The organism is Desnuesiella massiliensis (assembly GCF_001403615.1).
GTDB classification, from domain to species: domain Bacteria; phylum Bacillota; class Clostridia; order Clostridiales; family Clostridiaceae; genus Desnuesiella; species Desnuesiella massiliensis.
This window is the reverse complement of record NZ_LN879456.1, coordinates 689,882-747,552: the sequence shown is the minus strand read 5'-3', so window position 1 is coordinate 747,552 and position 57,671 is coordinate 689,882. Positions and strand designations below refer to the sequence as shown.

The following is a 57,671-nucleotide window of genomic DNA, read 5'->3' as shown; positions in this document are numbered from 1 at the left end:
AAAGTTTATTTAAAGCTTGAATGGGATTAATATTTAAAATATCTATTTCGGATACCTCTTTAACAAAAGAATTAAATGCAAAATCCTCAAAGCCCATCTGAATATGAGAGCTTTGTTTTTGCTTTGTATCTTTACTGTCTTTTTCTGTTTTAGTGTTTATCGTTAGAGCATTTTGCATTTCTAGAGTTTCTAGTATTTCCTTAGCCCTTTTAATTAAATTTTCAGGTAAGCCTGCAAGCTTAGCCACCTCAATACCATAAGATTGATCAGCTCCTCCAGGTATTATTTTTCTAAGGAAAACTATACTATTATTTACTTCCTTCACAGCTACAGAATAGTTTTTGATACCTTCTATTTTACTTTCTAAATCAGTTAATTCATGATAATGAGTAGCAAATAAAGTCTTACATTTAAGAGCTTTGTTATTGCATATATGCTCAATAACAGCCCATGCAATACTTAATCCATCATAGGTACTAGTACCTCTTCCCACTTCATCCAATAGTACCAAACTCTTTTGAGTGGCGTTCTTTAGAATATTTGCTACTTCACACATTTCAACCATAAAGGTACTTTTACCTGCACTTAGATCATCAGAAGCGCCTATTCTGGTAAAGATTTTATCTAACACACATAAATCTGCTTTAGCTGCAGGGACAAAACTTCCTATTTGCCCCATAAGTGTTATTAACGCTACTTGACGCATGTATGTAGATTTACCTGCCATATTTGGGCCAGTTATTATTAACATTTGATCTTTAGAATTATTTATAAAAGTATCATTACTGATAAAGGAGCCTGTTGGTATTACCTTTTCAACTACTGGATGCCTTCCTTCGGTTATAGAAATGTAATTTTTTTCATTGATTAAAGGTCTTACGTAATTGTTATCCAGGGCAACTGAAGCTAAGGATACAACACAATCAACTTCTGATAAAAGCTTTGCAGAAAGTTTCATTCTAGAAACTTGCTTTTCAATTAAATCTCTAATATACACAAATAGATTATACTCTAGATTTATGAGCTTATCTTCTGCACCTAATATTTTATCCTCCATATTCTTTAATTCCTCAGTTATAAACCTTTCAGCATTTGCTAAGGTTTGTTTTCTTATGTATCTTCCCTCAGGAATTAAATCATAATTTGCTCTGCTTATTTCTATGTAATATCCAAATACTTTATTGTAACCTACCTTTAAAGATTTAATTCCGGTAACTTCTCTTTCACGGCTTTCTAAATTAGCTATCCACTGTTTTCCATTAGTCTTAGCCCTTTTTAATTCATCAATTTCTTCATTATAGCCATCTTTTATTATATTTCCTTCTTTTAACCCTAACGAAGGATTATCTAAAATAGAGCTTTCTAGCAGCGAGAAAATGTCTTTTAATTCGTCTAAATTGCTATGTATTTTTCTTAAATAACTTGACTCTGCCTCTTTTAGAATTTGTTTAACATTAGGTATCTTGCCTATGGAATTTTTTAAAGATATAAGCTCCTTGGCATTTACACTCTTAGCAGAAATTTTACCGGTTATTCTTTCTATATCATAAATAGATTTCAGACATTCAACTAAGTTTTCTTTTAAAGGTAAGTTGTTAGTTAACTCTTCTACAGCAGAGAGTCTTTCTTCAATACGCTCTTTAACCAGCAAGGGCTGCTCTACCCACTTTCTAAGTAATCTGCTGCCCATGGAAGTGTTTGTTTTATCCAGTACCCATAACAACGACCCCTTTTTAGACTTGTCTCTCAAGGTTTCAGTTAACTCTAGATTTCTTCTAGTATTTATATCAATAGACATAGTTTCGCTTATATTGTATACTTCTACATGCTCAATATTAGATAATGAAAGTTTTTGTGTTTCAATTATGTATTTTAACAGAGCATTAATAGAAAATAAAATATCATTATCATAATTACTGGTTTCAAAATTTTTAAATTGAGCTTCAATATTATGAATATATTCATCCTTAAAATAATTGTCATTCTTAATAGTTATAGATGACGAAATAGAGTTAATTATTCTGTTTTTAACCGCTTCAGAAAAGCTTTGTTGTATTAATATCTCTTTTGGATAGAACTTGGAAATTTCATCTATAACATAGTCAAAGCGGCTTACTTTTGTAGAATAGAATTCGCCTGTTGCAATATCTGCAAAACTAATAGTAATTCTTTCATTAATATCTTCTACGAAAATGCTCATGATATAGTTATTTTTGCTCTCGTCAATAAAATTACTGTCATTAAAGGTACCTGGAGTAATTACTTTAATAACATCTCTTTTTACTATACCTTTTGCTAAGGCTGGATCTTCAACTTGCTCACAAATTGCTACTTTATACCCTCTGGATATAAGTTTACCTACATATGAATTAGATGCATGATATGGTATACCACACATAGGAGCTCTATCCTCTAAGCCACAATCTCTCCCGGTTAATACTAGCTCTAACTCTTTAGATGCTACCTCCGCATCTTCAAAAAACATTTCATAAAAGTCCCCTAGTCTAAAGAATACTATGCAATCTTTGTAATCTTCTTTGATCTGAAGATATTGTTGCATCATAGGCGTTATAGCCATGGTCAATCACCTCTTAATTTATAGTTATAAAAAAGCTCTTATATAAGAGCTTTTTTATAATATCTCCTCTCCATTTAATGAAAAGGACAATGCTTTTACTATCTTTACATTTATTAATTTACCGATACTATCCTTATTCCCTTGTAAATTTACTAATTTACCAGTTCTAGTTCTTCCAGATAAGCGATTTTCATCATTTTTGCTTGTACCTTCTACTAAAACTTCTACAGCTCTACCTTCATATTCCTTATTCTTTTTTGCACAAATTTCATTAACTGTATCAACTAATCTATTAAATCTATTATGCTTTACTTCATCAGGAACTTGATCTAAAAGCATGTCTGCTGGAGTATACTTTCTTCTTGAGTATATAAATGTAAATGCAGAGTCATATTCTACTTCTTTAACTAAAGAAAGAGTCTCCTCAAAATCTTCCTCTGTCTCGCCAGGAAACCCTACAATTATGTCTGTAGTTAAAGCGACTCCAGGTATTTCTTTCTTTATTTTATTTACTAGTTCTAAGTAATACTCTCTATCATAGTGCCTATTCATTTTTTTTAGTATTCTTGAAGAACCGCTTTGAACAGGCAAATGTATTTGCTCACATAGTTTATCACAATCTCTAATGGCTGCAATTACTTCATCAGATAAATCCTTTGGATGAGAAGTCATAAATCTTATTCTTTCTAATCCTTCTATCTCATTTAATCTAATAAGCAAATCTGCGAAATTAATCTCTGGATCTAATCCTTTGCCATAAGAGTTTACATTTTGTCCTAGCAAAGTTATTTCTTTATATCCTTTTGCTACTAGGTCTTTGATTTCAGCTTCAATATCTTCAGGTTTTCTGCTTCTTTCTCTTCCTCTTACATAAGGAACTATACAATATGTACAAAAGTTATTACAGCCATACATAATTGTAACGAAGGCTTTTATGTCACTTTCTCTATCTACGGGGATACCTTCTATTATTTCAGTTTCCTTATCTGGTATTTCAATAACGGAAGTTCCCTCTTGCTTTACCCTATTTAAATATTCAGGAAACTTATATGAGTTATGTGTTCCAAATATTATATCAACAAAAGGATATTTCTTTATAATAGCCTCTGCCATTCCTTTTTGTTGCATCATACAACCGCAAACAGCTATTATAAGGTCAGGATTTTTTTCCTTTTGTTTTTTTAAGGCTCCTAAATTACCATACACCTTTAGTTCTGCATTTTCTCTTACACAGCAGGTATTAAATATTATTATAGAGGCTTCGCCCCTTTCCTCTGTTTTTACATATCCAAGCCTTTTGAGCATTCCTGATAGCTTCTCTGAGTCCTCTTCATTCATTTGACAGCCCCAAGTCTCTATATAATATTTTAATTGATTTTCATTAATCATCACTTCTACTCCTTCTAAAATAAATATATACCTTACTTATTATATATAATTTAAGAATATTTTTAAAGGGATTTTTGATAGTTATTTATTTTTCAATATTATTAATTGTTTATTTGTAAAATAATTAATTTTTAATTAATTGATTTATTTATATCGCAATTTATGCAAGCTTGAAATGAATAATTCATAGATATATAATAAAAGATATAAATAGTGATTATGGTAAAATATAAAACTTGTAAGAATAAGTTGGGGGTGCTTTTATGAATTTAAAATTCTCTGAAAGGGCTAATGAAATAAAAGCTTCAGAGATAAGAGAATTACTAAAACTTACAGAAAGGCCAGAGTTAATCTCTTTTGCAGGTGGATTGCCAGCTCCAGAACTATTTCCAGTAGATAATATGAAAAAAATTGCTTATAAGGTTGTAGAGGAGCAAGGTAAAGAAGCATTACAATATAGTACTACTGAAGGATATACTCCACTTAGACAAACTATAGTTGATCAAAGATTAAAGCCAGCAGGAATTAATGTTACTGTAGATAATATATTAATCACTAGTGGCTCACAGCAAGCTTTAGAGTTCACTGCAAAGCTTTTCATAGATAAGGACGATGTTATAATATGTGAAAGTCCAAGCTATCTAGGAGCCATAAACGCCTTTAAAGCCTATCAACCAAAATTTGTTGAGGTTCCCATGGATGATGATGGTATGATAATAGAAGAGCTAGAAAAAAAATTAAGGGAGTATCCTAACGCAAAGTTTATATATACCATACCAGATTTCCAAAACCCTACAGGGAAAACTTTATCTGTTGAAAGACGTAAACGTTTAGCTGACATTGCTGGACAATATGAAATTCCTGTTGTTGAAGATAGCCCTTATGCGGAACTAATTTTTGAAGGGAATAGATATCCAACTATAAAAAGCTTTGATAACTCAGGATATGTGATTCATTTAGGAACTTACTCAAAGACTTTTTGCCCTGGATTAAGAATTGGATGGGTCTGTGCACATAAGGATATACTACAAAAATATGTTCTGATAAAGCAAGGTGCGGATCTTCAGTGCAGTACTATAGATCAAAGAATTACGGCTCAGTTTATGAAAGAGTACAATTTAGATGAACATATAAGTAAGATAATCGAAGTATATAGAAACCGCAGAAATATTATGATAGAATCAATGCAAAAATTCTTCCCTTCTGAAGTGAAATACACTCTATCTAAAGGTGGATTATTTACCTGGGTAGAATTAAAAAAAGAATTAAATACAAAAAAAATACTAGAGGAAGCTCTAGAGGAAAAGGTTGCTTTTGTTCCTGGAGGCTCTTTCTTTCCTAATGGTGGAAATGAAAACTATTTTAGACTCAACTATTCAAATATGTCTGAAGAAAAAATAGTAGAGGGAATAAAGAGATTAGGTAAGGTTTTAAGCAAATATTATTAATAAAATTCACTCCCTTGGGAAAACTATAATTATAGGGAGTGATAAATAATGTATGATGCAAAACAACAAAATGATAATAAAGAATATAAAAATGGTCAAAATTATAATATAATAAGTGATAGAGGATATTTCGAAAATCATATTAATCCTGTAATTACCAATACTAAAACTTCTTATATTCCAAGAGAAACATTATTTTAAAATATTTTATTATTAAGGGGGATAAATCACTATGCAGTTTTCAAAAAGAATTCAAAGTATGCAATTTTCACCTATTAGAAAATTAACACCTTTTGCTGATGAGGCAAAGAAACAGGGTAAAAAAGTGTTTCATTTAAATATAGGGCAACCTGATATTGAAACTCCTGAAACCTTTTTTGAAGCCATCAATAACTTCAAAGAAAATGTCCTTAAATATACAAATTCTCAAGGAATAGATCCTCTAATAGATAGTTTTATTGAATACTATAAACAATGGGATATTGACTTTGAAAGAAATGAAATAATGATAACCAATGGTGGAAGTGAAGCAATACTATTTGCAATTATGGCAATATGCGATTTTGGAGATGAAATAATAATTCCAGAACCATTCTATACAAACTATAATGGATTTAGTGAAGCTGCAGGTGTAAATGTAGTATCCTTTATCACTAAAGCAGAAAATGGATTCCATTTGCCTTGTAAAGAAGAAATAACAAGTAAAATAACTGATAAAACAAAGGCTATACTGATCTCTAATCCTGGAAATCCTACTGGTGTTGTTTATACCTATGAAGAAGTAAGAATGTTAGCAGATATTGCAAAGGAATATAATCTTTATATCATTGCAGATGAAGTTTACAGAGAATTTGTATATGATAATTTAAAATATACTTCTGCATTATATATGACGGATATATTAGATAGAGTGATACTAATAGATAGTATATCTAAACGATACAGCGCTTGTGGTGCAAGAATAGGCCTAGTGGCATCTAAGAATAAAGAACTTATAAAGCAAATTTTAAAATTATGTCAATCAAGATTATGCGTACCTACTATAGAGCAAGTAGCCGCTGCTAATTTAATTAATACTCCAAAGGAGTATTTTACTAAGGTTAAAGCTGAATATGAAAATAGAAGGAATATTTTATACAGTAGCTTAGTTAATATACCAGGCATTGTATGTGAGAAGCCAACAGGTGCATTTTATATAGTAGTTAAACTTCCTATTAATGACGCAGAGCATTTTTCACAGTGGTTATTGACTGATTTCCACTATAATAATGCCACTGTAATGGTAGCTCCTGCTGGAGGCTTCTACTCCAATCCTGAACTAGGAAAGAATGAGATTAGAATATCCTATTGCTTAAATAGTAAGGACTTAGAAGAGGCTATGGATATATTATCAAAAGGATTAGAAAAATATAAAGAATTATTCTAAATATAAAAAGAAGAGATTTTTATCTCTTCTTTTTTACACTTAACTGCCATATTGTAAATTCCCTTTGTTCTTTAAATCCTAGACCTTTATATAAATTCTTAGCTACGATATTTGAATTAAGCACTTTAATAGATATATAGTCAAATCCCCTTTTCTTAGCCATCTCAATTAATTTTAATAATAAAACTTTGCCCAATCCAAGGCCACGATAGTTTTCTAATATACCTAAATTAACTATTATAGGCTTGTTATCCAATATTATTTGACCATAACCTATATATTCTTCATTACATTTTAGAAAAATAGAACAATCCTCTAAATAATACTCTTGAGTTTCGTCAAAATATATATCGTCTACAGTTAAGGGAATTCTATCTTTATTTTTAAACACCTGATTTTGAATCTCACATCTTATTAACTCATGTTTTCCTTGAATAAAGGTTTGGAAGTTAATATTTTTATTGAGAAGATAATTATATTTATTAAAATCTTTTAAACATAATTCCATCTCAATATTTCCTTTATATTCTTTAAATCCAAAAGCCCGTAGCTCCTTACTGTTTCTTTCAGTAGTTAAGGTTTCGTATTCCAATATTATGTTTTTATTTAACTTATTTATAAAACAGTTAAATAAATCTACGTTAATATCTGTAGGTTTAAGGTATAAAGAGTCAATGATAATTATGTTTCTTCTAGAATCATCTGTATTGTACCACACAAAGCCATGGTATTCTTCATTAACTTTTAATAATTTAATATTATTTTTTAGCATTAATAAATCTTTAAAAGATAAACTTTCATATATATGATTATAATCTAAATTCAATTCGTTAAAATCTTTTGCTTTATTATTAAGTTCTAAAAAAGAATTAAAATTTTTTTTGCTTAACTTCTCACATTTATACATAATTGCCTCTTAAGTATTAAAATATATTTAAATTATATACTAATATATAACTATTAGTAAATATCATTCCTCAGTTATAGAATTTAAATAATCAATATATTTATCAACAAATAAGTCTTGTAAGTCATTATATTTTATTATTTTACTTAATTTGCTCATATATTTGCTTTCAGGCCAATGCTTATGCTTAATATATCTTTTTTTACCTAATTTCCAAAACTTATGAGGAAACACTATTAAAGCTAACATTACTTCAAGCTCATCCTTAGTTAGAGGCTTTATATCATTATATGCCTCAATTATATACTTGGCTTTATCAAAGTCCCACTTATAGCTCTTTTTATACATTAATCGTCTTATAAACTTACCTAGGTCGTTTATTTGAAGATCTATAATTATGCTATCTAAATCAATTAGATAATAGTCGTTATCTTTTTTTATTATATTTTGATAGTAAAAGCTATCATGACAAATTGTTTTTTCTGTGGCTGCTTTTTTTGAGAGTTTATAATAATTAGATTTATTTAATATATTAATTGCTACCATACCTCTGTGATATAGATTATCAATATACTCCATATATATAGAGTCAAATTCAGTGACTAATTTTTTACGATTTACTGCTTTTTTAAAATTTTCTAACCCATGTAAATTTGAAATAAAAATTTTTGGCCAATTTTTTAGATTATTTTCTACTATTATATTGCTCATATCTATACTACTTGAAGCAATATGGAATTTAGCTAATAGTTTTACACAATTTACTGTTTCAGAAATGCTATCTAGACTACACTCTTCCCCATTAATCCACTCAGTAAGATAAAATATAAATCCATTTTCTTTAACATAGTAGTTGTTGTCTTTAGTCTTAATATAAGAAGCTATATTTTTAAAATCTTTCTTTTTTAATTCTGTTACTAATGCATAACCATTCCTTGGTTTTCTTCCGCCATGCTTCATCCTTTTTAAGCAATATATATCTTTATCTGTAATTATCTTATAAGCACTTCTAGCCCTTTGGGCTTTAAAGTTAAGTATATTATATTTATTTAATACTTGAGAAAGCATTTTAAGTTCTCTATCAGAAACATCCATCAATTCCATAGATCTGTTTTGTTCCATAAATTTAAAAATCCCCTGCTCATTAATATCAATATATATATATTTTGTAAAATATTTTTTATTACAAAAAAAAGAGTAAAGTTAAAAACTTTACTCTTCTAAAATATATATTAATCTATAGCCTTTATACTTAGGGATATTCTCTTATTCTCTGCATTAACCTCTAATATTTTAGCCTTAATATTCTCACCAATTTTCAAGAATTCTTCTGGTTTATTTAATTTTCTATGAGTAATTTGAGATATATGAACTAAACCATCAATACCGGGCTCTAACTCTATAAATGCTCCAAAATCAGTGAACCTAACCACTTTTCCTAGTACTATGTTTCCTACAGGGTATTTTTGATCTACATCTAACCATGGGTCATTAATTAATGCTTTAATGCTTAGAGATATTTTATTTTTTTCCTTATCTAAATCAATAATTTTTACCTTAACCTTTTCTCCAATCTTTAACACATCAGAAACTTTCTTAACTCTACCCCAAGACAGTTCAGATATGTGAAGTAATCCATCTATACCTTTAACATCAATGAAGGCACCAAAGTCAGTTAATCTTTTCACTTCGCCTTCTAGGATTTCATCAACGGTTAAGTTATTCCAAGCTTCTTCCTCTCTAATTTTCTTTTCAGCTTCTAGAATTACTCTTTTTGAAGCTACTATTTTAGTTCTATCTCTTTCGATTTTAAATTCAATAATTTTAACTTCTAGATTTTTTCCTAAATAAGAATTTAAATCTTCTACATGAACTAAATCTAAATGAGAAGCTGGAATAAATACTTTTACTCCTTTAAATAAAGCCACTAAACCGCCATTTACTGAAGCTTTTATCAGCACATTTATTTTTTCACCTTCATTAAAAGCTTTCTCTAATTTAAGTAGGGCTTCTTCTCTAAATATTTCAGTTCTTGATAATACCACATATCCGTCATCATTCATCCTACTAATAACTTTGGCTTCTATCTCATCACCTGCATTATAAAGCTTTGGCAATTGTTCTCTTTCTTCTTCAATGAATTCTTCAGAAGGTATTACTGCGTCAGACTTATAGTTTATATCTACATATATTTCTTTTTCTGTTACAGAAATAACTTTTCCTTTTATTTTTTCACCCACGAAGATTTGCTTATCATTAGCTTCCATATAAGCTAGCTGTTCATTAAATTCTAAGTTTTTATTTTGTTCCATTTTTAATATAGCCTCCTTTATTATCCAATCTGGTGTCGAAGCACCAGCAGTTATACCGATTATTTTATTTTCATGATCTAGCATAAATTTTTCTGAAATTTCTTCAGCTCTTTCAACAAAAATAGTGTTTTCACACTGACTTTTGCATATTTCATACAGTTTTTTGCTATTTGAACTTTCTTTGCCTCCTATAACAAGCATAGCATCTACTGTTTCAGATAGCTCAAAAGCATTTTTCTGCCTTAATTCTGTGGCAGAGCAGATTGTATTAAAGGCCAAAAACTCTTTACAATTTTCAACCACATATCGAAGAATTCTATTCCAATTCTCCATTTTTTCAGTGGTTTGAGATACTATACAAACTTTATTTGGAAGCTTTTCATTAACTTCTCCATTTTTAAAGATTATTGCAGTATTATTACACCAGCCATTTATACCAATGATTTCCGGATGCTGAGGATCACCTATAATAAGAATTTTATATCCTTCAGAATAATATTTTTCTACTTTTTTTTGTATGTTTTTAACATAAGGACAAGTAGTATCTATAATTTCTAAGTTTTTTTCGTTTAATATGTCATACAAGTATTTTGGTATGCCGTGAGATCTTATAATAATTACATCTCTTTCTTGTAAATTCATTATTTCAGATTCATCTATAGGATATACTCCTTTAGATTTTAGCATATTCACTACATCATTATTATGTATAATTGGGCCCAAAGTATATATGTTTTTTTCTTTACTATCTCTAACCTTTAAAGCTTCTTCTACAGCTCTTTTCACGCCAAAACAAAAGCCAGAGTTATCAGCTAAAATAACTTTATTCATTTATATCACCCATAAATATATTTTCAAGAGTCTTATTAATATAGCTTGACATTTTATTTACTACTTCATTGATGTTTAAACCAGTAGTATCTATCTCTATAGCATCTTCAGCTTTTCTTAAAGGATCAACCTCTCTATTTGAGTCTAAAAAATCTCTTCTTATTATTTCTTTTAAAATCTCCTCGTAATTAACATCAAGCCCCTTACGTTTCAATTCATCAAATCTTCTTTGAGCTCTTTCTTCGGGAGAAGCAGTTAAAAAGAATTTAAAGGCAGCGTCTTTTAATACCACTGTTCCAATATCTCTCCCATCCATAACCACATCAAATTTGCTAGCCATTTCCCTTTGAAGCTTAACTAATCTAACTCTAATCTCTGGAATAGAAGCATAATGTGATACCTTAGAACTAATCTCAGGTAAGGATAATTTATCGTTTATATCTTCCCCATTTAAAATCAGTCTATCATTTTGAAAATACATGTCTAGTGAATCTGTAAGCCTACAAAGTTCTTCTATTTCACCTGAAGGTATATTCTGTTCTAAAGCTTTTAATGTAATAGCCCTATACATTGAACCAGTGTTTATATACATTATATTGAAGTTCTTTGCTAAAATTTTTGCTATGGTACTTTTTCCGGCACCTGCTGGTCCATCTATTGCAATAGTTAGTTTCAATTCTACTCCGCCTTTCTAATAAAAAGTAACAATAGTTATATTCTATAATATTAGAAGAAAATCCTCTTATATTTTTTTCATTAAATCTTTTCTTAAGTTTACAGCCTTATTTAAATATACAAATCTAAGGTTATCAACATAACCATTATAAAATAATGTGACTCTGATGCAGAGGTCTAATGTTGGGATATCCAAATCCATTTCATTAAAATGCATTATAGCAACATTAGATAAATTTAAGTCCTCTCTTACATATTTTCCAGGATAGGCTTTATTAATATCCTTAGTACAGGAAAAGAATATAGAAATTATTTTTTCTTGATTTAGATTATTATCTCTTATAATTTGTTTTATTAATCTTATAGATTCTTTTTTTATATCTTCTTTAGTATTTGATAATATTGTAGTAGCACCCCTGATTGCAATCATCCTATTTTTCACCAACCTTTAAACCAGCTAAATAACCAGTAGACATAGCAATTTGCACATTGTATCCTCCAGTAAAAGCATCTACATCCATTAACTCACCTGCAAAATATAAATTGTTCACTATCTTAGATGACATAGTTGAAGGATCAATTTCCTTTACATCAATACCTCCAGAAGTTACTATAGCTTCTGCAATAGGTCTTAAACTTTTAATTGATAAAGTTAAATTTTTTAATAAGTTTACAAGACATTTTCGCTCATCTCTTGTTATTACATTTACCTTCTTATTTTCATCAATATTGCTTAGATTAATTATTACACTAATTAGCTTTTGTGGCAATAAATCATCTAAGGCATTTTTAAATTGTTTATTTATATACTTAGCAAAATCCTTTTGCAAACGTTCATCTAATTCTTTTGAGTTTAAAGCAGGCTTGAGATCTATTACAGCTTTATAGTCTTCTATCTCATTAATATCATCCAAATATCTACTAGCACTAAGAACGATAGGTCCTGAAATACCAAAGTGCGTAAATAGCATTTCACCAAACTCCTCATATACAACTTTGGTTCCTCTTAGAATTTTTAAAGTTACATTCTTTAGTGATAGTCCTTGTAACTCTTTTATCCATTCCTCTTTTATTTGCACCGGTACTAAGCTAGGGCTTATAGGAGTGATATGATGTCCGATTTTTTTTAATAATTCATGGCATTCACCATTTGATCCTGTTTGAGGATAAGAAAAGCCTCCTGTGCAAAATATAAAATAGTCTCCATAGATTTCTTCGCCATGGTTTACTTCTACGCAATTAATAGAAGCATTACTTAGAATTATATTAGTAACCTTTTTATTTAGGAGAATTTTTACATTGTTTTTATAAAGAGCTTTATTAAAGGCATTAATAATATCTGAAGACTTATCAGATTCAGGAAAGACTCTATCGCCTCTTTCAACCTTTAGCTTTACACCTAAGGATTCAAAAAAGCTAACAGCGTCCTGATTAGTAAATGTATACAAAGCACTATATAAAAACTCAGGATTACCTGGAATAAAATCAAAAAAATCACCTATATCTTTAGCATTTGTTACATTGCAGCGACCTTTTCCAGTAATATATAATTTTTTGCCTATTTTTTCATTACCTTCTATTAAAATTACTTCATGCTTTTCAGAAGCCTTTATGGCAGCCATCATACCAGCCGGTCCGGCACCTATAACAATAATTTTACTCATCTCTTCAGCTCCTTAATTTACTTAAATCAAGTATATAATATAACTTGATTTAAGCGTTGTCAATTAAATTAAAAAAGGAATCCACTTAAGGATTCCCTTTTTTAATTTTAGTAATTTCCTTGTGCTTGCATTGCTTGAGCAACTTTTAAAAATCCAGCGATATTTGCTCCAGCAACAAGGTTATATCCAAATCCATAATCCTCAGCTACTTTCATAGCACTGTTATGGATGTTCTTCATAATTTGATGTAGTTTTGCGTCTACTTCTTCAGTAGTCCAAGATAATCTCATGCTATTTTGTGACATTTCAAGAGCTGATACTGCAACTCCACCAGCATTTGCTGCCTTAGCAGGTCCTACTATAAGACCATTATCTAAGAAATATTGAACTGCTTCATTAGTACATGGCATATTAGCTGCTTCACATACAAACTTAATACCATTTGCTACTATTTGTTTTGCATGCTCTAAATGAATATCATTTTGAGTAGCACATGGCATGATTATATCAACCTTAACACCCCATGGCTTTTGTCCTGGGAAGAACTCTACACCATATTTGTCAGCATAATCTTTTACCTTATCTCTTCCAGAGTTTCTCATTTCAACTAAGTAGTCCACCTTTTCACCAACAACTCCATCTGGATCATATATATATCCATCAGGACCGGATAAAGTTACTACTTTTCCACCTAATTGACTTACCTTCATACATGCGCCCCAAGCCACATTACCGAAACCAGATACTGCAACAGTTTTTCCTTTAAAATCAGTTCCCTCATGCTTTAACATTTCTTCACAGAAGTAAGTAACTCCAAATCCAGTTGCTTCTGGTCTTATTAAGCTACCACCATAGGATATGCCTTTTCCAGTTAATACTCCATTTTCAAAGGCTCCTCTGATTCTTCTGTAATGTCCATATAAGTAACCGATTTCTCTAGCTCCAACACCGATGTCTCCTGCTGGAACGTCTACATCTGGACCTATATGTCTGTATAATTCAGTCATATAGCTTTGACAAAATCTCATTATTTCTCCATCTGATTTTCCTCTTGGGTCAAAATCAGAACCACCTTTACCGCCACCGATAGGTAGTCCAGTTAAAGAGTTTTTAAGTATTTGCTCAAATCCTAAGAATTTAATAATTCCTAAGTAAACAGATGGATGGAATCTTAATCCTCCCTTATAAGGTCCTATAGCTCCATTAAATTGTACTCTAAAACCACGATTTACATGAACCTTACCATTATCGTCTGTCCATGACACCTTAAACATTATTTGTCTTTCTGGTTCACAGAATCTTTCCAGTAAATTAGCATCGATATAGTCAGGATGCTTTTCAAGAACTGGACCTAATGAATGAAGAACTTCTTCAACTGCTTGAATAAATTCTGGCTCATTAGCATTTCTTTTCTTAACGTTTTCAATTACTTGTTCAATGTACACAGATGGATTTAAAGTTTCTTTTGTCATTTTAAATACCCCCTAAAATGAATTTATACTTTCATTTTTTTTTATTATTGCATATCAAGCTTCTTTACAAGTATATATATTCGATAATAAATACGATATTCCTTCTTTATTTTGAAAAAAATTTATTTTTCAAAATAAACATCAATTAACATGTTATTTGATAATTTATATAAGATTTTTTTATTTATCTTCTAAATTCTTATAAGAATATACCTCGTATTCCTGCCAAATATTTTCTAAGGTATTATAAGTACTTGAAATTTTTTCTTTTTCTCTTAGTCCAACAGCTATTATCAAAGCATTGATTACGCTTAATGGAGCCACTAAAGAGTCAACAAAGGATGCCATATTACTTTGAGCTATTAATGAATAATCAGCTTTAGAAGCTAAAGGTGATAGTAAACTATCAGTTATTGCGACTACCTTTGCATTTCTACTTTGTGCAAAAGAAAGAGCTTCTATAGTTCTTGTAGCATATCTAGGAAATCCAATACCTATAACTAAATCTCCTTCTCCTACATTAATCATTTGCTCAAATATATCGCTTATGCCATAGCCAACCACCTTAACGTTGTCAAGAATGACATTTAGATAAAAACCAAGAAACTCTGCCAGAGCAGTAGAACTTCTAAGGCCTATAATGTATATTTTCTTCGCACTAAAAATATTTTTTACTACATCTTCGAAGGTCTTGTGATTGATTTTTTCTAAAGTAGCTCTTATATTCTCCATATCTGCTTTTAATACGCCTTTTAAAGCATTTTCTTCGCTGATGAAATCATTTGCAAGCTCAATTCTTTGTACCGTAGTTAATTTGTTTTTAATTAATTCCTGAAGAGCTTTTTGTAACTTAGGATAACCGCTAAAGCCCAATTCATTAGCGAATCTAACTACAGTAGATTCACTTACCCCTACACTTGTACCTAATTTAGCAGCTGTCATAAAAGCAGCCTTATCATAATGCTTTAATATATATTCGGCTATTAATTTTTGACCTTTGCTTAATCGTGGAAACTTCACTTGAATGGTTCTCATTAAATCCTGTTTACTATTATCCATAGAATAATTACTTTCCTTTCTTCAAATTAGAATGAAAAATGAAATATTTATTTCATTTTACCATCTATTGAAAATTTATTCAAGCCGCATTTCATTTTTTCGCTAATTTTTTTCAATAATTATTAAAGACGGAGCGTTTTCTCTATTTACTACGGAATGGCTCATAACACCAAATTTATTTTTAGGCAAGGTTGAAGCAAAGTCCATTATTGCCTCTTTCTCCTTAAGCCCCTCTTGGTGACCCTCATAAATAGCTATGCTTATTATTCCATTACTATTTAAAATATTTGTAGCAATTTGCAGACTATCAATTGTACTAGGTGCTAATGTGGTTAAATTCTTATCTCCGCCAGGAAGAAAGCCTAAATTGTACATTATACAATCAGTATTAGCAATATACTTGAGAAAATTTTCATGGGAGTCTAATATATATTCTACATTTTTTAATCCCTTAGCTTTATTTTGATCAATTACGCTTGGCTGTATGTCGAATGCATATACTTTTCTAAATATTCTGCTTAAAAAGTCAGTATCATATCCATTGCCTAAGGTGGCATCTATAGCTAAATTAGTATTTGGACAATGGCTTCTTATTATGTTGTGAGCTAATTCGCTTATATTTTTGGTATATAAAAACATAAAATAATTTCCTTTCATATTTATATTATAATTTTTTTAAGTACTCTATTTCCTTTTGGGAAAGATTTCTCCACTTACCCATTTCTAGATCCTTTAAAGTAATTTCACCAATAGAAATTCTTTTTAGTGAGATAACTTCATGATTAAAGGCACTACACATCCTTCTTACCTGTCGATTTTTACCCTCGTGTATAGTAATTTTAACTTCACAGCTATCAATATGTTTTTTTAATATTAGAATTTTACATCTAGCTGTAATATAATCTCCTATATCAACTCCGTTTTCAAAGCCTTTCATTTCTTCTTCAGAAAAAATTCCCCTTACCTTTGCAATGTACACTTTGTTTACTTCTTTTCTTGGATGAATTATTTTGTTATATATCTCCCCATCATTAGTTAATAGTAATAATCCTGATGTATCGTAATCAAGCCTTCCTATAGGGAAAATTTTTTCTTTAATGCCAATTACATCTATAACAGTTTTTCTATTTCTTTCATCCTTAACACTAGAAATAACTCCTTCAGGCTTATTTAGCATTATATATATTTTTTGTTCAACAGGCTTTATTAAAGTATTATCTACAGATACTCTATCTCGCTCGCTATCTACTTTAAAACCTAATTCATTAATGACAACATTATTAACCTTTACTCTACCTTCTAAAATAAGTTCTTCACTCTTCCTTCTTGAGGCAATTCCGCATCTAGACATATATTTCTGTAATCTTTCTTCCACATTCTTCAACTCGCTTCCATAAAAGTTACTATAGCTTTTGCAATAAATCATATAATAATATTATATATAAAAAAAATAAAAATCAAAATTAATATAGTTAATTATTATTATATTAGTATTCAGTTGAATTCTTTTAAGTAACTTGATATTATATAATAATAATTATAAGTTATTATAACATGATATTTTATATAATAATATTTTCAGAAAAGGAGAATACAATGGATAGACTTTTATTTGGTATTTCAGGATTACCTCTTGGAGAAGGAGGAGATAAATTTAATTACAGCACTGGTATAGAGTATCTGCATAGCATAGGACTTAATGCAAAGGAACTCCCCTTTGTTAGATCTATTAATGTAACCGCTAAGAACAAAGATGCTATTATTAATATGAAAGAAAAATATAAATTTCATTTAACGGCTCATGGTTCTTATTTTATTAATCTTAATGCAGAGGAGCAAGAAAAGATTGATAAATCTATTGAAAGAATTATTGGAGGAGCTGAGGCACTATATTCTGTTGGAGGAAATAATATTGTTTTTCATTCAGGTTATTATCTAAAAAATACCCCTGAAGAGACCTTTATAAAGATTGAAGAAAGCTTAAAAAGGCTGCCAGAGAAATATGAGTTTAATTATAGACTTGAAACAACAGGCAAGCCTACTCAGTTTGGTTCTATAGATGAATTAATAAGAATTTGCAAGAATATTCCTAGTTGTAAGCTATGTATTGATTTTTCTCATATACATGCAAGGTATAATGGAATCTTAAAAAATTATGAAGATTTTGCTGCTATATTATATAAGGTTGGAGAAAATTTAGGTAAAGAGGCCTTAGAAGACTTACATATTCATCTTTCTGGAATACATTATGGAGAGAAAGGTGAAAAAAATCACCTTCCCTTTTTAGAAAGTGATTTTAATTATAAAGCTTGTTTAAAAGCTTTCATTGATTTTAATGTTAAAGGGTGTGTTATTTGTGAAAGTCCAATTTTGGAAAAAGATGCCCTTTTACTAAAGAACTGTTATGAAAGTTTATAATATCGTTAAAAGAAACCCAATTTTCATGGGTTTCTTTTGTTATTAAAAACATCTTAATAATAGAAGAATTAGAAGCAAGCTGCCATCACAACCGTTATTAAAACCACAACCACTATTAAAACCGCAGCTATTAAATCTATTATTACAACAGCATTTTTCTACACAACAACATCTACGATGTTTATGGCTCATAACTATACCTCCCTTTTGTACTCATCCTATGTGAATTTATATATTCAATTTCAATATGACTCTTACGGATTTCCCTAATATTAAAGCAATAGCTATACAAAAATACAAGAAACATAAAAAATTGAATATATATTATTATATTAAAATAAGGTAATAAATGTGATATTAAAATGTAATTTCAAACATTGTTAAAATTAAATTGACATAATAATATCGTTATTGAACAAAATATAAACAGTAGAAAAATTAATTATTTCATCTATAGTTTATAAGTATATATTAAATTGGAGGTTTTATTATGAAAAAAATGAAAATTGTAATATTTTCTGCATTATTACTGCTGTTACCTTATTATGAAGCTAAAGCTCAAGAAATTACTTATACAGTAAAACCAGGAGATAGTATGTGGAAAATCGCTGTTAAATATGAGATAGGAATTAGCGAAATAATTTCGGCTAACCCTCAAATAAAAAATCCTTCTAATATATATCCTGGGCAAATAGTAAAGGTTCCAAATATAAATGATATTAAAACCTTTGAAAATGAAGTTATACGTTTAGTAAATGTGCAAAGAAGTAAGTCAGGATTACCACCATTAAAAACTAATTGGCAGTTATCAAGGGTAGCGAGATATAAGTCTCAGGATATGATAAATAAAAATTATTTCTCTCATCAATCGCCTACTTATGGATCACCTTTTAATATGATAGAAAACTTCGGCATAAAATTTTCTGCAGCAGGAGAGAATATAGCAAAAGGCCAAAGAACTCCTAGTGAAGTAATGAATGGATGGATGAATTCTCCCGGTCATAGAAGTAATATTTTAAACCCAACTTACACTGTTATAGGGGTAGGGTTAGCAAAGGATAAGGCAGGAACCTGCTATTGGACACAAATGTTTATAAAACCTTATTAAAGGTAAAAAAATCGCTTTTAGCTGATAATTAAAAGCGATTTTTTCTATTGCACATTTGTTTTAAGTATAGATAATACTTCTAATAAATCCAGAAACTAATTTAATATTTTATGTAAAGGCGGTTAAACTATAATTGAATCAAATAAATTTATTAAGAGAGCTTTTGAAAGGAGTATTAATTATGACAAATAATTTGGAAGAAACTAAAAGATTAAATGCTCAATCTAGACAAAATGCAGGAATGGCTACTTCTTCTACAAATAATAGTACTATGAATTTTGCTGCTACAGATATAGCAGAAGTTAAGAGATTAAATGCTCAATCTGCTCAAAATGCAGGAGCGACTACTTCTTCTACAAATAATAATACTATGAATTCTGCTGCTACAGATGTAGCAGAAGTTAAGAGATTAAATGCTCAATCTGCTCAAAATGCAGGAGCGACTACCTCTTCTACAAATAATAATACTATGAATTCTGCTGCTACAGATGTAGCAGAAGTTAAGAGATTAAATGCTCAATCTGCTCAAAATGCAGGAGCGACTACCTCTTCTACAAATAATAATACTATGAATTCTGCCGCTACAGATGTAGCAGAAGTTAAGAGATTAAATGCTCAATCTGCTCAAAATGCAGGAGCGACTACCTCTTCTACAAATAATAATACTATGAATTCTGCCGCTACAGATGTAGCAGAAGTTAAGAGATTAAATGCTCAATCTAGAGCAAATAAGAACTCTTTAAAATAATTAGTTAAGAGGTTACCTTAAATATAATGAAAAAATCATTTAAGGCAACCTCTTTTTTATTTGAAAATAAAATCTTTAAAGATACTGCTGGCTATAATTAATGCAAATAAAAAATAGCTAGTTAGAATAGAAATTAAGTTCTATTCTGACACAGCTATTTTTTAATTTTAACCTTCTAGTTTTAGTAACTAGTCAACTAAAGCTATAACTTCTATTTCGACTTTAGCATCTTTAGGTAATCTTGCCACCTCAACACATGATCTTGCTGGTGGATTTTCTGTAAAGTATGAGGCATATACCTCATTTACAGCTGCAAAATCATTCATATCCTTTAAAAACACAAGAGTTTTTACTACTTTATCTAAAGATGTTCCTGCTTCTTCTAATATTGCCTTAACATTTTCTAAAGATGTTTTAGTTGCTTCCTTTATATCCTCTACTAAAACTCCAGTGGAAGCATTGATTGGAAGTTGTCCTGATGTAAATACAAGGTTACCAACCTTTATTGCTTGTGAGTAAGGTCCTATAGCACCTGGTGCACCTTGTGTACTTATTACTGTTTTTGCCATGATTATTCCTCCTAATTTATATGCATTTAGACTCAGCTCTTTTATCCTTTAATATATTTAGGCTAAAAGAGCATAAGCCTAGCTTTTATCTACTTATTTTTTCTTCATAATTTATTTTTTCTTTTTATAGAATGTATCTTCAAGAGGAAGCTTAGTTCTAAAATTGCCATCTAACCTATAATAAGCTCCTTGAATTGCTGGTGCAGTTGGTATACAAGTTATTTCCCCTACACCCTTAGCTCCATAAGCTAAAGCTTCGGTATTTTTTTCTATTATAATTGGTTTAATTTCAGGAACTTGATTTGCTCTAAATAATCCTAGGGTTCCTAATTTTGCAGTTGGTACAGAATTTATAAGTGGATAATCTTCTGTAAGGCCGTATCCAAGCCCCATAACAACTCCGCCTTCAATTTGTCCTTCAACATTTATAGGATTTATTGCTTTACCCACATCATGAGCAGCTACTACCTTTTGAAGCACTCCCTTTTCATCCAATATAACCACTTGAGTAGCATATCCATAAGCTACGTGGCTCACTGGATTTGGTTTGTCAGAACCCATAGGATCTGTTATTCCTGAATATTCTCCATAGAAATCTTGCCCTTCTAATTCTTCTAAAGTGCTATTTTTTAGAGCCTCTTTAAGTTTAAGAGCTGCTTGCTTTGTAGCCTCTCCTGAGAAAACTGTTTGTCTTGATGCAGTAGTTGTACCTGAGTTTGGAGTAATTGCTGTATCTGGTGCCTCAACTACTATTTTATCATAAGATATTCCTGTAGTTTCACAAACCATTTGAGCATTTATTGTCCCCATTCCTTGACCAATACAAGCTGCTCCACATCTTACATGAACCTTTCTATTGATAATAGTAAGTCTACTTCTACCTATATCTGGGAGACCTACACCAATTCCTGCGTTCTTCATAGCACAGGCAATTCCTGCATAGGGACTACTTTCAAAATCTTTTTTTACAGCTTCTAAAGTTTCTTTAAGAGCTGTTCCAGCATCTGCAATCTGGCCATTAGGAAGCACTTGACCTGGTTCTACAGCATTTCTATATCTAATTTCCCACTGAGATATTCCTACTAGTTTCGCTAATTCATTTATATTACATTCAATAGCAAAGGCAGATTGTGTTACTCCAAATCCTCTGAAAGCTCCTCCAGGAGGATTGTTAGTATAAACTGCTCTTCCTAATATATCAATGTTATGGTAGTTGTATGGTCCAGCTGCATGAGTGCATGCTCTTTGAAGTACTGGGCCTCCAAGGGATGCATAGGCTCCAGTATCTGAAATCAAAACAGCCTTCATTGCAGTAAGTATTCCGTTTTCATCGCAGGCTGTGGTGAATTCCATTTCCATAGCATGTCTTTTTGGGTGTATCATTATACTCTCTTTTCTGCTTAAAGATACTTTTACAGGTCTTTTTGTTACATATGCAATTAGTGCTGCATGGTGTTGAACAGACATATCTTCCTTTCCACCAAAGCCACCACCTACATATTTGCTTATAACTCTCACCTTATCTGCGGTCAGACCTAAAAGCTCCATAACTTCATGCTGTTCGTCAAATACATTTTGTCCTGCAGTATATAATATAACTCCGTTACCATCAGGCATACCAATGCAAGTTTCTGGTTCCATGAAGGCATGTTCAGTAAAAGGAACAGAGTACTTATGTGAAACTACATACTTTGAATTTTTTATAGCTTCATCTGCATTTCCTCTTTTTAATACTTGCTCAAAAAGTAGATTTCCTTTTTCGTGTATCTTTGGTGCTCCTTCTGCTAAGGCCATTTCTGGAGTAGATAATGGTTCTCTTTCTTCATAATCAACTGCGATGGCTTCTAATGCTCTTTTTAATGCCTCTTTAGTTTCGGCAGCTACTAAAGCCACAGAATCTCCCACATATCTTGTTTCCTCACCAACAGCTATTAAAGCTGGCCAGTCCTTTACAATATGACCAATATATCTGTTTCCAGGTATATCCTTTGCAGTTAAAACTGCTACTACTCCTGGAATTTTTTCTGCTTCAGCGATATCAATGTTTTTAACTAAGGCTCTTGGATATTTAGTTCTTAAAGCTGAACCATAAATCATGCCTGGAACTTGCATATCATCAACATATTTTCCAGTTCCTAAAGTTTTAGCTTCAGCATCTACTCTATGAACGTTTTCTCCTACAAGACCCTTAAATTCAACCTTTTTAGGTTCTAGTTCTCCTCTAAAAACCGCTGCAGCCTTTAGAATAGCATCCTCTATTTTTACATATCCTGTACATCTGCAGATATTCCCTCTTATTGCATTTTTAACATCTGCACGAGTAGGGTTTAAATTATTATCTAAAAGAGCCTTTGCGCTAATAACCATACCTGGTATACAGAAGCCGCATTGCACTGCTCCCGCCTCTGCAAAAGCCCAAGTGTAGACTTCTTTTTCTCTCTCTGTAAGTCCTTCGCTGGTTATTATACTTTTTCCTTGAACCTTTGATATAGTAAATATACAAGCTCTCATGGCTTTACCATCTACAAGAATAGTACAAGTTCCACAAGCACCTTCACTACATCCATCTTTTACAGAAGTCAATCTTGCATCTTCTCTTAAGTATTCTAAAAGCTTTTTATCTTCTTCTACATTCACTACTTTTCCATTTAAGTTAAATGTATACATGCTTCACTCCCCTTTTTATAAAATGGTTTTCTATGAATATAATCTCCCTTTGGCTCTAAAGAAACCAATTTTGAATCTTCTATCACTGATGTTCCTCTTAAATATACATGTTTAATTCTACCTTTTTGATTAAAACCTTCATATGGAGTATAATCTACATTTTGTATTTGCTCTTCTGCCTTAATTACCCCTGTATAATTAGGATCAAAAATAACTATATCTGCATCACTTCCAATTTCAATGGTACCCTTTCTTGGATACATTCCAAAAAGTTTTGCAGCATTAGTTGAGGTTAGTTCTACCCACTGATTTAAGCTTATTTTATTTTCACAAACTCCATAGGTATAAAGCAGTGAAACTCTATGCTCAATCCCTGGAGCTCCATTTGGAATTTTACTAAAATCCTCTATGCCTAATTCTTTTTGTCCTTTAAAATTAAAAGAGCAGTGATCTGTAGCTATGGTATCTATTTCTCCATTCTTAAGGCCATTCCACATTGCTTCTTCATCTTCTATTTTTCTTAGAGGCGGTGACATAACATACTTAGCACCATTAAAATCTCCGTCTTCTCCATAGGAAGAGTCATTTAATAATAGATATTGAGGGCAGGTTTCTAAATACACTTCTACTCCTCTTTTTCTACCTTCTAAAGCACATTCTAAGCCTACCTTTGAGCTTAAATGAACTACATAAACAGGAGCCTTTGCAATTTCTGCAAGAGCTACCACTCTATTTATAGCTTCTCTTTCAATCTCTACTGGTCTTGACAATGCATGATATTTAGGAGATGTATTTCCTTTTCCTTTATTTTCTTTAATCAAGATATCTATAACATCACCATTTTCACAATGAAAGCCAGGCAATCCATTAATTTCATTGCTTCTCTTTAATGCCTCATATATAGCTCCATCATCTACCTGTAAAGTATTCTTGTATGCCATATACATTTTAAAAGATGATACACCGTTATCTACCATGTCCTTCATCTCATCTGATATGCCTTTGTTCCATTCAGTTATAGCCATATGAAAACCATAATCGCAATAGCACTTATTATCAGCTTTTCTATGCCAATTCTTTAAGGCTTCCTTTAAGCTTTCTCCTTTATTTTGAGTTGCAAAATCGATTATAGTTGTGGTACCACCCATAACTGCAGCCTTCGTGCCGCTTTTAAAGTCGTCTGCTGTAATGGTGGATCCAGTATCTAACTCTAAATGAGTATGAGGATCAATACCTCCAGGTAAGAGGTAGCAGCCTGTAACATCTACTACCTTATCTCCTACCTGAGTTAAGTTTTTTCCTATTGAGGCAATTTTTTCTCCTTCTATACGGATGTCACTATCATAGCTTTTTTCAGCAGTGATAATTTTTCCACCCTTAAGTACTATAGCCATTTAAACGCCTCCTCGTTGCACGAATTATTAACGGTAAGAAATACTTAAAGCTTTCTTTGGACATCTAGTAACACAAAGTCCGCATCCAAAACACTTTTCACTATCTATAACAAGTTTTTCATCTATAGTAATAGCATCGTATACACAGCTTGTTCTACAAACTCCACATTTTATACAGACATCATTATTTACTACTGCTGGCATTGAAGTAGTTCTAAAGTTTCTTTCTTTTATTTTTTTATGAGCAAGACCTACGATTTCTGATACATCTTTATATCCGTTCTTATCTAAGAAATCATTTAACTCCTTAGCTATTTTTCCATAAACCTTTGGCCCTTTTAATATTGCTTCTGTACACACTTGTACTGCTGAAGCCCCAGCCATTAACATTTCTGCTGCATCTCTTCCGTTAGTTACTCCACCTACTCCAATGATTGGAATATTAACAACCTGTGAAGCATCGAATATATTTCTGATTGCAAGTGGCCTTATTGGAGCACCTGAAAGCCATCCATAACCAGTTTTACTTCCCATTATTGGAAGACCAGTTTCAATATCAATAGCCATACATGGTCCAAAGGAGTTAATCATAACAAGTCCGTCTGCGCCTGCATCTTCTGCAGCCTTAGCTATTTTTTGAATATCTGTATGTGGGCTCATTTTTAAGAACACTGGACAATCTAAAGCGTCCTTAGCAGCCTTTAATGCATTTATCATTGGAGTTACATCTGTACCAACATAATGAGTCGAAAGTTCAACTGCATCTGCATAAGGTTTCACCAGTGGAGCAACTTGGCTTATTTGCTCTGAAGTATATCCCATGCTAACAATCATTGGAACTCCTGCTTCTTTTGCTTTTTTATATTCTTTTTCTATCCATTGCTCTTTTGTAAGCTCTGACCATAATTCTGTATTTAAGAATCCACTATTAGTATTTGCCATACAAGGACGTGGAACGTCTGCGGCCTCTACTGATATGGTTTTTGTAACAAGTCCACCTGCTCCACCGTTTACAGCAGCTATACACATTTCTCCATCCTTAGCTCCTGGACCAGCAGCTGTGAAAATAGGGTTATTAAATTTCATTCCTAATATATTTACATTTATATTTGCCATTATAAAATCTCTCCTTTATCATTGGGTTTTATCTAATTTAAAATTCTTTACAAATAGATAGCTATAAATTAACTAATCGTCATATGTTCTTAATTTTATTATTTTTTTCCTAGTTCATTAAAGAATATATTTAACAGCACCGCGGATAAACTTCCAGTGGTTATACCGCTATGAAAAATGGTCTGTACCCAATTTGGAAAGTTGTGATAGAAATCAGGATTTGCTATAGGAATCATAGCGAGTCCAATACTTACCGCAACAATTACACCATTTTTTGTGCCATTGAATTCAACCTTGCTTAAGGTTCTTATACCTCCTACTAATACCATTCCAAACATTGCAAAACCAACTCCCCCTAAAACTGGTTTTGGTATCGATGCCATTAATGCTCCGAATTTAGGTATAAATCCTAGTACTAGTAGGATAATCCCCGCATATACAGCTACAAATCTTGATTTTATGCCGGTAAGTCCAACTAAGCCTACATTCTGAGCAAAGGGTGTTTGTGGAAAAGTATTAAAAACTCCTGCAAGCAGTGTAGAAACTCCATCTGCCATTAGGCCCTTTGTTATGTTTCTCCCCTCTACAGGTTTCTCTACCATTTCATGAATTGCCATCATATTACCTGTAGATTCAGTCATTAATACTAGAGTAACTAAGCAAAGTGATATTATGGCTGAAAAATCAAACCTAGGAGTACCAAAATGGAAGGGTAAGTTTACAGTAAACCAAGAGGCCTTTGCAACTCCGCTGAAATCTGCCAAGCCTAATATACCTGCTAATATGGTACCTATTATTAGAGCAAATAGTATAGCTGCACTGTTCCAAATGCCCTTTAAATATTTAAATAGCAATAGAGTTATAGCTAGTACCGCTAAAGCTAGATAAAACTGATTAGGATTTGCAGCTTCTACCTTGCTGTTTGTTATCCATTTAACTCCTGTTGGCAACAGCGATATACCTATAATCATAACCACAGTACCGGTAACTACCTTAGGAAAAAATCTTATGAGCTTTCCAAATAAGGGAGCTATCACAACACAGAATAAACCGGCTGCTATTACCGCACCAAATACTGTAGTCATAGCCATATTGGAATTACCTTTATAAGTACCAGCAATAGCAGTCATAGCTGCCACTGCCGCAAAGCTTGTACCTTCAATAACAGGTATTTTTGCACCCAGTATATTGCCTACTCCAAAGCTTTGAATTAAAGTTGCTATACCTGCCATAAATAAACCTGCATTTATAAGAAATACTACTTCTGCTGGAGATAAGCCTGTTGCTCCTCCAACAACTATAGGTACTGCTACAGCGCCAGCGCACATAGCAAATACATGCTGAATGGAAAATATCCATACCTTAGAAAAAGGTAACTTCTCATCTACAGGCGCTATAGTGTTTTGAACTCTTTGTTGTAACATATCAAACATCCCCTATAATTAAATTCTTGCCCAGAGTTTTTCACTTAAAGATCTTGATTTTGCTAATATGCTTTCTTCATCTAGAGCTACAAGCTGTCTATCCTTCATTAGTACCTTACCATTTACTATGGTAGTATCTACACTTCTTCCTGTCATACCAAATAATATGTGACTATTTATATTGCTAGCTGTCATTGGTGTATGAGGATTATAATCTACTACAATTAAGTCTGCATAAGCACCTGATTCTAAAATTCCAAGAGGTTTGCTAAAGTAGACACTGGCAATGTCTCTATTATTTTCAAATAACATTTTGGGTACTTCACCCCAGGCAACTCTTGGGTCGCATAAATGGTGTTTGTGGATTATATTAGCTACTTTCATGGACTCAAACATATCACTGGTATAGCCATCAGTACCTAATCCTACTCTAATTCCTCTTTTCATCATTTCAATTACTGGTGAACAGCCAACAGCATTTCCCATATTAGATTCTGGATTATGGGCTACATTAGTTTTTGTGTCCTTTAATATGTCCATCTCTAATCCATTAGTATGAATACAGTGAACTGCTAAGGATTTTTCGCCTAAAATATCAAAATCATAAAGTCTTTGTGCTACTCTTTTTCCGTATTTATTTAGGGAATCATACAAATCATCAATACCTTCTGCGGTATGCACATGATAACCTGCATTAACTCCTTCCATTGCTTCTCTACACTTTTCAAGAGATGCATTTGACAATGTAAAAGAGGCATGAAGTCCAAACATTCCTTTAAGCATATCTTGCTCACTAGTATTGGCATATTTTATAAAGTTAATATTTTCTTCAATTCCTTCTTTTAGAATTTCTTCTCCATCTCTATCAGAAACTTCGTAGCAAAGGCAGCTTCTAAGTCCCAATTCCTTGCTTACTTCGCCTATGGTAAATAAACTATCTTTAGCTGAAAAAGGGCTTGCATGGTGATCGAACACTGTAGTAACACCATTCTTTATGCAATCTATAAATGTAGAATATGCACTATACCTTGTATCTTCTAAGGATAGTTTTTTATCTATTCTCCACCAAAGCTTTTCAAGGATTCCCATAAAGTTTGCGCCTGGTTCACCATCAAGAGCCATTCCTCTAGCAAAACTACTGTATATATGATGATGAGTATTTATAAGTCCAGGCATTATAATTTTGCCCTCTGCATCTATAAACTCTGCAGCTTTATATTTTTCTTGAAGTTCTTTACTGCTTCCAACTTCTAAGATTATATTTCCATCAATAGCAACACATCCATTTTCTATTAAAGGATTATTAGGATTTTGAGTAACAACTTTTCCATTCCCTACTAAAAGCACTAATTGTCACACCCCTTCTTAGGATTGGAGAGATTATTTTCTTAAAACCTCTCCAGCTAATATTTTCTTATATTCTCCGTTATCTATAACTAAGTTTCCATTAATAATTACATAGTCAATACCTTCTGGATACTGAACTGGATCAATAAAAGTTCCCTTATCTATAATAGTGTCAGGATTAAATACTACTATATCTGCAAAGTTGCCTGCCTTTAAAGTTCCTCTTTTCTTTAATCCTAGTAGTTCAGCAGGTTTTTTAGTCATTTTGAATATAGCTTCTTCAAGAGAAAGAGCCTTTTCTTCTCTAACGTATTTTCCAAGTACTCTTGGGAAAGCGCCGTATGCTCTTGGGTGAGGTTTTCCTCCTAAAAGTCCATCAGTACATACATTTTGTTCAGGTCTCTTTAAGAAAGTTATAACATGCTCTTCAAGACCATAGAAATCTACCATTCCCACAGCATTTTCTTCTTCTAAAAGAAGATTAAAGGTGGCATCATAAGGATTTTTTCCTTGAAATTTTCCTATTTCCTCAAGACTTTTTCCTATGAACTTTTCATTTTTTTCTGTTTTTACGCTTGTTACAAATATTTGATCAAACCCAGCAAAATCTATAAAGTTATCCCATCCTGGAATTCCTTCTTGTATATCCTTAACCATTCTTGCTCTCATTTCATTATCACTAAGTCTCTCAAGTAATTTGTCTGTTCCACCTGCATGCGCCCAAGGCGGAAGAACTACTCCAAGCATAGTACTTCCTGCTACATAAGGATATTGATCAAAGGAAATTTTTACTCCTTCAGCTTGTGCCTTTTCAAGTAGTTTTATAACATCATCTATATATTTCCAACTCTTCTTTCCACATACTTTAAAATGTGAAAAGTGTATTCTTACTCCTGATAGCTTTCCGATTTGAATAACTTCTTCCATGGATTGAAGAATTGTATCTGCTTCGCTCCTTTGGTGGACTACAAAAAGTCCATCAAATTCGGCTACAACCTTACACATTTCTATTAATTCCTTAGTTTCAGAGTAAGCACAAGGAATATAGATCAATCCTGTGGAAAGACCATAGGCTCCTGCTTCCATTTCTCTTCTTGTGATTTCACACATTTTTTGAATTTCTTCATCCGTAGCTTCTCTTCCTTCAAGACCCATTGCTTCCATACGCACATTTCCATGAGGCACAAGATAGCTTTGGTTTAAGCCTATACCCTTATGTTCCATCATTTTCAAATAATTGTCTGTAGTTTCATAGGTCCAATCGATTTCATCAGTATCTCCATCAAGTCCTGCAAGGTTTTTTCTCCAAGGACTTATATATTCCTTTGGAAGTGGAGCCATAGATATGCCGTCTTGACCTAAAACTTCTGTTGTAATTCCTTGCCTTATTTTTGTTTCGTTATAAGGATTTACCAATATCATAAGATCAGAGTGACTATGAGTATCAATAAATCCTGGACAAACAATTTTGCCCTCTACGTCTATGGTTTCTGCATCCATTAATTCAATATTCTCTTGAATTTTAAGGATTATATCATCTTCAATGAGGAGATCAGCCTTAAAAGGCTTTTCTCCAGTTCCATCTATTATGGTTCCATTTTTTAATAAAACTTTCATTTATATCACCTTCATTACTTGCAATATACTGCCTTAAGTATTCCGTAATATCCTTCTGCCCCTTTATGAAGTTGCTCTACTTCAATATACTCATCTATAGTATGAGCTAAGTTTTCTTTTGAAGGTCCAAAACCTATAGTCTTAATGCCTTTTTCTCCTGCATAGTGGCTTCCGTTTGTACAGAAAGAGTATTGAGTTATCTGTGGAGTTATTCCAGCTTCCTTTAATCCCTTATAGGCTGCTTGAACAAATTCGTCCTCTTCATCATATAACCAACCTGGGAAGAATCTTTCTCCTTCGATTATTTCTCCTGTGTAGCATCTTTCTGTTCCTATAGCATAAGAAGCCTTTGCATCAAATTCTGGGTCTTCTTTTTTAATTTCTTCGATTAATTTAAGTACTGGCTCTAAAACAGATTCTTTAGTTTCTCCCACTAATAATCTTCTGTCGAAGGTTGCTCTGCAGTAATCTGGAACTACTGAAGCACCAGGATAGGGAGAGGACTTAATATCTGTAAGTACAAGTATACCTTTACCAAGAACAGGTTGTTCTGTAACTTCGATGTTTTGAATCTTTTCAATAAGCTTTGACATTTTATATACAGCATTTATACCTTTTTCTGGGTTAGCTGAATGAGCAGGCTTTCCATAAGTTTCAACAACTATTTCAGCACGGCCTCTTTGACCTCTCTTAAGGTTTAATTCAGAAGCTTCTCCTATAACTACATAATCAGGATTAATTCTTTCACTGATTTTTCTAGCAGCTACTCCTTCGAAAATTTCTTCATGTACTACTCCTGCTACATATAAGTTTCCAGCGAAATCTCTTTTGGTATCTTCAGCAAAATATGCAACTGCTGCAATCATTGAGCTTACAGCACCTTTCATGTCTGATGCTCCTCGGCCATATATTTTCCCATCTGCAATTTCTCCTCCAAAGGGAGCATGTACCCATTTTGAATCATCTGGGACAGGTACTGTATCTATATGCCCATCAAATAGAATTGCTTTTCCTGGTTTATTCCCTTTTATATGCCCTATTACATTACCATAAGCATCTATAATAACATCATCATATCCAAAAGCTTCAAAAGCCTTTTTAATAGCTTCAACTACCTTTGCTTCTTCGCCAGAATAGCTTTGGTTTCTAAGAAGTTCCTGACAAGTTTTAGTCAACTTTTCTTTTCTTTCATTACTTAACATATTAAAACCTCCATTATAAGTTTATTTACAGCTTGCATAAGCTCCATTCCAAACAATGTCTCTATATTTATCAGGATCTGTGTCACCTTCCGTACTAAATAAAAGTACCCTTGAGTCTTTATTTAGGTTTAAATCTTCTCTTAGTTCCTTGTATTTATCATCTTTCATAATGCTTGCAATAAGTCCAGCTCCAACGGCTCCAGATTCTCCTGAAATCACAGTAGTATCTCCCTTAATAGGATTTCCAAGGATTCTCATGCCTTTTGCAGCTACCCAGTCAGGACAGGATATGAACATACTGCTATTAGATTTCAACACTTCCCAGCTTATAGTATTTGGTTCTCCACAAGCTAAGCCAGCCATAATAGTTGGCATATCTCCTGTAACTATTCTTGGTTTACCGTCTCCTGCTACTGCTGACCTGTATAAGCATTCAGCCTCTTCAGCTTCAACAATAGAAGTTATTGGACAATTATCCTTAAATACTGAGGCAAAGTAACCTTGAACAGCTCCTGCTAGAGAGCCTACTCCCGCTTGTACGAATATATGAGTTGGCCTTTCAACACCATACTCATTTAACTGCTCTAATGCCTCTACTGCCATGGTGCCATAACCTTGCATTATCCAAGTGGGAATTTCCTCATAACCTCCCCAAGCCGTATCTTGAACTACTACTCCATTATGCTCCTCTGCATACTTAGCGGCCAAACGAACAGCTTCATCGTAATTCATGTCTTCAATGGAAGCCATAGCTCCTTCTTTTCTTATATTCTCAAGACGAGTTAATGAGGATCCCTTTGGCATATAAACTACTGCCTTTTGTTTTAATTGATTTGCTGTCCAAGCAACGCCTCTACCATGGTTGCCATCTGTAGCTGTTACAAAGGTAATTTCTCCAAGCTCCTTTCTAATTTCATCAGAAGTAAGCTTTTCATAGCTAAGTTCTGAAATATCCTTATTTAGTTTGCTCGCAAGATATTTAGCCATAGCATAGGAACCACCAAGAACCTTAAAGGCATTTAACCCAAATCTATAGGATTCATCCTTAATATAAATTCCACCTAAGCCAAGCTCTGTAGATAGATTTTCAAGGCTAACTAATGGTGTTTTAGTATATTGAGGAAAACTTTCATGAAATTTTCTTGCTTTATTTATTTCCTCTGAATTTAAGAAATTTAGATCTGCATTTTTATCGACTTTTACAATATTTTCTTGCCATTTGATATCTTTAATCACTATAGTTCCTCCCTTAATTATTTTTTCATAAATATATAACGCAATTTGTGTGCCAAAATAAGTCTAAGTACTTGCCTTAAAATCTAGAATAAGAAGACTCTTTTTAATTTTTATACTAAAAAAGTGCTTGAAATCATAACATTTCACGCACTTTTTTTATTTGAATTACATAAGCAGGCTACTTAATTATCATTTGTATAATAATTATTATTATGATAATTATGCAGGATTGCCACTTTTTGCAATGCTTTTCTTTAATTTCTTATCATATTGATAATTAATTTATATGTTCAAGTTTTCTATATAGAGTAGCTATCCCTATACCTAATTTTTTTGCAGCCATTTGTTTGCCTTTAGTATCTCTTCCATACATATCTAAAGCTTTTCTTATATAATCCTCTTCTATTTCCTTTAAGGGTTTTATTATATAATTAAGATCAGATGAGATTTTTTTACTATCTTCATAATTTTTAATCGCATTAGGTAGCATTTCTTTCGTGAGCACAAAGCTATCTTCGGACATATTTATCATAAATTCTAGTGTATTTTCAAGCTCCCTAACATTTCCTGGCCAAGGATAGTTTATGAGTATATTTTTACATTCCTCTTCAATAACTAAAATAGTTTTTCCAAAAATATCATTATATTTTTCAATCATGCTCAAAGCTATTTCTTCGATATCTTCCTTTCTCTCTCTTAGAGAAGGTACTTCCAGCGGAATTACGTTTAATCTGTAGTAAAGGTCTTCTCTAAATTTATTTTCCTCAATAAGCTTTTTTAAATCCTTATTTGTAGCTGCGATAACTTTTATATCAATATCCATTAATTGATTTGAGCCTATTCTTGCAAATTTTCTTTCCTGAAGCACTCTTAAAAGCTTTACTTGTAAATTAAGAGGCATATCTCCTATTTCATCTAAAAATATAGTACCCCCATTGGCTAGTTCAAATTTACCTACTCTACCATTAGGATCAGCGCCGCTAAAAGCACCTCTTACATATCCAAAGAGCTCACTTTCTAAAAGGGCATCTGGAATCGCTCCGCAATTTATTGCAATAAAAGGTCTATTCCATCTATTACTCTCAGAATGTATTGCTCTTGCCATTAACTCTTTTCCAGTACCACTTTCTCCAGTAATTAAAATGGTTGATTTTGATGTAGATATTTTTTTGATTTTTTCCTTTAATAAAATCATTGGTGAGGATTTACCAATTACATTTTCAAGCCTTACAGCTTTCCAATCCACCTTTAAAGGACATTGGTTTTTTGGATCATTATACTCATCAAAAACTATGATTTTATCATAATCTGCTATGTGTGGAAAAACTGGTATTTGCTTACCCTTAACTTTTACTTTCTTATTTTGCAATTTTAAATTATATATCTCTTCCCCATCCCCACAATCACCTAATAATATTATATCTAGTGGATAAGTTATTTCTAGCCTTGATACCTTAAGGTACCGTTCAGCAATTTTGTTTATATGAACCACCCTATTGCTTCTGTTTACCACAACAACACCTCTGCCTATGCTATCAATAACTTGTTTGAATACGTCAATATTTCCTTTATTTTTTTTGCTTTCTAAGTGTTCATTACTCTTTATACTTATAAATTCAGCAATTTGTATTAAAAAATCCATATAAGAGTTAAGCTTCTCCTTCAAATAGATTTTTTGTTCTTCACTAGAACATATAAGGCCTATAACCCCTATATTCTTATTATCAAGCTTTATTGGTGTGCATATCTCCATTTTCTCTTCACATTTTTCCTTACAGGAACAGTTAAAACATAAAGAATGACTTCTGGGGTTCTCAATGATTTGACTTTCTCCACAGGATAAAACATAGCTGTATACTGAGTCCTTTTTAGCTATGCTCTCATTCAGTTTATCTTTATAAATTCCTGTGCCAGCAACTCTCAAAAGGTTTTCATCTACAATCTCTACATCTACATTTATAACGCTAGAAATTACATTGGCATACTTTATAACTATGTCTTGAATTTCTTTTAATAAAGATGTTTCCATAAAAATTATCTCCTTAGTGTAAATTTGAATTATAGATATTTTATATAAAAAGGCTCCTTTATCTTCTATGTGATTAATTGGATAAAAGAGCCTTTATAATTATTGCAATATAGAAATAATATCACCTACTTTTATTATACCTCCATTTAGCACCCTTGCAAATATTCCTTCCTTAGGCATTATACAATCTCCAACGGTATAATATATCTGACATCTATCATGGCACTGTTTTCCAATCTGAGTAACCTCTAAAAGTACCTCACCACACAATAATTTAGTTCCTACAGGTAATTTTGCAAGGTCTATTCCTTGAATGACTAAATTCTCTCCAAAGGCCCCAAAAGCAACATTTATACCTTTTTTTCTAAAGTCCTCTATTTTCTCATAGGATAGAAGACTTACCTGTCTATGCCATTTTCCTGCGTGAGCGTCTTGAAAAATACCATGTTCCTCTATAAACTTTGCTTCTTTAATTTCGGTTTTACAGGTTCCTTTTTTTTCACTGATGCAAATAGCTAAAACCTCAGCCATGTTAACCTCCTATTTGGGACATATATCTCTTATCCCCATCTTCGCTTATTTTATTAAAATTATGTTCTAAGGGCTTGCTATAAATACAATTTCTTAGAGCTTCCTTAATAGACTCATCATCATTTTCTGACCTTATTAGATCTCTCAAACTTATGCCATGCTTCCAATGAAGACACTGCTTTACAAAGCCTTGAGAGGTAAGCCTAACCCTATTACAACTACTACAAAAGCTATGGCTCATAGCACTTATAAAACCTATTCTACCTATACCATTCTCTACACTGAAATATTCAGCTGGCCCTTCTCCATTGTTTTTATTTTTACACTGAAATAATTCTTTACTTTCCAAAATGGTATTTTTTATTGAGTCAGAGGAAACCGCTTGAAAATCTCTACTTTCTCCAATAGGCATGAGTTCAATAAATCTAACATCTACAGGATATTTTTCTGAAAAAGATGCAAAATCTAAAATCTCATCTTCATTGAAGCCCTTCATTATTACCGTATTTATCTTTACCTTTATGCCGGATTCAATGGACTTAGTAATAGAATCCATCACTTTATCAAAATCATTACCTCGAGTGATATAATCATACTTATGTTTTTTTAAGGAATCTAAACTTATATTTAATCCTTTAATTCCTGCATCAACTAAATTCTCTATATTTTCAGAAAGAAGGGTACCATTAGTGGTCATATAAACTTCCTTTATTTTAGGAAGTTTATTTATGTCTTTTATAAGAGTGGTTATACCTTCCCTAACTAATGGTTCCCCTCCTGTTACTCTCACTTTTGATATTCCAAGTTCAGAAAAGAGCTTTACCGCTTTATATATTTCCTCTAAGGTCATTAATTCATCTTTTGACGAATATTTAATTCCTTGCTCGGGTATGCAATATTTGCATCTTAAATTACACCTATCAGTCACGGAAACCCTCAAATAATCAATGTTTCTGCCCCATCTATCAATCATAGCAAATATCCTTTCATGGTTAATTCAATCATCTTTCACAATTCCAAATTCCGCTCTTTCCACCGCTTTTGTGAGCAAGGTGTATATCCTCTATTATCATTCCCTTATCTATAGCTTTACACATATCATATATAGTTAAAGCTGCAGCAGATACCGCCGTTAAGGCTTCCATTTCAACGCCAGTCTTTCCACCGGTCTTCACCTTTGCCTCAATTATTATAGTGTGGTCATTTTCTATAATAAAGTCGATTTCACAGCCTGTAATAAATAGAGGATGGCACATGGGTATGATATCCCAAGTTTTTTTAGATGCCATTATAGCGGCTACTCTAGCTACTCCTAAAACATCTCCTTTTTCGACTCTTCCTTCTTTAATAACCTCAAGGGTTGAACTCTTCATTTTTATTTGTCCTCTGGCTATAGCCTCTCTTTGAGTATCTTCCTTGGGACTTACATCTATCATCCTAGCTCGTCCATGTTCATCAAAGTGTGTTAAAGTATCACCCATTCTTCTCTCTCCTTTTATTCACCTTTTCCAAAGTTGCAATTTGGAAATCTACATACATCGCAATCCATGCAAAGTCCGCCATGGCCATAGTTCATTATATCTTCCTTTGTAAGCTTTTCCCCTGCTAGTAGTCTAGGTAGGACGAGATCAAAAATTGTCCTTTTGGAATACATAACACAGCCTGGCAATCCAAGCACAGGTATATTATCTAGATATGCAAGTAAGAACATGGCTCCTGGAAGCACCGGCGATCCATAGGTTACTATTTCTCCTCCTGTATTTTTGATTGCAGAGGGAGTAACATCATCAGGATCTACAGACATTCCCCCTGTACATATTATCATCTCTGCTCCTTTAGTTTTCCATTCATCAATAGCATCAGTTATTTTTTGAGCATCATCAGGAAGAATTATTTGGCCCAAAACTTCACAGCCAAACTCCTGTACTTTTCTTATAATAGCTGGTCCAAAAGCATCCTTTATCCTGCCGTGATACACCTCATTACCAGTAGTAACTATACCTATTTTTTTACTTTTAATAGGTAAAACTCTAACTAGTTTTTCTTTAATTATTTCTTCTGCTTTTTTTATTATTTCTTCCTCTATAACTAAAGGAATTACTCTAGTTCCAGCTACCTTTTGTCCTGCTTTAACTGTCATATTATTATGAAGAGTGGCAAAACATATTTCTCCAAGGGAATTAAGTTTAAAAACTCCCTCCTTATCTACTTTTAATAGGCCCTCTTCTTTTGCAATAAAATCTATTTTTCCTTCTTTTATTTCACTAAAGGTTAAACCTTTCCCTGCAGTTAATTCTTTTAATCTTATAGCTGCATCATTTTCGTGAAGCATTCCTTCTTTAGCCTCCCATACATAGATGTGATCCTTTCCTAAGGATAAAAGCACGGGAATATCCTCTGGTTTTATTATATGACCTTTTTTAAAGGCTCTACCTTTCACCTTTCCCGGAATTATTTGTGTTATGTCATGACATAATATTGAGTTAACTGCATCCTCTACTTTTATAATTTTCATAATTCCACCTCTATAAAAATTGATATAAAATTCTTTTCTTAATATGTAGTTGTTGATTTTAATATATGATTAAATATAAAAATCATTGTAAAGCTTATAGCTAAAACCAATAATAAAAGTATATTGGCTGAGACCTTATCTCCACTTTCAACAGCATAATAAATAGCAGTAGTTATGGTTTGAGTTTTACCTTGTATATTTCCTGCTACCATGAGTGTGGCTCCAAACTCTCCAAAGGCTCTTCCAAAGGCCAAAATTATTCCACTAATTATTCCTTTAATGCTTAAAGGAATAATTATCTTCCAAAATATTTGAAAGTTGCTAGCTCCCATAACCTTTGCAGCTTCCTCGTATATAGGGTCTATGCTTAAAAAAGCTGCCTTTGTGCTTTGATACATGAGAGGAAGAGATACAACAAAGGCTGCTAAAACCGCTGCCTGCCAAGTGAATATAAGTCCTTGTTGAAAGTACTTATATATAATCTTCCCTATGAACCCATTCTTCCCAATAAGCAATAAAAGCAAATACCCTACCACTGAAGGCGGAAGAAACATCGGAATTATAATAAAGGCTTCTATTATTCCCTTGAATTTAAAATTATTTTTAGTTAATACTCTTGCTGCCGCTATGCCTACTGCAAAAGTTGCCACAGTGGCTAGCACTGTGACCTTTAATGAAATAGCTAATGCTTCAAGAACCATATTACTTCACCTGAAAATTATATTTGGCAAAAATCTCTTTTGAATCGTTATTTCCTATAAATTCCATGAATTCTTTGCTTAGTGCATTCTCTTTACTGCTTGATATTATGGCTCCTGGATAGTCAATTGGTGAATGAGTATCTTCTGGCACCTTATACGCAACATAGGAGCTTTTTAAGTTTACAGCATCACTATAATATACAAAGCCTGCTTGTGCTTCACCATTTTCTACGTAAGTTAATACACTTTTTACATCCTTAGCATAGGTTATTTTACTATTAAACTCATCTAAAAGCTTTACCGCTTTGAGATATTGCTCCGCATATTGACCTGCTGGAACAGTTTTAATTTCTCCTAAAACCAACTTAATATTTTTATCCTTTAATTGTTCAGTAGAGCTGATATTTTTATCAAAGGAATTTGAAACTATTAACACTAATGAATTTTTAACAATATCTTTTCTTGAAGCTTTATCTATTAAGTTATTACCCTCCAAAGCATCCATTTGACTTTTTCCAGCAGATATAAAAATATCTACGGAGGCTCCTTGTTCAATTTGTTTTTGAAGAGTCCCTGAGGCTCCGAAATTAAAATTTATCTTTACATTTTTTTTATCTTCAAATTTTTTTGCAATCTCTTTTATAGGCTCCTGTAAGCTGGCAGCAGCGCTGATTGTAATTTCTTTTTTTACAGAACTTTTCTCCTGAGCTTTTCCTTGCTTTTGACTGCATCCTATAAATATCATGGAAGTAAAAATTACAATTAATAATAAGTAAAAATATTTTTTCATTAAATTCTCCCCCTTTAATTTCTATCTGCCGCATTCTGTGGCTTCTCCTGTTAATATTTCAATGCCATGTTTAATGGAGGGCATTATGAATTCTAAGGATTCCCTAACCGCCTTTTCACTGCCTGGCAGATTAATTATAAGTGTATTTTTTCTAATCCCCGATACTCCTCTAGAAAGCATAGCTCTTGGGGTAATCTGAAGGCTGTAATATCTTATGGCTTCTGAAATACCATTTGCTTCTCTTTCTATAATAGCTTTTGTTGCCTCTGGAGTTATATCTCTTTGACTAAAGCCTGTCCCTCCAGTGGTTAGTACAAGATTAACCTTTAAATCATCACACATATAAATTAACTCTTTTTCTATAAGATCTTTTTCATCTGGAAGCAGAATATACTTTTTTAATGTATAACCTGCTTTTATAACCATGTCTTTTATAACCTGTCCGCTTTTATCCTCTCGTTCTCCTTTAAAGCCCTTGTCGCTAGCGGTAATAATTCCTACAGTAAACATGTTAGAAAGCTTCCTTCCTTAAAAATTTTTTATGATTTAAAGTTCCTTTATTTTTTATTGCAAGTATCTCAGCCATAATGCTAACAGCTATTTCAGTGGGAAGCTCAGAGGCTATATCAAGACCTATAGGTGTATAAACCTTATCTAAATCTTTTTTAGAAACTCCATTTTCTAGGATTTTTTCAATAACATAAAGCACCTTTTTTTTACTGCCTATCATTCCTATATATGCCACATTTTTTCCTACTACAGCTTCTAAAGCTGCTCTATCTGGGATATGCCCCTTTGTTACTATTACCACATAGCTGTCTTCATTTAATTTATACCCTGAAAGCTTCTCTCCTACATCTCCTACAATGATTTCATCTGCATCTGGGTAACGATGCTTATTAGCGTATTCTACCCTGTCATCAATTATCACCGTTTCAAAACCTACAAACTTAGCCAGTTTATTCAGAGCTTCACCTATATGGCCTGCACCTGCAATAATAAGCCTTGGGTTAGGCTTAAAAACCTTTATGTATCCTTTTGCTCCGCCACCACATTGCATTCCTAAGTTTCCTTTTCCACCCAGATTATGATCAAAGTCTGAATCCTCGCCTTTTACAATACAATCTAAGGATTTTTTTATCACTTCTCCCTCAAAGGCTCCCCCACCTACAGAGCCTAAAATAGTTCCGTCCTTAAAAACAGCCATAATTGAACCTAGCTTTCTTGGCGTAGAGCCTATATTTTCTGTAATGGTGGCCAAAGCTACCTTTTCTCCATTTTTTAAAGCTTCATAGATTTTTTTCAAAATATCCTGTTCCATAAAATCATCCTTTCAAAAACTTTATTTATCTTTTAGATAGAAGATTGCTTCAAGTACGCCTCCACCTATGTTTCTAGCCTTATCAGAAATAGTGCTGCAATTATTTTTTTCCTTAAGTCTTGGGTCTATATCTGCTATCTTTAAACCTTTATGTGCAGAAGCTCCATCTCTTAAAAGCCCTCTTAATATTCCATCTATAGTCGCTTTTATTTCACTATGCCCTATTTTTGCGATAGTATCGTTTCTTCTAACAATATCTCCAATATCTTTACAATTCTCCATAACACCGTCACAGGGGCTATAAATAACCCTTTCCTTAGAAAAACCCATTATATCTCCTGGAGTACCTGTATTTTCTGAAGCACAGCCATTAAATATAAGCTTTCCTAGATTGTGACCTCTATTTGTCTCTATAACCACATCAACATCTTTCCCAGCTTCAAAGCCAGGTCCCAGGGCTACTGTTATCTTAGCCATAGCTCTGGTGGTTCCAATATTTTTCTTTGCTAATATAGCATCTACTACTATATCTGGCTTCAATTTATTTATGAGGTATCCATTTGGATCTACTGCAACTGGTATAAGGCCATTATCCCAGGCTTCATTTATTTGAGTAATATTATCTGCTCTTAGGGATTCCATATCTTCTACTACATACCTGTCACTATAAATAGCCTCTCCTAGGCATACATTTCTTCTTATAAAGGTGGGATTTTCAATTTCTAATACTAAAACCTTGAAGCCACTTCTATGAAGCTTTTGAATTACTCCTGAGGCTATGTCTCCTCCCCCTCTTACTATTACTATGTTATTTTCCATTGATATACTCCTCATTTATATAATTTTTTCTATTAAGTTTTTATACTCCTCATAGGTATCAACATCCATTAAGCAGCAGGGATCATTTATAGGTACATATTTAACTCTATGTAAATTAGTTTTTATAACTTCTCTTCCTCCAGTATCTCCCTGTAACGCTAAAAGTTCTCCCTTTAAGTCCTCTGGAAAAATAACTGGACTGCTTGGTTTATCATTGCATAAGGGTACAATAATGATATTGTTATATTTTTCAAACTCCCTTATGAGGGTATTAATCACCTCACTATTAATGAATGGCTGGTCACCAGTTAAAAACATATATCCATTACCATTATTAAGATTTTTGATTCCAAGCTTTATAGCTTCACTTTGACCTCTGTAAGCATTAGGATTTACAACAGTTTTAATGCCTCTTTCCCCAGCAATTTTTAATACCTCTTCTTCTCTTCCAATAAAGACTTTTTCCTTTAAATCAGAATTTAATACAGCATCTATAACGTATTCAATCATTGCTTTACCCTTGTAAGGCAGAAGCAGCTTATTTCTACCCATACGACTTCCAAAACCTGAAGCCATAATAATTGCACTTACCATAATCGCCTCCATAGCTTAATGAATGCTATAAATTTTATTTTTTATACTTCCAGAGATAGTTTTATTAATAAAGTTAGGATTATTTTTTCTTATATAAGATATCAGTATTTCTACTTGAAGTTTATGTAATTCTTCTTCTACTTGATTTATTAAAAGTGTTTTTTCACCCTTTGAGTTTTTAAACAACCCTTGCTTATGGAGTACTAATTTTGCCATATGCTCTATAGTTATTTTTTCATTAATATTAGCACCTGTTAGATCCATAAACTCTTTAATTCTATGAACATTATCCTGATTTACCCTAGCTCCTATAACCTTAATGCTAAGAACTCCCAAGGTTTTATTTGTTCTTGTCAAAACTACAGGTTCCTCCTGATTCCATCCTTTAATCGCTTTCATCTTAGAGCCGTCAGCCTCAATTAAAACATAATCAAAATACTTATATTGTTTTTCTAAAATCTCTCTATTAATTCCTAATATCTTGTTCTCTTTGTTAACCCCTGCTCCAAGTATATAAATTCCTGAGTTTTTGCTATAATCAAAAGTACCCTTACCCTCTGGATCAATGCAAAGAAAATCGTATTTATTACTTTCAGGTACAAATATTTTTGTTGATGTGGTGACTAAAACCTTATAATTCTTAAGCTCTTCCGCTAAAGCAAACATTAAGGAAGTCTTTCCTCCTGCACCTACTATGGAAATTATGTCTCCAATATTTAAATCTAATAGCTTATTAAGCTTCATTATTAATATCAACTCAATCCTACTTATATTTGAAAATATTTCACGCAATTTTTATGCCATAATTTAATAGATAAATAGACCTTAGAAATTAAGTAAATCCTTGAAAAATCTAATAGTTACTACTGCTGAGCTTAGCTGTATAACGGGTTTTACTCAAACGTTTTATCTAATATTATCAAAATGATAACATTATTATCATTTTGATAATAATGTTAAAAGGCGGTCTAAACTATTTATTTTTGTATATACTAAAACCTCTAGAAGATTGGATTTTAGAACATGTATAAATTAATCTTACTCATTGCTTCCATATAACTATTCTTGTTGCATTTTACATACCACATATAATTTATCATTTTGATAATTAAAATTGTTGACTTAAGTCATCTCAAAAAATAAATCCCATTTAGTTATTCAAAATTAATAACTAAATAGGATTTTTTACTTAATAATATAGGATTTTTGAAGCTTAAATATATAATCTATAGAAATTTTTAACTTTAAATCAGTTTTTTAGGAGTAATACACTACGGTTTTAATTAATTTAACCTCTTCTTGGTTATTGTTAGAAAAGGCTAGTGTAGTGCTTGTGGAGGCGCTTTCTCTTGTTATTTGTAGCAAATCCCCTTTATTCAAATATATATTTGCATTATCTTTTACAAAGATATCTACCACGCCACCTACACAATAAAATACTTCTGTTATATTAGAGAAATCCTTTTCATTAAAATTACTAGTATGTATTTCCTTAACTTGTCCAGCTGGTAAGGAAATACTATGTAGTTCTCCTCTGCAGCCCGAAGACATCATCAGATTAAAATCAGTGACCATGCCATAGCTTTTAGTTATCCAATCACCGCTAAACCTATCTTTCTGAAATTCCTTTATTTTGATACTATGATGACCTTCATGGTGTAGCTCTAATTCACCTTCTAAAACCATAATCACTCTTTCTATTCCAGGCAAGTGAGTAAATATAGATTCCTCAATCTCTACCTTTGCTGAGCTTATTCTCCACTTAAAATTTCTATGGCTATATTTGGCATCTTCAGGATAAATTAAAAGCTCTGTAGTGGTGCCCCCTGACCATTTTCCAGTAAATAGCTCTTCTTTTCTAATAACCTTCATGGTATATGACATCTCTCATCCCCCTTTAGAATTTATTTCCTTTCAAAATAAATGAATTGAAAAACGTGTTTGATTATCAGTCAGATTAGTTATAATTATATCAGTTACTATTAGAATGACAAGTATTCAAAGATATATCAATTATATTGCTAAATCCACAGGATGTATTGCTATTACTTTTATGCAATTCGGGCAGGCAATTTTTCCTTTCATATATTTATCTATTTCTACGTAAAAACTACAACTCCATTAACAAAAAATTCCCTCAGAGCACTAGTCTGAGGGGGAATATTATAATTTCTAATCTCATAATACTTTCTTCTGTACTTATTTTACTTTTGGTCTAATTGGAATTAGCAAATCCAGCTGCCACTTGTGGTTTTCTTCAACATTTAAAGTATAAAGATTAATATAATTCAAGTGCTCCTCCATAAGTCCATACATGCATTCAGGATTTCCCCAGTTTGGCTCATATTCAGGGTTATTTTTTGCCCAATCACATAGCCAGTTCCATTCCTCAAAATTTCCCATTGATATTGCATGGGCGGCATAAAGTCCACCTGAAAATTCTTTCTTTTCAAAGGGTTTTATAACTTCCATATCACTAGGAATTGTAACCCATCGTTCATATCCATGATCACTACCATCTGCCATCTCACCATTAGGATGATTAAATCCATAATGTCGAAAATCTGGTTTAATTTTAGCAAGTTGATTATTCATTATAAAATTATTCAGTTCACTTGCTGTTGTTAGCTCAGGTAGCCCACCTATATGTCTGATAGATGCAACAGTGGCTGGGGGTAAATACACTATTCTTACATCAGTTAGCTTTGATAAAGTTTCATTGGCACGATTTAAATCACTCATTGATTTTTCCTCCTTGAAATTTATTTTTGTTACCGTTAGCGAGTCAATAATTTTTAGCATCGACTCATCCGCTAATAATCCTGAGCTAATCTTAACTTCAAAATTTTCTTTGAGTCGAGTAATGAACTCTTCTAAAATTGATTTTATAGTAGATAACGCTGTAATTTCATTTGAGAACTCATTGATCTTTTTTTGAAAAACTCCTATAGCAATAGAAGCTTCCTCATTTTGAAGGATTAACTGTATTTCTTTTAACTGTATTCGCAGCTTCCTCAAAATAATAATCTGTTCTAATTTAATTATTGATTTCTCATCATAGGTGCGATAGGCATATCCTTCCTTCTTAATGCTTTGAATTAGTCCAATTTGCTCGTAATATCTAAGTGTTCTTGTGGAGATATTGAAATTCTTTGATACTGTACTTATGGTCTGTAGCTCCATAATATCCTCCTTTCTATTATCATCATAAAGTACGACACCGCGTCAAAGTCAATTATAAATTCTAATTTTATACAAAAATTATATAATTTTTTCAATTGACTGTCATTTAAATCCGTAAGAGAGTGATTTTGATTATTATATAAATTAGGACCAGTCAACAACCTTTGATTAGCTCAAAAGGTTGTTAACTGGCCCCGTCTTATTAAACTCTAGCTATCATTTATCTTCCTTTAGGACTTCAAAGAATTTGTGATAGTTGTCGGAGAATTGTTCTGTGTTCTTAACTATCTGTTTTGTAAGCCCCATATATAAATAGTCAATAATAAATAATTGTCCATACCTTGAGAAAATTGCTCCCAAGCGGTTTTCATTTATTTCATAGCTTGGGGTTAAAAGCACATAATCAGCTATTTGACCTAGGATGCTGGACATATTTTGAGTAATGGCTATAATTGGCGTATTGCTTTTTTTTGCATTTTTTACTGCTATATTAACTTCCTTTGAACGGCCGCTAAAGCTGATAGCTATAACCACATCCTTAGAAGTACAAACATTGGAATTCAGAATATTTGAATTTCCATCATTTATAAACACAGACTTAATACCAATCTTCAACAGCTTGTTCTGAAAGTCCATTGCTACAATGGCAGATGACCCTACTGCAAAAAAGTAAACTGTGTCGGCATTTTTAATTAAATCAATAACATCCTTAAATGTGTCAACTGTATTAGCTGCTATAACATCGTTGCAGGTCAATGAAATCTCATTGATTATTTTTGAAGGCATATCGCTTAGATCGTCTGCCCAGCTTAAAAGCTCAGTTATATTGTTTTTCTCTATTTTAGACAAACTCTTGGCTAATTCCACCTTGGTTTCCTGATAGGTCAAGTCAAAAGCTCTTTTTACAAATCTAGATACAGATGGTGCAGATACATTGCATAATTCAGCTAGCTCAAAGACACTGAGAGTTAAAACCTGCTTTGGATTTTTCATTATAAAATCAGCTACTTTTTTTTCCGATTGTGGCAATGTGTTATAAATACTTCTTATCGTATAAATCATATCCATAAGAAAATCTCCTTATTACGGTCTGTAACTACACAAAACTCTACAGTCTCCTTGTATTTCATATTCATTTATGGATGCTGGTATAACTAGGGTTTCAGTATAATGCAGACCATATTTTTCTCCATCTATTATAATATTACAATCATTAAGAACGCAAGTAAGTATATGATATTTATCCTCTTTGCATACCCTCTGTGACCCAATAGTATCAATAACATCCACTTTAAATTCCTTTGACTCAATAGCATTTTCTATTTTGTTTTTATTTCTTGAATCTAAGGAGAACTCTTTTTTACATGCCCTAAGGGATATGTCAAGTACTTCAAAACCTTTATTCAGGTGCAATTCTCTTCCTCTGCCGTAATCATACATTCGGTAAGTAATGCCACCGAAACTTCCAATTTCCATTACAAGGGTTCCTTTTCCGCAAGCATGTATTAGACCCGCTGGAATGTAGACAAAATCCCCCGGTTTCACAGGTATACGAATGAGATATTCCTCTATGCTACCATTTATTGCAGCTTCCTTCAGTAATTCAGGATCATCTATATTGCAGCCTGCAATTACAGAAGCGTTTTTATCACATTCTAGTACATACCATGACTCTGATTTTCCAAAATCATTCTCTATTTTCTTAGCGTACTCATCATCAGGATGCACTTGTATGGACAAATCCTCCTTGGCATCAATGTAAGCTGCTCTAATCATCTGATAGGTAGTATCCTTTCCCATCAGTTCTTTGAAATGAAGTTTTATTAAATTATCTAATCTCATATCCTTATATTCATCATTTAATATTAGATTTTCGCTGTTCTTATATGCGCATACCTCGCGGACAATACCTGTGCCTTCCTCCAGGTTTCTTAATTTGGAGAGTTTGTCTCCTGCCCATAGTGCTTTTACATTAACGGGCTTAAGACGAATTGGTTTCATCATATCTGTTCCTTCCAAATAATTTCTCCATTTTCCTTATAACAGCGATAGGGAAATGGTTTTTCTTCAATTTTTTTATGGTTTTGCTTGCTAGCTGGAAGGCTGCATGCTGCTACAGCTAGAATTGTATCTCCAGTATTTATAATTCTATGGGCATAATGTCCATTGATGTAGTGAAGAGAGCCTTTGAATATTTTTTCTGCATAAAAATCATCCTTGCCATCCCAGAATAATAGAAAGCCTGTACCCTCTAAACCGTAATAATACTCATCGCAATCATAATCATCATGATAGTGACCTGAAGTCATGGCACATTCCCCATCTACCGTAAACGGATTTATATATGTGATACCCCACTGTAAATTTCCTTTAACAAAGCTTTCACGATTAAAGTTCTGATTGGCTACCTTATATGCAAGTTCATCGCCAAAATCATTTATGGCATCATTATTCTTATAAACATTAACACATTCTCTTATCATCTTTTGACGCCACTGCACATTTTGTCCACTTAATTCAAAATCATCCCAGAACTTTTGAATCCCTTTTGGTTCTTTAATAAAATCCATATTTTTACCTCCATATTATAAAATATATTTCTCAAAATTCGGCTTTAAATATGTTTTATGAATAACTGCTGGTTGATAGCCTTTATTGACTATTACGTAGTCGGTTATATCTGAAGGAATAACTACAATTTCTAGGTACTTTTGAGTGAAGCTAAACTCCGGATTAGATTCTGAGTGAACTTCTATTTCTTCACCGTCTACAAGGGTTATTACTGTAAATTGATCATTATTATTTGATTTGTAGCATCCCTTTGTCTTAAGTTCCACTCTGCTAGTTTGATAATACATTAAATCTGTATCACCTACGATAAATTCTTCAAAGTCATCATCTTTTTTTATTAGCACAGGTTCTTTTGCTATGTTCTTTCTTACCCAATCTGTATTTCTGCTATGCTCTAGAACCTTTCTTGCGTTTTTTATATGAATTGGACGAGTTTTTCCATCCTTATCCTTACGATTGTAATCGTAAATCTTATAAGTATAGGAACCTATAGTTAAGCTTCCTAATTCTAAAATCAGTTGATTTTGCCCTGAAGCATGGATGGTACCTGCTGGTAACATAAACTGTTTACCCGGTATTGAATCTTCCCCGTTTATATATTTTTTATAATCAACCTCAGAGCCATCCTGCTGAGATTTTTCTGCTAAATCAAGGAATTCCTCCACATCTGCACCATTCTTAAAGCCTACATAGGTCTTGGCGTTATGCCCTGTAGCTACAACATAATAGGCTTCATCCTGAGAGCCTTTTTCATTATAATGCTTTCGTGTAAATTCACCTTGAGGATGAACCTGAATAGACATATTACCATCACTGTGGTAAGTATCATCGTAATTGAAACGAATAGGAAAATAACCATCAAATTTTTCATAGGCTTTTTCTCCTATTATTGATCTTCCTTGAAGGCTCATAAATGTTGCAAAGGGCAATTCAAAATTACAGGAATTTATATCCACAACAATGCTGACTTCCATAGGAATGAATTCAAAAATCCAAGCTATGTTTTTTGAAATGTCCATAGGAATATTCCTTATTTTTCTGATGTATTCACCACCCCAAATGCCTTCCAAGTACACCGGCTTGCACCTGAAAGGATACTTTACCAGCGTGTCCAAAAGCTCCTTAAAGGCTTCAAAGGGCAGCAGCTTATATTCATCATCCTTATTTCCATCAATATAAAAGTCTATTAAATTCTCATTCATAAGCTTTTTTCTTTGATGCACAACAATTTCAAAATCTACGAAATAATTGCGACGCATGAGAGCATTGAAGGGTCTTACCTCACTATCGCCAATATTCATGAACTTGCCTTCGCGTGCACGAACAGCAGTGTTTTTGGGAGAAATATCAATGTAGATCACTTTAGAAGCGATTTCTAATAATGGCTTCACTGTACATCCATGTCCATAAACTATGCTTATCCCATCAAAATTAAGTATTTCACTAATCCTGTTTTTCAATTTTTCATAATCGATGAAATCCTCAATTCTTCCTTCAAATAAATTTCCGAATAATAATACCGGATCATCCTCATAGTTCAGGGGTAAGTTTGACTTTGTCATTTCATTAATTTTCTCTTCACTTAAGTATACGTCCTTCATGTCAAAGGCTTTACTGCTTTTATTATATATCTGCTTTTGTAGCTCATTTACAAAGCTTATAAAATTACTTCCCACATATCCATCTACAAGGATAACAGCCTTTTGACGTTGACCTAGGCTCTTTATGATTGAGGAAGCCACCTCCTCATTACCTACTACCATTGATTCTATAATAGAAGAAGTTAATACAGGACGGTTGATTGCGGTCAAATCATCATATGCTAAAGGTTTAAACATAAAACTCATAAAATACTCTCCTTTATAAATTATTGAGGTTTGTATTCCCCTAAGTTAAATATAAACCTTTTGTGATTAAATTTCAATAATTTTTTTATTTTTTTATTTTTATGTTATTATATTTCATTTGTTTTTAATATATGTTATTATTAGTTTAATGTTAATATACTTTTATTAATTTATCCGGTAAAGGAGGTAAAATATGAAAATCACTGTTGATACAAAAAATTTATATCGAAAATGGCCACATGTTGAAAGGTTTCAGAATACCACATTACGGTATACTCCTTCTCCTTCCTTCCCTAAGGTAATGGAAAAAGTTATTGGACGTCCTTCCATCATCCGATTATTTATAACCTTGGATGAAGTTTGGGATTATCGAACAGATAGGTATTATTGGGACTATCCCATTGGAGTTAATCGATATGAAGGAGATAAGAATCATTATGACTATGACTGGCCCTTAACGGTGCCTTCTCCTGTCAACGCTCATATTCAAGAATATCTAATCTCACATGCGGAGTGTGCTGATGAAGTACTGTTAAATTTACGCAGATATGAAAGAGAAGCAACAGATGGTGTTATCACATACCAAAAATATGAAGAAGTTTTTGAAAAGGTGGTTGAGTTTTATAAGAATCTCTGTCCTAATATAACCTATATTGAATGCTGTAATGAAGTTGAACTTGTTCAATTTGGAAATTTAAGTATGAAGGAATATTACAAACTATACCAGTGTGCTTATAGGGCAATCCAAAGATTAAATCAAAAGCATAATTACCAGATGCCCCTTAAGATAGGAGGTTTTGGATTATCTCATGGCATTACTCATTGGCATTTTTGGCAAGAATTCTTAGAGTTATTAAGTAGAGATGAACATAGAATCATTGATTTCTATTCCATGCATGAATATCATACAAATCCACAGCGTATCATGGAGTTTTGCATGCGTCACCAGGAAATAATCAATGAGCTTAATCTCCCTGAGCTTCCTTTACTTATGACTGAGTATGGACTCAGGGTTGGAATTGGAGATGCAGGCCGTCCTACAAATATTCAAAACGCAGCTGGTGAAATCCCGGGAATGATATTAGGCTCACACTACCCAAAGCTAAAAATGTTTCCATGGTGCACTTTTCATAATCCAAATCAGCAGTTAGGCAGAACTATGTTCATACTCAACGAAGATAATAATTATATCCCTACCCCAAGTGGTCATGTAATGACAATGTTTAAAATGTTAGGTACTCATGAGCTAATGATTAAAGAATATGTGGAAAATAAAGCTGTCGCAACAATAGATGATGAAAGAATATGTGTTTTAATCTCAAACCCAGGACAAAATGAAGAGGATATAGAAATAGTATTGAACAATTTAGAAAATAGAAACTATGACATTGATAAATATTTGGTAAACAACCATATTAATAATTGTTTAACTGATCCTACCTCTCACTCCTTGCAAACAACAGAGAACTTTAACGTTGTAGCAGATAATAACGCATTGTGTATAAAGGATAGGATGATAGGAAACTCCTTCTGTCTGTGGACTTTAAAATATACTAAATAGAAAATGCCACCTGAGCCACTAGCTTAAAAATTGTTAACCTTCTACGTTTTATTGCAGTATTATAAATATCATTTCTAAAGCATTGTCTTTTTATAATTATAAGAAAACAAGTGCGTAAGTATTTTTGTATTAACTTACGCACTTTTCTACATTCTCAGGAATTAAAAATTGCTGATGCAAACCAACTAAATTTCTAGTTACTCATTCGCTTTTGTTTTATAACTACAAGAGCCACAGAAAGCACTGCTGTAGCAAAACCAAGCATTATGAGCATATTTAAAAATATAGGGGTAAGATTCTCCATACTAAAGTTAACTAAATTAACTATGATATTATTGGATCTTACATACCAATAGTTTGGTGTAAAGCTTGCAATGGTTAATACTGTTTTGCCAAGCAAGGCCTGGGGCACAAACACTCCGCTGATGAAGCAAGTTCCTAATGAAACCACATTTGCTGCTGCAGACATTGCACCCTTGCTCTTTATAATATTGCCGATTAAAAAGCTTATACTCAGAGCTACTAAGGTAAATATAAAGGAGTTTAATAGAAACAACATACCCTTGGCAGTAAACATATAACTGCCATACATGATAAAGCTTGTAAAAATCATTGCAAACCAGGCCAGTACTGCATAGCTAAAATTCCCTAATATCATCTGAAAATTCATATTTCTAAGTTTTATCGGTGAGCAGAAATTGCGCTTTTTCAAATCTGTATTATTAAACACAATCATAACAGAGCAAACTCCTAAAATTAATATTGAAAACAATGAATATGCTAAATAGTTAAAATAGAATGTAATCTTTTCATTTTTAGAAACTTCACCTAGGGTGCTTGATAGCTTAACTTCAGTTTTCTGCGCTAAATCATTATCTACATAGCTTAAAAGCTGTTCCTCAGATAAATTCTCCATAGCACTGGTATATACTTTTACAGTATTTAAATATTTATTTATGATATTATCAAGGTATATTTCACTGGTTGAACCTGGCACTGTGGTCTTTTCCAGCTGTAATATTTCTCCGCTTAGCAGCCCATTGGCGAAACCTTTGGGAACTTTTACTATATATTCTACCTCCCTAAAAAACAATGCATCTTGCAACTTTTTAGTATCATCCGGGATATTTACAATATTAGCATTTTTGCTTAAATAGTTCTTTAGGCCTTCTACTAATCTTGAATTATTATCATGATTTATGAAGACTATATTAACTTTGGTTTCAGAAAAATTCGTATTTACAGCCTTAGTACTAGTATTTGCAAGAGCTACTGCAAGGGATATAAATACCACAATATAAATTATTATTTGAGATAAGTTTTTATAAATTATTTTAAAAAAAGCTTTATAAACTTGCATACTTTTGCCTCCTTAATACCAAGTAAGTGATTATGCTGAAAACTGCAGCAAAAACGGAAAGCATGGCTATATCCTTAAAAAATTGAGCGTGGGTATTATAATAATATAGTGAATAAAAGCAGTCTGCTATTAAATTTGCTGGATTGAGATACCCTAAGATAGGAACATTTTTATTAACAATATATTTCATGTCATGGTTCATCATACCTGATAAAAATGACATTATCATAGAAAGTCCAATGAGGATTCCAATTTTAATCCCCTCACCTTTTTTGACTATTGAGGCAATACAAGTTCCAAAGGTAACTCCTGTAATTGTGCCTATTACACAAGTCAATGCTATATAACCTAATTGACTACCAAAGTTTACTTTTAGTATCAAAGTCAAATACCCAAGCAAAGCAAATATTTCAACTAACTGAACTGTAGTTGCAGCAAACATAGAAGCCATGAATATCTTTAACTTATGTGTAGGAGCCACGTTAACTCTTGATCCCTGTGGAGATAGATTAGCTTGTATGGCATTTACTTCTTTAAGTCCACAGAAGCTTCCGTATAGGCAAGCCATTGCAATCAAGGAATAAAAATAGTTTACAACGGTATTAGGAGCTGCTTTGCTTGGAGCAACTTCTTTAAGATAATCAGTCCTGCTTGATATATTATTTAAAAGTCCATTTTGAATTGCAGCAGGATTATTACTCACAATTGTTACCACTGTAGAGGAAGTTTGCTTAAAATCATCTAAGAAACCTTTTATAATGCTTTGATTTATACCGGATTTCTTCACGACAAGCTTTATTCCATTATCGAAATAAATATAACCTTCTATTTTGCCGTCTTCAAGAAGCTTATCCCCTTCTTCCTCTGATATAAAGGTTATATCAAACAGATTGCTTTCTCTTGAACTATTAGAGCTTGAAACCTGCTCAATAGCCTTAATAAAATCTATATTCTTTTTATATTCATCATTATTAACTATTCCAATTTTAATTTCAGAAAAATTTTCTGAACTTGAAAGATTTGAAAAAGCCATATAAAATAATGTGGCTAAAAGTATTGGAAATAAAAATGTCCAAAACATAGTTTGCTTGTCTCTTACAATACATTTAAGCCTATACAGATAGTTATGGAAAAACATAGTATCCCTCCTTTAATCCCTAAGCTCTTTACCTGTTATTTCTAAGAATACATCATTCAAAGTAGGTGGCTCAGAATAAATCTTTCCCACGCTGACATTCTTTGACTTTAAATAATCCATCAAAGCAATTAGATTATTTTTACCTCTGCTTGACTTAGCAATTAATAAATTTTCCTTATATTCTGCAGAAACTATATGAGGAAGATTTTTAATATCCTCTAAAAGACTGTCATCCATTTTAAATATCTCGACAGTGAGCTTTTCACCAGAATTTATCATTCCCTTTAGCTCTTCATTAGTACCTGCTGCTATTATTTTTCCTTTGTCCATAATGGCTATTCTTGTGCAGATTTCCTCAACCTCTTCCATATAATGAGAAGTATATACAATGGTAGCTCCCTCTTTATTAAGCCTTTGTATCCCTTCTAAAATATTGTTTCGACTCTGAGGATCAACTGCAACAGTGGGTTCATCTAAGATGATTAGCTTTGGCTTATGAGCAACACCGCAGGCAATATTTAATCTTCTAAGCAACCCGCCGCTTAACTTCTTTGGATAAAACTTTCTAAAATCATTAAGACCTACAAAGTCTATAGCTTCCTCTACCAGTTGACGACGCTTTCTTTTGTCAAAAATGTACATTCCACAAAAATAATCAATATTTTCAAGAGCCGTCAATTCATCAAACACCGCAACATTTTGCATGATTATGCCAATATCCTGCTTAATATCATAAGCATCCGGTGACATAGGTTTTCCATAGATCTCTATGCTGCCTTTGTCATATTTCAATAGAGATAAAATGCAGTTAATTGCTGTGGTTTTTCCAGAACCATTAGGACCTAAAAGACCAAAAACTTCTCCCTGATTTACTTCCATATTTAAATGATCTAAAGCAATTAAATCACCATATCTTTTTACTAGATTTTTAACCTTTATTACCATAAGGATCCCCCCATTATTGATTTAGCAAATTTTCTCGGCAGAACTATTTAATAAAATATATCCATGTCCTATCTATACATTAATCTTAATATATTTATTTGTAATTTGTTAGTGAGCATACTCCAAGCTTCCCATGACAAATGTAAGAATAAGCTTGAGGACTGTAAGATGACGTGCTAGAATTTATATGTGATGACTATTCTTACAAAGTAAGGATTTGGTAGATAAGATGAAGAGATTAATTGATAAACTAGCTATTTTTATTATTTCTTTGGCTTTATATATAACTAATGAAAATAACATATATATGGTTATACCTATTTTAATTTCCATAATTTTAAGTGCAATACTAAGTTATTTGGAAAATGAATCTATTACCATAGCAGTATTTACTATTTACCTAGCTGTTTGCTTTTTTAAGCTGGATTACCTATTCTTTATTCCTCTTATATGCTATGATGCAGTATTGCTTAAAATAAAAGGTATATGGATATTTTCATTTCTTCCTTTAATATTTAATTTTATTAAAACACCCTTTATATCAAACTGGTTAATTGCAGCTATTATTATTACTGCATATATTTTAAAACATCGCACAGTTTCTTATGAGAAGCTTGAAAAAGACTATCATAAGCTTCGTGATAATACTAAGGAAATATCGATGCAGCTTGAAAAACAAAATAAGGAACTTTTGGACAAACAGGATTATGAAATAAATCTCGCAACTGTAACAGAACGAAATAGAATAGCAAGGGATATCCATGATAATGTAGGGCACTTGCTTTCAAGATCCATATTGCAAATAGGAGCACTCCTTGCTATAAATAAAGATGAAGAAACTAAAAAAAACCTAAAGCTTATAAAGGGTACCCTCTCTGAGGCCATGGATAGCATACGTACCAGCGTACATAATTTACATGAAGAATCCATTGATTTGCGAACTGAAATACAAAAATTAATTGATGGCTTTAGATTTTGCTCTATAAAATTTCATTACGATGTGGAAACAAACTTAGAAAAAAATATGAAATATTGCTTTATTACAGTAACAAAGGAGGCCTTGTCAAATATCATAAAGCATTCTAATGCTACCGAAGCTTTAGTGATTATTCGTGAGCACCCAGCACTCTATCAATTGGTCATAGAAGACAATGGTTCCTCCTGCAGCTACAGCAGTGAAAACGGCATCGGAATAAAAAACATTACAGATAGAATTGCTGCCTTAGGCGGTAATCTTAATATTAGCACCCACCAAGGGTTTAGAATTTTCATTTCAATTCCAAAGGATAATTATTTTGAAAGGACCAGATAAAAAATATGAGAATAGTAGTAGTAGATGATGATAAATTAGTATGCGAAGCCCTTAAAACTATATTAGAAGCAGAAAAAGATATCTCAGTGTTGACTATTGGTCACAATGGAAAGGAAGCTATTGAACTTTATCACAATTTGAAGCCTGATATTCTATTAATTGATATAAGAATGGAAATCCTGACAGGGCTAGAGGCGGGAGAAGCCATTTTAAAAACAGATAAAAATGCAAAAATACTATTTCTGACTACTTTTTCTGACGATGAATATATAGTAAAAGCCTTGAAGATAGGGGCTAAAGGATATATTATAAAACAGAATTTTGAATGTATTGTACCCTCATTAAAGGCTGTATATGCGGGACAAAGTGTCTTTGGTGATGATATTGTTTCAAAAATTCCATCTTTAATTAATAAAAACAATAAAACTGATTTTTCTAACTACGGCATTACAGGAAAGGAACTAGAAATTATCACCACTGTAGCCGAAGGCTTGAACAATAAAGAAATAGCCAGCAGGCTATATTTAAGCGAAGGTACTGTTAGAAACAGTATAACCAACATTTTGGAAAAGTTGAACCTCAGAGACAGAACACAACTTGCTATATTCTATTATAAGAACAGATAAAGGTCAATTGTGATAATTTATTTATTTTAATGCCACCATACAATTATGTAAACGAGAGACCTTAACATAAAATAATTGAAAATGCCTTAGGGTGTAACTCCCTAAGGCAAATATATCATTAACTAATGCTTTCTTTTTACTTTGATTTAGCCTGTGATAAATATTGAAACAATTGCTCTTACTTATGTTTTAATAATCCTTTAGCTTTTCAAGTTTATTGTCCAGCAATAATCTTCTTAAAAGTTTTTATTTATAGTTTTGTTTTTCCTCATAAGCTTGCTGTAATTTTAAAATATCTATCTTTTTCATTTGAAGCATTTCCTTCATAACTCTTTGGGACTTTACAGGGTTAGGATCACTCAACATCTTACTTAAAGCAGTAGGAACGATTTGCCACGACACACCATACTTATCTTTAAGCCAGCCACATTGCCCCTCTTCTCCGCCCTCAGAAAGTTTATACCATAACTCATCTACCTCCTCCTGTGTGTCACAGTTAACAAAGAAAGATATTGCTTCAGAGAAGGTGAAAGAATGTTCCAAACCGCTGTCAATAGCCATAAACTCCTGTCCATGGAGTGAAAAAGTAGAGTGTTTAACTGTTCCTTTGATGCTATTTTCATCTTCTCCATAGTAATTTATCTCAGCAATAACAGAATTTTTGAAGAGAGAAACGTAAAAATTTATTGCCTCCTCAGCTTTTCCATGCTGCCTCCCTACAAACATTAAAAAAGGTGTAATCTTTTGTTTACCCTTTGCAAGATTCAACTGCCATGAAACACCATACTTATCTTGAACCCATCCGAATCTTTCACTGAAAGGATACTTATCTAATTCCATAAGAACTAATCCGTCCTCAGAGAGCTTCTTCCAAAGTTTGTTTACATCTTCTATGGTATCGCAATTAACGAAAAATGATATAGCAGGAGTGAAAGTGAAATAGGGTCCACCATTTAAGGCTATAAATTTTTGTCCTTCAAGCTCAAACTCTACTGTCATCACATCTCCTTTTAATTTTCCTGAGATTTTTGCTCCCGCTTCTTCATACAGACTCTTATGTAGTATCTTTGAGCTTTTAAAAACAGAGGTATATAAATTTACTGCTTCCTCTGCCTGATTATCAAACCACAAGTGAGGTACTATTTTTTGCATATAGATTTCTCCTTACAATTATTTATTTTTTATACTCCTACCTATATTTTTCTGAGGAGAGGATGCACT

At 32.4% G+C, this 57,671-nt stretch carries 53 protein-coding genes (1 of these 53 cut by a window edge); 9 read left to right on the top strand and 44 right to left on the bottom strand.

The features are described 5' to 3' along the window. Both mutS and miaB read right to left on the bottom strand, forming a co-directional pair. Positions 1-2,578 carry the 5' portion of a DNA mismatch repair protein MutS gene (gene mutS / locus BN2665_RS14350; RefSeq protein WP_055667785.1) on the bottom strand. Its footprint begins 35 nt before the window's first position, so 2,578 of the gene's 2,613 nt are visible here — the first part of the coding sequence; it begins with the start codon at positions 2,576-2,578; the stop codon falls past the left edge of the window. A gap of 54 nt (positions 2,579-2,632) precedes the next feature. Further along, the gene (gene miaB / locus BN2665_RS14345) at positions 2,633-3,967 is read right to left on the bottom strand and encodes a tRNA (N6-isopentenyl adenosine(37)-C2)-methylthiotransferase MiaB (RefSeq protein WP_055667784.1); all 1,335 of its coding nucleotides are present in this window, start codon (positions 3,965-3,967) and stop codon (positions 2,633-2,635) included. A 263-nt stretch (positions 3,968-4,230) separates the two neighbouring features. On the opposite strand from miaB, the gene BN2665_RS14340 reads away from it, so the two are divergent. The 3 genes from BN2665_RS14340 to BN2665_RS14335 are packed head-to-tail and all read left to right on the top strand — an operon-like array spanning position 4,231 to position 6,841. Then, positions 4,231-5,415 (top strand): aminotransferase-like domain-containing protein, encoded by a 1,185-nt coding sequence (locus BN2665_RS14340; RefSeq protein WP_055667783.1) that lies wholly within the window; start codon positions 4,231-4,233, stop codon positions 5,413-5,415. Positions 5,416-5,463: 48 nt separating this feature from the next. Then, positions 5,464-5,616, top strand: coding sequence for a hypothetical protein (locus tag BN2665_RS27060; RefSeq protein ID WP_154674952.1), 153 nt, complete (start codon positions 5,464-5,466; stop codon positions 5,614-5,616). Between the two features lie 31 nt (positions 5,617-5,647). Then, complete coding sequence (locus tag BN2665_RS14335) at positions 5,648-6,841, top strand: pyridoxal phosphate-dependent aminotransferase (RefSeq protein ID WP_055667782.1); 1,194 nt, start codon at positions 5,648-5,650, stop codon at positions 6,839-6,841. 19 nt (positions 6,842-6,860) lie between these two features. Here the strand turns inward: BN2665_RS14335 and BN2665_RS14330 are convergent, their stop codons facing one another. The 10 genes from BN2665_RS14330 to BN2665_RS14285 form a co-directional block, all read right to left on the bottom strand. Beyond that, positions 6,861-7,748, bottom strand: a complete 888-nt coding sequence (locus BN2665_RS14330; protein ID WP_055667781.1) for a GNAT family N-acetyltransferase — start codon at positions 7,746-7,748, stop codon at positions 6,861-6,863. 63 nt (positions 7,749-7,811) lie between these two features. Then, a complete protein-coding gene (locus BN2665_RS14325; protein ID WP_055667780.1) occupies positions 7,812-8,870 on the bottom strand; it encodes a CotS family spore coat protein in 1,059 nt (352 codons plus the stop codon). A gap of 110 nt (positions 8,871-8,980) precedes the next feature. Then, entirely contained in the window at positions 8,981-10,891 is a 1,911-nt protein-coding gene (locus tag BN2665_RS14320) for a bifunctional 4-hydroxy-3-methylbut-2-enyl diphosphate reductase/30S ribosomal protein S1 (RefSeq protein ID WP_055667779.1), read from the bottom strand. Further along, positions 10,884-11,567 (bottom strand): (d)CMP kinase, encoded by a 684-nt coding sequence (gene cmk, locus BN2665_RS14315; RefSeq protein WP_055667778.1) that lies wholly within the window; start codon positions 11,565-11,567, stop codon positions 10,884-10,886. The genes BN2665_RS14320 and cmk overlap by 8 nt, the downstream gene beginning before the upstream one ends. Before the next feature lie 66 nt (positions 11,568-11,633). Continuing rightward, a complete protein-coding gene (gene aroH, locus BN2665_RS14310) occupies positions 11,634-11,996 on the bottom strand; it encodes a chorismate mutase (RefSeq protein ID WP_055667777.1) in 363 nt (120 codons plus the stop codon). A 1-nt stretch (position 11,997) separates the two neighbouring features. Then, positions 11,998-13,230, bottom strand: a complete 1,233-nt coding sequence (locus BN2665_RS14305) for a BaiN/RdsA family NAD(P)/FAD-dependent oxidoreductase (RefSeq protein WP_055667776.1) — start codon at positions 13,228-13,230, stop codon at positions 11,998-12,000. 107 nt (positions 13,231-13,337) lie between these two features. Then, a complete protein-coding gene (gene gdhA, locus BN2665_RS14300) occupies positions 13,338-14,702 on the bottom strand; it encodes an NADP-specific glutamate dehydrogenase (protein WP_055667775.1) in 1,365 nt (454 codons plus the stop codon). Between the two features lie 180 nt (positions 14,703-14,882). Beyond that, positions 14,883-15,761, bottom strand: coding sequence for a MurR/RpiR family transcriptional regulator (locus BN2665_RS14295; RefSeq protein ID WP_055667774.1), 879 nt, complete (start codon positions 15,759-15,761; stop codon positions 14,883-14,885). Between the two features lie 102 nt (positions 15,762-15,863). Then, positions 15,864-16,400: a tRNA 5-(aminomethyl)-2-thiouridylate-methyltransferase MnmM gene (gene mnmM, locus BN2665_RS14290; protein WP_055667773.1), complete on the bottom strand. Its 537-nt coding sequence runs from the start codon at positions 16,398-16,400 to the stop codon at positions 15,864-15,866. 25 nt (positions 16,401-16,425) lie between these two features. Beyond that, a complete protein-coding gene (locus BN2665_RS14285) occupies positions 16,426-17,136 on the bottom strand; it encodes a pseudouridine synthase (RefSeq protein WP_055668411.1) in 711 nt (236 codons plus the stop codon). Between the two features lie 221 nt (positions 17,137-17,357). Here BN2665_RS14285 and BN2665_RS14280 point away from each other — a divergent pair, with 221 nt between their 5' ends. Beyond that, positions 17,358-18,179, top strand: a complete 822-nt coding sequence (locus tag BN2665_RS14280; protein ID WP_055667772.1) for a TIM barrel protein — start codon at positions 17,358-17,360, stop codon at positions 18,177-18,179. Between the two features lie 42 nt (positions 18,180-18,221). On the opposite strand, the gene BN2665_RS27055 is transcribed toward BN2665_RS14280, so the two are convergent. Beyond that, positions 18,222-18,371, bottom strand: coding sequence for a hypothetical protein (locus tag BN2665_RS27055; protein ID WP_154674951.1), 150 nt, complete (start codon positions 18,369-18,371; stop codon positions 18,222-18,224). 298 nt (positions 18,372-18,669) lie between these two features. Between BN2665_RS27055 and safA the strand changes: the two genes are divergently transcribed. After that, the gene (gene safA / locus BN2665_RS14275) at positions 18,670-19,287 is read left to right on the top strand and encodes a SafA/ExsA family spore coat assembly protein (RefSeq protein ID WP_055667771.1); all 618 of its coding nucleotides are present in this window, start codon (positions 18,670-18,672) and stop codon (positions 19,285-19,287) included. 181 nt (positions 19,288-19,468) lie between these two features. Next, a complete protein-coding gene (locus BN2665_RS14270) occupies positions 19,469-20,035 on the top strand; it encodes a hypothetical protein (protein ID WP_055667770.1) in 567 nt (188 codons plus the stop codon). 188 nt (positions 20,036-20,223) lie between these two features. Here the strand turns inward: BN2665_RS14270 and BN2665_RS14265 are convergent, their stop codons facing one another. The 27 genes from BN2665_RS14265 to BN2665_RS14135 form a co-directional block, all read right to left on the bottom strand. Continuing rightward, complete coding sequence (locus BN2665_RS14265) at positions 20,224-20,604, bottom strand: RidA family protein (RefSeq protein ID WP_055667769.1); 381 nt, start codon at positions 20,602-20,604, stop codon at positions 20,224-20,226. Positions 20,605-20,715: 111 nt separating this feature from the next. Then, a complete protein-coding gene (gene xdh / locus BN2665_RS14260; protein WP_055667768.1) occupies positions 20,716-23,271 on the bottom strand; it encodes a selenium-dependent xanthine dehydrogenase in 2,556 nt (851 codons plus the stop codon). Further along, entirely contained in the window at positions 23,253-24,665 is a 1,413-nt protein-coding gene (gene hydA / locus BN2665_RS14255; RefSeq protein ID WP_055667767.1) for a dihydropyrimidinase, read from the bottom strand. The genes xdh and hydA overlap by 19 nt, the downstream gene beginning before the upstream one ends. A 27-nt stretch (positions 24,666-24,692) precedes the next feature. Next, positions 24,693-25,781: a 4Fe-4S binding protein gene (locus BN2665_RS14250; RefSeq protein ID WP_055667766.1), complete on the bottom strand. Its 1,089-nt coding sequence runs from the start codon at positions 25,779-25,781 to the stop codon at positions 24,693-24,695. Positions 25,782-25,879: 98 nt separating this feature from the next. Then, positions 25,880-27,205 carry a nucleobase:cation symporter-2 family protein gene (locus BN2665_RS14245; RefSeq protein ID WP_055667765.1) on the bottom strand — a complete coding sequence of 442 codons (1,326 nt, stop codon included), beginning with the start codon at positions 27,203-27,205 and terminating at the stop codon, positions 25,880-25,882. Positions 27,206-27,223: 18 nt separating this feature from the next. After that, positions 27,224-28,552, bottom strand: coding sequence for a putative aminohydrolase SsnA (gene ssnA / locus BN2665_RS14240; protein ID WP_055667764.1), 1,329 nt, complete (start codon positions 28,550-28,552; stop codon positions 27,224-27,226). A gap of 33 nt (positions 28,553-28,585) precedes the next feature. Beyond that, entirely contained in the window at positions 28,586-30,169 is a 1,584-nt protein-coding gene (locus BN2665_RS14235; protein WP_055667763.1) for an N-acyl-D-amino-acid deacylase family protein, read from the bottom strand. Positions 30,170-30,183: 14 nt separating this feature from the next. Next, positions 30,184-31,371 carry a YgeY family selenium metabolism-linked hydrolase gene (locus tag BN2665_RS14230; protein WP_055667762.1) on the bottom strand — a complete coding sequence of 396 codons (1,188 nt, stop codon included), beginning with the start codon at positions 31,369-31,371 and terminating at the stop codon, positions 30,184-30,186. A 21-nt stretch (positions 31,372-31,392) separates the two neighbouring features. Next, positions 31,393-32,607, bottom strand: a complete 1,215-nt coding sequence (gene dpaL / locus BN2665_RS14225; protein ID WP_154674950.1) for a diaminopropionate ammonia-lyase — start codon at positions 32,605-32,607, stop codon at positions 31,393-31,395. 277 nt (positions 32,608-32,884) lie between these two features. Next, positions 32,885-34,636 carry a sigma-54-dependent Fis family transcriptional regulator gene (locus BN2665_RS14220; protein WP_055667761.1) on the bottom strand — a complete coding sequence of 584 codons (1,752 nt, stop codon included), beginning with the start codon at positions 34,634-34,636 and terminating at the stop codon, positions 32,885-32,887. Between the two features lie 99 nt (positions 34,637-34,735). Continuing rightward, complete coding sequence (locus tag BN2665_RS14215) at positions 34,736-35,167, bottom strand: MOSC domain-containing protein (protein WP_055667760.1); 432 nt, start codon at positions 35,165-35,167, stop codon at positions 34,736-34,738. Position 35,168: 1 nt separating this feature from the next. Continuing rightward, on the bottom strand, positions 35,169-36,140 hold the full coding sequence (gene moaA / locus BN2665_RS14210) for a GTP 3',8-cyclase MoaA (RefSeq protein ID WP_055667759.1): 972 nt from the start codon (positions 36,138-36,140) through the stop codon (positions 35,169-35,171). 28 nt (positions 36,141-36,168) lie between these two features. After that, entirely contained in the window at positions 36,169-36,648 is a 480-nt protein-coding gene (moaC, locus tag BN2665_RS14205; protein WP_055667758.1) for a cyclic pyranopterin monophosphate synthase MoaC, read from the bottom strand. Positions 36,649-36,662: 14 nt separating this feature from the next. Continuing rightward, entirely contained in the window at positions 36,663-37,682 is a 1,020-nt protein-coding gene (locus BN2665_RS14200; RefSeq protein ID WP_055667757.1) for a molybdopterin-binding protein, read from the bottom strand. Between the two features lie 38 nt (positions 37,683-37,720). Continuing rightward, positions 37,721-38,383: a molybdate ABC transporter permease subunit gene (gene modB, locus BN2665_RS14195; RefSeq protein ID WP_055667756.1), complete on the bottom strand. Its 663-nt coding sequence runs from the start codon at positions 38,381-38,383 to the stop codon at positions 37,721-37,723. 1 nt (position 38,384) lies between these two features. Continuing rightward, positions 38,385-39,173, bottom strand: coding sequence for a molybdate ABC transporter substrate-binding protein (modA, locus tag BN2665_RS14190; protein ID WP_055667755.1), 789 nt, complete (start codon positions 39,171-39,173; stop codon positions 38,385-38,387). Positions 39,174-39,194: 21 nt separating this feature from the next. After that, entirely contained in the window at positions 39,195-39,683 is a 489-nt protein-coding gene (locus BN2665_RS14185; RefSeq protein WP_055667754.1) for a MogA/MoaB family molybdenum cofactor biosynthesis protein, read from the bottom strand. 1 nt (position 39,684) lies between these two features. Then, a complete protein-coding gene (locus tag BN2665_RS14180; protein WP_055667753.1) occupies positions 39,685-40,494 on the bottom strand; it encodes an XdhC family protein in 810 nt (269 codons plus the stop codon). Between the two features lie 21 nt (positions 40,495-40,515). Then, complete coding sequence (gene yqeB, locus BN2665_RS14175) at positions 40,516-41,313, bottom strand: selenium-dependent molybdenum cofactor biosynthesis protein YqeB (protein WP_055667752.1); 798 nt, start codon at positions 41,311-41,313, stop codon at positions 40,516-40,518. A gap of 15 nt (positions 41,314-41,328) precedes the next feature. Further along, the gene (mocA, locus tag BN2665_RS14170; RefSeq protein ID WP_055667751.1) at positions 41,329-41,907 is read right to left on the bottom strand and encodes a molybdenum cofactor cytidylyltransferase; all 579 of its coding nucleotides are present in this window, start codon (positions 41,905-41,907) and stop codon (positions 41,329-41,331) included. Between the two features lie 15 nt (positions 41,908-41,922). Next, the gene (yqeC, locus tag BN2665_RS14165; protein WP_242865956.1) at positions 41,923-42,663 is read right to left on the bottom strand and encodes a selenium cofactor biosynthesis protein YqeC; all 741 of its coding nucleotides are present in this window, start codon (positions 42,661-42,663) and stop codon (positions 41,923-41,925) included. A 501-nt stretch (positions 42,664-43,164) separates the two neighbouring features. Beyond that, entirely contained in the window at positions 43,165-43,791 is a 627-nt protein-coding gene (locus tag BN2665_RS14160; protein ID WP_055667750.1) for a HutD/Ves family protein, read from the bottom strand. A gap of 315 nt (positions 43,792-44,106) precedes the next feature. Next, the gene (locus BN2665_RS14155; protein ID WP_055667749.1) at positions 44,107-45,090 is read right to left on the bottom strand and encodes an effector binding domain-containing protein; all 984 of its coding nucleotides are present in this window, start codon (positions 45,088-45,090) and stop codon (positions 44,107-44,109) included. A 216-nt stretch (positions 45,091-45,306) separates the two neighbouring features. Continuing rightward, positions 45,307-46,158 carry a MurR/RpiR family transcriptional regulator gene (locus BN2665_RS14150; RefSeq protein WP_055667748.1) on the bottom strand — a complete coding sequence of 284 codons (852 nt, stop codon included), beginning with the start codon at positions 46,156-46,158 and terminating at the stop codon, positions 45,307-45,309. A gap of 15 nt (positions 46,159-46,173) precedes the next feature. Continuing rightward, the gene (locus BN2665_RS14145; protein WP_242865955.1) at positions 46,174-47,109 is read right to left on the bottom strand and encodes a type I phosphomannose isomerase catalytic subunit; all 936 of its coding nucleotides are present in this window, start codon (positions 47,107-47,109) and stop codon (positions 46,174-46,176) included. Then, on the bottom strand, positions 47,091-47,660 hold the full coding sequence (locus BN2665_RS14140; RefSeq protein WP_055667747.1) for a glucose-6-phosphate isomerase family protein: 570 nt from the start codon (positions 47,658-47,660) through the stop codon (positions 47,091-47,093). The genes BN2665_RS14145 and BN2665_RS14140 overlap by 19 nt, the downstream gene beginning before the upstream one ends. Positions 47,661-47,675: 15 nt before the next feature. Further along, entirely contained in the window at positions 47,676-49,508 is a 1,833-nt protein-coding gene (locus BN2665_RS14135; RefSeq protein WP_055667746.1) for a class I mannose-6-phosphate isomerase, read from the bottom strand. A gap of 193 nt (positions 49,509-49,701) precedes the next feature. Here BN2665_RS14135 and BN2665_RS14130 point away from each other — a divergent pair, with 193 nt between their 5' ends. Further along, positions 49,702-51,069, top strand: coding sequence for a glycoside hydrolase family protein (locus BN2665_RS14130; RefSeq protein ID WP_055667745.1), 1,368 nt, complete (start codon positions 49,702-49,704; stop codon positions 51,067-51,069). A gap of 193 nt (positions 51,070-51,262) precedes the next feature. Here the strand turns inward: BN2665_RS14130 and BN2665_RS14125 are convergent, their stop codons facing one another. The 3 genes from BN2665_RS14125 to BN2665_RS14115 are packed head-to-tail and all read right to left on the bottom strand — an operon-like array spanning position 51,263 to position 54,512. Continuing rightward, positions 51,263-52,429, bottom strand: coding sequence for an ABC transporter permease (locus BN2665_RS14125; protein ID WP_055667744.1), 1,167 nt, complete (start codon positions 52,427-52,429; stop codon positions 51,263-51,265). Next, positions 52,416-53,567 (bottom strand): ABC transporter permease, encoded by a 1,152-nt coding sequence (locus BN2665_RS14120; RefSeq protein WP_055667743.1) that lies wholly within the window; start codon positions 53,565-53,567, stop codon positions 52,416-52,418. The genes BN2665_RS14125 and BN2665_RS14120 overlap by 14 nt, the downstream gene beginning before the upstream one ends. A 12-nt stretch (positions 53,568-53,579) precedes the next feature. Next, on the bottom strand, positions 53,580-54,512 hold the full coding sequence (locus BN2665_RS14115; protein WP_055667742.1) for an ABC transporter ATP-binding protein: 933 nt from the start codon (positions 54,510-54,512) through the stop codon (positions 53,580-53,582). 229 nt (positions 54,513-54,741) lie between these two features. Here BN2665_RS14115 and BN2665_RS14110 point away from each other — a divergent pair, with 229 nt between their 5' ends. Both BN2665_RS14110 and BN2665_RS14105 read left to right on the top strand, forming a co-directional pair. After that, positions 54,742-55,824, top strand: coding sequence for a sensor histidine kinase (locus BN2665_RS14110; RefSeq protein WP_055667741.1), 1,083 nt, complete (start codon positions 54,742-54,744; stop codon positions 55,822-55,824). 5 nt (positions 55,825-55,829) lie between these two features. Further along, positions 55,830-56,450, top strand: coding sequence for a response regulator (locus tag BN2665_RS14105; RefSeq protein WP_055667740.1), 621 nt, complete (start codon positions 55,830-55,832; stop codon positions 56,448-56,450). A 246-nt stretch (positions 56,451-56,696) separates the two neighbouring features. Here BN2665_RS14105 and BN2665_RS14100 read toward each other — a convergent pair whose 3' ends face one another. Beyond that, positions 56,697-57,602, bottom strand: coding sequence for a VOC family protein (locus tag BN2665_RS14100; RefSeq protein WP_055667739.1), 906 nt, complete (start codon positions 57,600-57,602; stop codon positions 56,697-56,699). Between the last annotated feature and the right edge of the window lie 69 nt (positions 57,603-57,671).

Excerpts from the sequence above, each read along its gene's own strand:
- BN2665_RS27055 (WP_154674951.1), bottom strand. The coding sequence starts at position 18,371 with ATGAGCCATAAACATCGTAGATGTTGTTGTGTAGAAAAATGCTGTTGT.
- modB (WP_055667756.1), bottom strand. The coding sequence starts at position 38,383 with ATGGTTCTTGAAGCATTAGCTATTTCATTAAAGGTCACAGTGCTAGCC.
- xdh (WP_055667768.1), bottom strand. The coding sequence starts at position 23,271 with ATGTATACATTTAACTTAAATGGAAAAGTAGTGAATGTAGAAGAAGAT.
- BN2665_RS14295 (WP_055667774.1), bottom strand. The coding sequence starts at position 15,761 with ATGGATAATAGTAAACAGGATTTAATGAGAACCATTCAAGTGAAGTTT.
- BN2665_RS14250 (WP_055667766.1), bottom strand. The coding sequence starts at position 25,781 with ATGGCAAATATAAATGTAAATATATTAGGAATGAAATTTAATAACCCT.
- BN2665_RS14220 (WP_055667761.1), bottom strand. The coding sequence starts at position 34,636 with ATGGAAACATCTTTATTAAAAGAAATTCAAGACATAGTTATAAAGTAT.
- BN2665_RS14150 (WP_055667748.1), bottom strand. The coding sequence starts at position 46,158 with ATGGATATGATTTATACGATAAGAAGTATTTATAACACATTGCCACAA.
- BN2665_RS14235 (WP_055667763.1), bottom strand. The coding sequence starts at position 30,169 with ATGAAAGTTTTATTAAAAAATGGAACCATAATAGATGGAACTGGAGAA.
- mnmM (WP_055667773.1), bottom strand. The coding sequence starts at position 16,400 with ATGTTTTTATATACCAAAAATATAAGCGAATTAGCTCACAACATAATA.
- BN2665_RS14305 (WP_055667776.1), bottom strand. The coding sequence starts at position 13,230 with ATGAGTAAAATTATTGTTATAGGTGCCGGACCGGCTGGTATGATGGCT.
- BN2665_RS14215 (WP_055667760.1), bottom strand. The coding sequence starts at position 35,167 with ATGGCTGAGGTTTTAGCTATTTGCATCAGTGAAAAAAAAGGAACCTGT.
- BN2665_RS14110 (WP_055667741.1), top strand. The coding sequence starts at position 54,742 with ATGAAGAGATTAATTGATAAACTAGCTATTTTTATTATTTCTTTGGCT.
- BN2665_RS14120 (WP_055667743.1), bottom strand. The coding sequence starts at position 53,567 with ATGTTTTTCCATAACTATCTGTATAGGCTTAAATGTATTGTAAGAGAC.
- BN2665_RS14320 (WP_055667779.1), bottom strand. The coding sequence starts at position 10,891 with ATGAATAAAGTTATTTTAGCTGATAACTCTGGCTTTTGTTTTGGCGTG.
- BN2665_RS14185 (WP_055667754.1), bottom strand. The coding sequence starts at position 39,683 with ATGTTTACTGTAGGAATTATTACCGCTAGCGACAAGGGCTTTAAAGGA.
- BN2665_RS14130 (WP_055667745.1), top strand. The coding sequence starts at position 49,702 with ATGAAAATCACTGTTGATACAAAAAATTTATATCGAAAATGGCCACAT.
- BN2665_RS14325 (WP_055667780.1), bottom strand. The coding sequence starts at position 8,870 with ATGGAACAAAACAGATCTATGGAATTGATGGATGTTTCTGATAGAGAA.
- BN2665_RS14135 (WP_055667746.1), bottom strand. The coding sequence starts at position 49,508 with ATGAGTTTTATGTTTAAACCTTTAGCATATGATGATTTGACCGCAATC.
- aroH (WP_055667777.1), bottom strand. The coding sequence starts at position 11,996 with ATGATTGCAATCAGGGGTGCTACTACAATATTATCAAATACTAAAGAA.
- yqeB (WP_055667752.1), bottom strand. The coding sequence starts at position 41,313 with ATGGAAAATAACATAGTAATAGTAAGAGGGGGAGGAGACATAGCCTCA.
- BN2665_RS14180 (WP_055667753.1), bottom strand. The coding sequence starts at position 40,494 with ATGGAACAGGATATTTTGAAAAAAATCTATGAAGCTTTAAAAAATGGA.
- BN2665_RS14200 (WP_055667757.1), bottom strand. The coding sequence starts at position 37,682 with ATGAAAATTATAAAAGTAGAGGATGCAGTTAACTCAATATTATGTCAT.
- BN2665_RS14115 (WP_055667742.1), bottom strand. The coding sequence starts at position 54,512 with ATGGTAATAAAGGTTAAAAATCTAGTAAAAAGATATGGTGATTTAATT.
- BN2665_RS14160 (WP_055667750.1), bottom strand. The coding sequence starts at position 43,791 with ATGTCATATACCATGAAGGTTATTAGAAAAGAAGAGCTATTTACTGGA.
- BN2665_RS14280 (WP_055667772.1), top strand. The coding sequence starts at position 17,358 with ATGGATAGACTTTTATTTGGTATTTCAGGATTACCTCTTGGAGAAGGA.
- moaC (WP_055667758.1), bottom strand. The coding sequence starts at position 36,648 with ATGGGTGATACTTTAACACACTTTGATGAACATGGACGAGCTAGGATG.
- moaA (WP_055667759.1), bottom strand. The coding sequence starts at position 36,140 with ATGATTGATAGATGGGGCAGAAACATTGATTATTTGAGGGTTTCCGTG.
- modA (WP_055667755.1), bottom strand. The coding sequence starts at position 39,173 with ATGAAAAAATATTTTTACTTATTATTAATTGTAATTTTTACTTCCATG.
- BN2665_RS14340 (WP_055667783.1), top strand. The coding sequence starts at position 4,231 with ATGAATTTAAAATTCTCTGAAAGGGCTAATGAAATAAAAGCTTCAGAG.
- mocA (WP_055667751.1), bottom strand. The coding sequence starts at position 41,907 with ATGGTAAGTGCAATTATTATGGCTTCAGGTTTTGGAAGTCGTATGGGT.
- BN2665_RS27060 (WP_154674952.1), top strand. The coding sequence starts at position 5,464 with ATGTATGATGCAAAACAACAAAATGATAATAAAGAATATAAAAATGGT.
- BN2665_RS14330 (WP_055667781.1), bottom strand. The coding sequence starts at position 7,748 with ATGTATAAATGTGAGAAGTTAAGCAAAAAAAATTTTAATTCTTTTTTA.
- miaB (WP_055667784.1), bottom strand. The coding sequence starts at position 3,967 with ATGATTAATGAAAATCAATTAAAATATTATATAGAGACTTGGGGCTGT.
- gdhA (WP_055667775.1), bottom strand. The coding sequence starts at position 14,702 with ATGACAAAAGAAACTTTAAATCCATCTGTGTACATTGAACAAGTAATT.
- safA (WP_055667771.1), top strand. The coding sequence starts at position 18,670 with ATGAAAAAAATGAAAATTGTAATATTTTCTGCATTATTACTGCTGTTA.
- BN2665_RS14155 (WP_055667749.1), bottom strand. The coding sequence starts at position 45,090 with ATGGAGCTACAGACCATAAGTACAGTATCAAAGAATTTCAATATCTCC.
- BN2665_RS14105 (WP_055667740.1), top strand. The coding sequence starts at position 55,830 with ATGAGAATAGTAGTAGTAGATGATGATAAATTAGTATGCGAAGCCCTT.
- BN2665_RS14335 (WP_055667782.1), top strand. The coding sequence starts at position 5,648 with ATGCAGTTTTCAAAAAGAATTCAAAGTATGCAATTTTCACCTATTAGA.
- BN2665_RS14245 (WP_055667765.1), bottom strand. The coding sequence starts at position 27,205 with ATGTTACAACAAAGAGTTCAAAACACTATAGCGCCTGTAGATGAGAAG.
- BN2665_RS14125 (WP_055667744.1), bottom strand. The coding sequence starts at position 52,429 with ATGCAAGTTTATAAAGCTTTTTTTAAAATAATTTATAAAAACTTATCT.
- BN2665_RS14265 (WP_055667769.1), bottom strand. The coding sequence starts at position 20,604 with ATGGCAAAAACAGTAATAAGTACACAAGGTGCACCAGGTGCTATAGGA.
- BN2665_RS14140 (WP_055667747.1), bottom strand. The coding sequence starts at position 47,660 with ATGGATTTTATTAAAGAACCAAAAGGGATTCAAAAGTTCTGGGATGAT.
- hydA (WP_055667767.1), bottom strand. The coding sequence starts at position 24,665 with ATGGCTATAGTACTTAAGGGTGGAAAAATTATCACTGCTGAAAAAAGC.
- BN2665_RS14270 (WP_055667770.1), top strand. The coding sequence starts at position 19,469 with ATGACAAATAATTTGGAAGAAACTAAAAGATTAAATGCTCAATCTAGA.
- BN2665_RS14230 (WP_055667762.1), bottom strand. The coding sequence starts at position 31,371 with ATGTTAAGTAATGAAAGAAAAGAAAAGTTGACTAAAACTTGTCAGGAA.
- BN2665_RS14100 (WP_055667739.1), bottom strand. The coding sequence starts at position 57,602 with ATGCAAAAAATAGTACCTCACTTGTGGTTTGATAATCAGGCAGAGGAA.